47 protein-coding genes and 1 tRNA gene (1 of these 48 running past the window's edge) are annotated in these 57,671 nt (G+C 69.5%); 26 read left to right on the top strand and 22 right to left on the bottom strand.

Features of this window, described 5'->3' with window-relative positions:
- A protein-coding gene (locus FHW12_RS12800) for a saccharopine dehydrogenase family protein (RefSeq protein WP_182531425.1) crosses the window boundary here: on the bottom strand, nt 1–399 show its start. Its footprint begins 792 nt before the window's first position; only the first 399 of its 1,191 coding nucleotides appear in the window; it begins with the start codon at nt 397–399; its stop codon lies beyond the left edge, outside the window.
- Between the two features lie 101 nt (nt 400–500).
- Here FHW12_RS12800 and clpB point away from each other — a divergent pair, with 101 nt between their 5' ends.
- The 24 genes from clpB (at nt 501) to tsaB (ending at nt 37,221) form a co-directional block, all read left to right on the top strand.
- Complete coding sequence (gene clpB, locus FHW12_RS12795) at nt 501–3,083, top strand: ATP-dependent chaperone ClpB (protein WP_182531424.1); 2,583 nt, start codon at nt 501–503, stop codon at nt 3,081–3,083.
- Nucleotides 3,084–3,271: 188 nt separating this feature from the next.
- Nucleotides 3,272–3,571, top strand: a complete 300-nt coding sequence (locus FHW12_RS12790; protein WP_182531423.1) for an FmdB family zinc ribbon protein — start codon at nt 3,272–3,274, stop codon at nt 3,569–3,571.
- Between the two features lie 75 nt (nt 3,572–3,646).
- Nucleotides 3,647–4,270 (top strand): DUF3011 domain-containing protein, encoded by a 624-nt coding sequence (locus FHW12_RS12785; protein ID WP_182531422.1) that lies wholly within the window; start codon nt 3,647–3,649, stop codon nt 4,268–4,270.
- A gap of 137 nt (nt 4,271–4,407) precedes the next feature.
- Entirely contained in the window at nt 4,408–6,186 is a 1,779-nt protein-coding gene (gene aspS, locus FHW12_RS12780) for an aspartate--tRNA ligase (protein WP_182531421.1), read from the top strand.
- Entirely contained in the window at nt 6,183–6,884 is a 702-nt protein-coding gene (locus FHW12_RS12775; protein ID WP_259393045.1) for an esterase/lipase family protein, read from the top strand. The genes aspS and FHW12_RS12775 overlap by 4 nt, the downstream gene beginning before the upstream one ends.
- Nucleotides 6,885–6,927: 43 nt before the next feature.
- The gene (ruvC, locus tag FHW12_RS12770) at nt 6,928–7,488 is read left to right on the top strand and encodes a crossover junction endodeoxyribonuclease RuvC (RefSeq protein ID WP_310735231.1); all 561 of its coding nucleotides are present in this window, start codon (nt 6,928–6,930) and stop codon (nt 7,486–7,488) included.
- Nucleotides 7,485–8,081, top strand: coding sequence for a Holliday junction branch migration protein RuvA (gene ruvA, locus FHW12_RS12765; protein WP_182531420.1), 597 nt, complete (start codon nt 7,485–7,487; stop codon nt 8,079–8,081). Before ruvC ends, ruvA begins: the two co-directional genes overlap by 4 nt.
- 13 nt (nt 8,082–8,094) lie before the next feature.
- Nucleotides 8,095–9,984, top strand: a complete 1,890-nt coding sequence (locus FHW12_RS12760) for a potassium transporter Kup (RefSeq protein ID WP_182531419.1) — start codon at nt 8,095–8,097, stop codon at nt 9,982–9,984.
- Nucleotides 9,985–10,114: 130 nt separating this feature from the next.
- A complete protein-coding gene (ruvB, locus tag FHW12_RS12755; RefSeq protein WP_182531418.1) occupies nt 10,115–11,161 on the top strand; it encodes a Holliday junction branch migration DNA helicase RuvB in 1,047 nt (348 codons plus the stop codon).
- Nucleotides 11,158–11,601 (top strand): tol-pal system-associated acyl-CoA thioesterase, encoded by a 444-nt coding sequence (gene ybgC, locus FHW12_RS12750; RefSeq protein WP_310735230.1) that lies wholly within the window; start codon nt 11,158–11,160, stop codon nt 11,599–11,601. The genes ruvB and ybgC overlap by 4 nt, the downstream gene beginning before the upstream one ends.
- A complete protein-coding gene (gene tolQ / locus FHW12_RS12745; RefSeq protein ID WP_182531417.1) occupies nt 11,598–12,281 on the top strand; it encodes a protein TolQ in 684 nt (227 codons plus the stop codon). Before ybgC ends, tolQ begins: the two co-directional genes overlap by 4 nt.
- 37 nt (nt 12,282–12,318) lie before the next feature.
- Entirely contained in the window at nt 12,319–12,759 is a 441-nt protein-coding gene (gene tolR, locus FHW12_RS12740; RefSeq protein WP_182531416.1) for a protein TolR, read from the top strand.
- 4 nt (nt 12,760–12,763) lie between these two features.
- Nucleotides 12,764–13,684: a cell envelope integrity protein TolA gene (locus FHW12_RS12735; RefSeq protein WP_182531415.1), complete on the top strand. Its 921-nt coding sequence runs from the start codon at nt 12,764–12,766 to the stop codon at nt 13,682–13,684.
- Between the two features lie 5 nt (nt 13,685–13,689).
- Nucleotides 13,690–15,009 (top strand): Tol-Pal system beta propeller repeat protein TolB, encoded by a 1,320-nt coding sequence (tolB, locus tag FHW12_RS12730; RefSeq protein WP_182531414.1) that lies wholly within the window; start codon nt 13,690–13,692, stop codon nt 15,007–15,009.
- A 102-nt stretch (nt 15,010–15,111) separates the two neighbouring features.
- Nucleotides 15,112–15,621, top strand: coding sequence for a peptidoglycan-associated lipoprotein Pal (pal, locus tag FHW12_RS12725; protein ID WP_182531413.1), 510 nt, complete (start codon nt 15,112–15,114; stop codon nt 15,619–15,621).
- A 7-nt stretch (nt 15,622–15,628) separates the two neighbouring features.
- Complete coding sequence (gene ybgF / locus FHW12_RS12720) at nt 15,629–16,588, top strand: tol-pal system protein YbgF (protein WP_182531740.1); 960 nt, start codon at nt 15,629–15,631, stop codon at nt 16,586–16,588.
- A gap of 7 nt (nt 16,589–16,595) precedes the next feature.
- Nucleotides 16,596–17,318, top strand: coding sequence for a 7-carboxy-7-deazaguanine synthase QueE (queE, locus tag FHW12_RS12715; RefSeq protein WP_182531412.1), 723 nt, complete (start codon nt 16,596–16,598; stop codon nt 17,316–17,318).
- Nucleotides 17,315–18,001, top strand: coding sequence for a 7-cyano-7-deazaguanine synthase QueC (queC, locus tag FHW12_RS12710; RefSeq protein WP_310735229.1), 687 nt, complete (start codon nt 17,315–17,317; stop codon nt 17,999–18,001). The genes queE and queC overlap by 4 nt, the downstream gene beginning before the upstream one ends.
- Before the next feature lie 55 nt (nt 18,002–18,056).
- Nucleotides 18,057–18,128: transfer RNA gene (locus FHW12_RS12705), tRNA-Lys, on the top strand.
- A 521-nt stretch (nt 18,129–18,649) separates the two neighbouring features.
- Complete coding sequence (locus FHW12_RS12700) at nt 18,650–26,275, top strand: RHS repeat-associated core domain-containing protein (protein WP_182531410.1); 7,626 nt, start codon at nt 18,650–18,652, stop codon at nt 26,273–26,275.
- A gap of 21 nt (nt 26,276–26,296) precedes the next feature.
- Entirely contained in the window at nt 26,297–26,962 is a 666-nt protein-coding gene (locus FHW12_RS12695; protein ID WP_182531409.1) for a hypothetical protein, read from the top strand.
- 65 nt (nt 26,963–27,027) lie between these two features.
- The gene (locus FHW12_RS12690; RefSeq protein ID WP_182531408.1) at nt 27,028–34,929 is read left to right on the top strand and encodes a carboxypeptidase regulatory-like domain-containing protein; all 7,902 of its coding nucleotides are present in this window, start codon (nt 27,028–27,030) and stop codon (nt 34,927–34,929) included.
- 168 nt (nt 34,930–35,097) lie between these two features.
- Nucleotides 35,098–36,417 carry a cell envelope integrity protein CreD gene (gene creD, locus FHW12_RS12685; RefSeq protein WP_220484448.1) on the top strand — a complete coding sequence of 440 codons (1,320 nt, stop codon included), beginning with the start codon at nt 35,098–35,100 and terminating at the stop codon, nt 36,415–36,417.
- 117 nt (nt 36,418–36,534) lie between these two features.
- Nucleotides 36,535–37,221 (top strand): tRNA (adenosine(37)-N6)-threonylcarbamoyltransferase complex dimerization subunit type 1 TsaB, encoded by a 687-nt coding sequence (tsaB, locus tag FHW12_RS12680; protein ID WP_182531407.1) that lies wholly within the window; start codon nt 36,535–36,537, stop codon nt 37,219–37,221.
- Between the two features lies 1 nt (nt 37,222).
- Here tsaB and FHW12_RS12675 read toward each other — a convergent pair whose 3' ends face one another.
- The 17 genes from FHW12_RS12675 to FHW12_RS12595 form a co-directional block, all read right to left on the bottom strand.
- Entirely contained in the window at nt 37,223–38,329 is a 1,107-nt protein-coding gene (locus FHW12_RS12675) for an acyltransferase family protein (RefSeq protein WP_182531406.1), read from the bottom strand.
- A 5-nt stretch (nt 38,330–38,334) separates the two neighbouring features.
- Complete coding sequence (locus FHW12_RS12670) at nt 38,335–39,453, bottom strand: class I SAM-dependent methyltransferase (RefSeq protein WP_182531405.1); 1,119 nt, start codon at nt 39,451–39,453, stop codon at nt 38,335–38,337.
- A 101-nt stretch (nt 39,454–39,554) separates the two neighbouring features.
- Nucleotides 39,555–40,277 (bottom strand): MBOAT family O-acyltransferase, encoded by a 723-nt coding sequence (locus FHW12_RS12665; protein WP_182531404.1) that lies wholly within the window; start codon nt 40,275–40,277, stop codon nt 39,555–39,557.
- Nucleotides 40,278–40,312: 35 nt separating this feature from the next.
- Nucleotides 40,313–41,257: a 2OG-Fe(II) oxygenase gene (locus FHW12_RS12660; RefSeq protein ID WP_182531403.1), complete on the bottom strand. Its 945-nt coding sequence runs from the start codon at nt 41,255–41,257 to the stop codon at nt 40,313–40,315.
- Between the two features lie 103 nt (nt 41,258–41,360).
- Nucleotides 41,361–43,094, bottom strand: a complete 1,734-nt coding sequence (gene ptsP, locus FHW12_RS12655; protein ID WP_182531402.1) for a phosphoenolpyruvate--protein phosphotransferase — start codon at nt 43,092–43,094, stop codon at nt 41,361–41,363.
- Between the two features lie 103 nt (nt 43,095–43,197).
- Nucleotides 43,198–43,467, bottom strand: coding sequence for an HPr family phosphocarrier protein (locus FHW12_RS12650; protein ID WP_182531401.1), 270 nt, complete (start codon nt 43,465–43,467; stop codon nt 43,198–43,200).
- A gap of 52 nt (nt 43,468–43,519) precedes the next feature.
- Nucleotides 43,520–43,912, bottom strand: coding sequence for a PTS sugar transporter subunit IIA (locus FHW12_RS12645; protein ID WP_182531400.1), 393 nt, complete (start codon nt 43,910–43,912; stop codon nt 43,520–43,522).
- Nucleotides 43,913–44,018: 106 nt separating this feature from the next.
- Nucleotides 44,019–44,927: an RNase adapter RapZ gene (gene rapZ, locus FHW12_RS12640; RefSeq protein ID WP_182531399.1), complete on the bottom strand. Its 909-nt coding sequence runs from the start codon at nt 44,925–44,927 to the stop codon at nt 44,019–44,021.
- Nucleotides 44,921–45,874, bottom strand: coding sequence for an HPr(Ser) kinase/phosphatase (hprK, locus tag FHW12_RS12635; RefSeq protein ID WP_182531398.1), 954 nt, complete (start codon nt 45,872–45,874; stop codon nt 44,921–44,923). The genes rapZ and hprK overlap by 7 nt, the downstream gene beginning before the upstream one ends.
- 128 nt (nt 45,875–46,002) lie before the next feature.
- Nucleotides 46,003–46,458, bottom strand: coding sequence for a PTS sugar transporter subunit IIA (locus FHW12_RS12630; protein WP_182531397.1), 456 nt, complete (start codon nt 46,456–46,458; stop codon nt 46,003–46,005).
- A 30-nt stretch (nt 46,459–46,488) separates the two neighbouring features.
- Entirely contained in the window at nt 46,489–46,809 is a 321-nt protein-coding gene (gene hpf / locus FHW12_RS12625; RefSeq protein ID WP_182531396.1) for a ribosome hibernation-promoting factor, HPF/YfiA family, read from the bottom strand.
- 166 nt (nt 46,810–46,975) lie between these two features.
- Nucleotides 46,976–48,391, bottom strand: coding sequence for an RNA polymerase factor sigma-54 (locus FHW12_RS12620; RefSeq protein WP_182531395.1), 1,416 nt, complete (start codon nt 48,389–48,391; stop codon nt 46,976–46,978).
- Nucleotides 48,392–48,534: 143 nt separating this feature from the next.
- The gene (lptB, locus tag FHW12_RS12615) at nt 48,535–49,254 is read right to left on the bottom strand and encodes an LPS export ABC transporter ATP-binding protein (protein ID WP_182531394.1); all 720 of its coding nucleotides are present in this window, start codon (nt 49,252–49,254) and stop codon (nt 48,535–48,537) included.
- Nucleotides 49,254–49,898: a lipopolysaccharide transport periplasmic protein LptA gene (gene lptA, locus FHW12_RS12610; RefSeq protein ID WP_182531393.1), complete on the bottom strand. Its 645-nt coding sequence runs from the start codon at nt 49,896–49,898 to the stop codon at nt 49,254–49,256. The genes lptB and lptA overlap by 1 nt, the downstream gene beginning before the upstream one ends.
- Entirely contained in the window at nt 49,849–50,433 is a 585-nt protein-coding gene (gene lptC / locus FHW12_RS12605) for an LPS export ABC transporter periplasmic protein LptC (protein WP_182531392.1), read from the bottom strand. Before lptC ends, lptA begins: the two co-directional genes overlap by 50 nt.
- A gap of 7 nt (nt 50,434–50,440) precedes the next feature.
- Nucleotides 50,441–50,983: a KdsC family phosphatase gene (locus FHW12_RS12600; protein WP_182531391.1), complete on the bottom strand. Its 543-nt coding sequence runs from the start codon at nt 50,981–50,983 to the stop codon at nt 50,441–50,443.
- A 93-nt stretch (nt 50,984–51,076) separates the two neighbouring features.
- Nucleotides 51,077–52,090: a KpsF/GutQ family sugar-phosphate isomerase gene (locus FHW12_RS12595; RefSeq protein ID WP_428993629.1), complete on the bottom strand. Its 1,014-nt coding sequence runs from the start codon at nt 52,088–52,090 to the stop codon at nt 51,077–51,079.
- A 220-nt stretch (nt 52,091–52,310) separates the two neighbouring features.
- Here FHW12_RS12595 and FHW12_RS12590 point away from each other — a divergent pair, with 220 nt between their 5' ends.
- Nucleotides 52,311–52,547: a BolA family protein gene (locus FHW12_RS12590; protein ID WP_182531390.1), complete on the top strand. Its 237-nt coding sequence runs from the start codon at nt 52,311–52,313 to the stop codon at nt 52,545–52,547.
- A 153-nt stretch (nt 52,548–52,700) separates the two neighbouring features.
- Nucleotides 52,701–53,960 (top strand): UDP-N-acetylglucosamine 1-carboxyvinyltransferase, encoded by a 1,260-nt coding sequence (gene murA / locus FHW12_RS12585; protein WP_182531389.1) that lies wholly within the window; start codon nt 52,701–52,703, stop codon nt 53,958–53,960.
- Nucleotides 53,961–54,089: 129 nt separating this feature from the next.
- Here the strand turns inward: murA and FHW12_RS12580 are convergent, their stop codons facing one another.
- The 4 genes from FHW12_RS12580 to purN all read right to left on the bottom strand — a co-directional run bounded on the left by FHW12_RS12580 (nt 54,090) and on the right by purN (nt 57,525).
- On the bottom strand, nt 54,090–55,187 hold the full coding sequence (locus tag FHW12_RS12580) for a hypothetical protein (RefSeq protein ID WP_182531388.1): 1,098 nt from the start codon (nt 55,185–55,187) through the stop codon (nt 54,090–54,092).
- The gene (locus FHW12_RS12575) at nt 55,171–55,722 is read right to left on the bottom strand and encodes a hypothetical protein (protein ID WP_182531387.1); all 552 of its coding nucleotides are present in this window, start codon (nt 55,720–55,722) and stop codon (nt 55,171–55,173) included. The genes FHW12_RS12580 and FHW12_RS12575 overlap by 17 nt, the downstream gene beginning before the upstream one ends.
- A 134-nt stretch (nt 55,723–55,856) precedes the next feature.
- The gene (locus FHW12_RS12570; RefSeq protein ID WP_182531386.1) at nt 55,857–56,567 is read right to left on the bottom strand and encodes a DUF3108 domain-containing protein; all 711 of its coding nucleotides are present in this window, start codon (nt 56,565–56,567) and stop codon (nt 55,857–55,859) included.
- Nucleotides 56,568–56,865: 298 nt separating this feature from the next.
- Nucleotides 56,866–57,525, bottom strand: coding sequence for a phosphoribosylglycinamide formyltransferase (gene purN, locus FHW12_RS12565; RefSeq protein ID WP_182531385.1), 660 nt, complete (start codon nt 57,523–57,525; stop codon nt 56,866–56,868).
- Between the last annotated feature and the right edge of the window lie 146 nt (nt 57,526–57,671).

Below are 57,671 nucleotides of genomic sequence, written 5' to 3'. Positions count from 1 at the left end.
GGCGACGAAGTCGCGGCCGTCGGCGAGGTCAATGTAGTGCGCACCCAACGCGAGCGCGAGGCGCGCGACGGCGTAGTCGCGCCGCTGGAACGGCCCGGCCGTATGGACGACGAGCGCGGGGGCGAGCGCGGCGAGGCGGTCGCCGACATCGGCGGCGTCGATGTCGAGCGCCGTGATCGCGATCGCCGCGCGGGCGCCCGAACGCGCCAGTTCCTCGCCGAGCCCGCGCGCTTTCGCCGCATCTCGCCCGGCGATCACGAGTTCGAGGCCGCCGTCGCCGGCGAGCGCACGCACGATGCGCGCGCCGAACAGCCCGTAGCCGCCGAGGACGACGATGCGGAACGGTCTTGCGGCGCGCTGGACGGGTGGTCGGGCAGGCGAGGGAAGGGCGCTTTCCATGCGGTGATTCTGCTTGAATCGCGGCGTTCGGGGCCGCATCTTCGGCGCAGCCGGCCGCGCATGCCGCGACCTTTCCACCTTCGAACAGGGCATCCGCCACCATGCGAATGGACAAACTCACCTCGCGCTTCCAGCAGGCGCTCGCCGACGCGCAGTCGCTCGCGGTCGGACGCGACAACAACATGCTCGAGCCCGTGCACGTGCTCGCCGCGCTGCTCGACCAGCAAGGGGGTTCGACCGTGCCGCTGCTCGCGCAGGCGGGCGCGAACGTGCCGGCGCTGCGGACGCGCGTCGGCCAGCTGCTCGACGCGCTGCCCAGGGTCGCCGGGCAGGAAGGCAACATCAACGTCTCCAACGACCTCAACCGCCTGCTCAACCTCACCGACAAGCTCGCGCAGCAGCGCGGCGACCAGTTCATCGCGTCCGAACTGTTCGTGCTCGCCGCGCTCGACGACAAGCGCGAAGCCGGTGCCGCGCTGAAGGCGGCCGGCGCGACCCAGGCGAACATCGAGGCGGCGATCGAGAAGATGCGCGGCGGCGAGAAGGTGCAGTCGGAGAACGCCGAGGAACAGCGCCAGGCGCTCGAGAAGTACACGATCGACCTCACCGCGCGATCGGAGAAGGGCAAGCTCGATCCGGTCATCGGCCGCGACGAGGAAATCCGCCGCGTGATCCAGGTGCTGCAGCGGCGCACCAAGAACAACCCGGTGCTGATCGGCGAGCCCGGCGTCGGCAAGACCGCTATCGTCGAAGGCCTCGCCCAGCGCATCGTCAACGGCGAGGTGCCCGAGGGCCTGCGCGACAAGCGCGTGCTGTCGCTCGACATGGGCGCGCTGATCGCCGGCGCGAAGTTCCGCGGCGAATTCGAGGAGCGCCTCAAGGGCGTGCTCAACGACCTCGCCAAGCAGGAAGGCCAGGTGATCCTGTTCATCGACGAACTGCACACGATGGTCGGCGCCGGCAAGGCCGAAGGCGCGATGGACGCCGGCAACATGCTCAAGCCCGCGCTCGCGCGCGGCGAGTTGCACTGCATCGGCGCGACCACGCTCGACGAATACCGCAAGTACATCGAGAAGGACGCCGCGCTCGAGCGCCGCTTCCAGAAGGTGTTCGTCGGCGAGCCGAGCGTCGAGGACACGATCGCGATATTGCGCGGCTTGAAGGAACGGTATGCGGTCCACCACGGCGTCGAGATCACCGATCCGGCGATCGTCGCCGCAGCGACGCTGAGCAACCGCTACATCCCCGATCGCCAGCTGCCCGACAAGGCGATCGACCTCATGGACGAGGCGGCGTCGCGCATCCGCATGGAGATCGATTCCAAGCCGGAGGAACTCGACCGCAAGGAGCGTCGGCTGATCCAGCTGAAGATCCAGCGCGAAGCGCTGAAGAAGGAGAAGGACAAGGAATCGAAGCAGCGACTCGCCGACCTCGAGAAGGAAATCGGTTCGCTCGAGCGCGAGTATTCCGACCTCGAGGAAGTCTGGAAGAGCGAGAAGGCGACGCTGCAGGGCGCGACCAAGGTCAAGGAGCAGATCGAACAGGCGAGGCTCGAGCTCGAGGCCGCGCAGCGCCGGCAGGACTACGCGAAGATGAGCGAGATCCAGTACGGCAAGATTCCGGAACTCGAGAAGCAGTTGAAGGCCGCGCAAGAAGCCGAGACGAAGGGCTTCACGCTGCTGCAGGACAAGGTCACCGCGGAGGAGATCGCCGAGGTCGTCTCGCGCTGGACCGGCATCCCGGTGTCGAAGATGCTCGAGGGCGAGCGCGACAAGCTGCTCAGGATGGAGGACGAGCTGCACAAGCGCGTGGTCGGCCAGGACGAGGCGGTGCGTGCGGTCGCCGACGCGATCCGCCGCTCGCGCGCGGGCCTGTCCGACCCGAACCGGCCGAACGGCTCGTTCCTGTTCCTCGGCCCGACCGGCGTCGGCAAGACCGAGCTGTGCAAGGCGCTCGCGGGCTTCCTGTTCGACAGCGAGGACGCGATGGTGCGCATCGACATGAGCGAGTTCATGGAGAAGCACTCCGTGAGCCGCCTGATCGGCGCGCCGCCGGGCTACGTCGGCTACGAGGAGGGCGGCTACCTCACCGAAGCGGTGCGTCGCCGCCCGTACAGCGTGATCCTGCTCGACGAAGTCGAGAAGGCGCACCACGACGTGTTCAATATCCTGCTGCAGGTGCTCGACGACGGCCGCCTCACCGATGGCCAGGGCCGCACGGTCGACTTCCGCAACACGGTCATCGTGATGACTTCGAACCTCGGTTCGCAGTACATCCAGGAATACGCGGGCGACGACGAGGCGCAATACACGCAGATGAAGGCCGCGGTGATGGGCGTGGTGCAGGCGCATTTCCGCCCCGAGTTCATCAACCGGCTCGACGAGATCGTCGTGTTCCGCGCGCTCGACAAGAGCCAGATCCGGCAGATCGCGCGCATTCAGATCGCCTACCTCGAGAAGCGCCTCGCCGAACGGCAGCTGCGCATGACGATCAGCGACAAGGCGCTCGACCTGCTCGGCAACGTCGGCTTCGATCCGGTGTACGGCGCGCGTCCGCTCAAGCGTGCGATCCAGCAGCAGCTCGAGAACCCGCTCGCGCGGGAGATCCTCGAGGGCCGTTTCCGGCCTGGCGACACGGTGCGCGTCGACGCGGAAGGCGGGCGCCTCGTATTCTCGGGCGCGTAAAGCTGCGAGGACTGCGGGCGCGCGCAGGCGGCGCCCGCGGCCAGCCGATCATCGCCCTCGCCGTAGGCGGCGCAGCCGTACGCCGGCCACGCGGTGGCGGTGGTACTTGCAATTCTCCGGCGTGCCCGCATGCTGCACGCCGTTTCGGCGCCGCATGGTGCCATGCCAAGTCCAATGGAAGTTTCAGTATGCCGATCTACGAATTCGAATGTTCCGCCTGCCAAGCCGTGTTCGATCGCCTGCAGAAATTGTCCGACCCCGACCCCGTCGACTGCCCGGAGTGCGGGCAACCGCGCGTGAAGCGCCGCCTGACCGCGCCCGCGTTCCGCCTCGCCGGCAGCGGTTGGTACGAGACGGACTTCAAGAAGGACGGCGACACGAAACGTAACCTCGCCGGCAAGGACGAGGCACCGAAGGCCGAGGCGAAGGCGGAGCCGAAAGCCGAGGCGAAACCCGCGGCGAAAACCGACGGCGGCGCGGCATCCTGAGGCGCGCTTCGATTCCGTTCATGCGGATCATCTAGACTCCACGGGCGTCTTCCACCAACGACCGGGGAGTAGGTCATGCTCAAGGCATTCCAAGGAATCATCGCCCTCGTACTGACGTCGGCCTGCGCCACGCTCGGCGCCGCGCCCGCGCCGCAGCCGCTCGCGCAGGCATTTGCCGTCGCCTCGTCCGCGCAGTACGACGATTGGCGCCCAGGCCCCGGCTGGGATCGCGACATCGAAGTGCGCTGCGCGAGCGACGGCTACAACTACCGCATGTGCCAGGTCGACACCGGCCGCGGCAGCGACGTGCGCCTGGCCAAGCAGATCTCCAAGACCCCGTGCCGCGAAGGGCAGAACTGGGGCTGGAACCGCGCCGGCATCTGGGTCGACCAGGGCTGCGAAGGCGTGTTCCGCGTGCAGCGCCGCTGGTCGGGCGGTGGCGGCCATGATCACGGCGGCGGTGGCGACTGGCGTCCGGGTCCGGGCTGGGACCAGTCGATCCGCGTGCGTTGCGCGAGCGAGGGTTACAACTACCGCATGTGTCAGGTCGACACCGGCCGCGGTAGCGACGTGCGCATCTCGCGCCAGATCTCCAACACGCGCTGCGTCGAAGGCCAGAACTGGGGCTGGAACCGCGCCGGCATCTGGGTCGACGGCGGTTGCGACGCCGAGTTCATGGTCAATCGCCGCTGGCGCTGAGCCACGCATCGGCTGATCCGGAACGCCCGTCCCGCGACGGGCGTTCCACGTCGAGACGCCGCCGCATTGCGGTGCAGCACAATCCTCCGTAGCATTCCGCGCTTGGTTTCGCGCCGCACCGGCGCCAGCGGACTTCCATGCGCACACACTATTGCGGCCTCGTCGACGAGGCGCTGATCGGCCGGACCGTCACCCTCTGCGGTTGGGCGGACGTCGCCCGCGACCTCGGCGGGCTCTGCTTCATCGACTTGCGCGACCACGAAGGCATCGTGCAGATCGTCGCCGAACCGTCCGATGCCGAGGGGAATGCCGGCGTACTCGCGGCCGCGGCCGCGGTCGGCTACGAGGACTGCCTGCGCGTGACCGGCGTCGTGCGCAAGCGCGAAGCGATCAATGCGAAGATCCGCACCGGCCGCGTCGAAGTCGTCGCGACCAGGATCGAGCTGCTCAACAAGGCCGAGCCGCTGCCGTTCCACGCGCACGAGAACCCGGGCGAGGACATCCGCCTCAAGTACCGTTACCTCGACCTGCGCCGTCCCGAGATGCAGCAGATGATGCGTACGCGCATCCGCCTCGTGCAGGCGCTGCGCCGCTGGCTCGACGAGCGTGGCTTCCAGGACATCGAGACGCCGATCCTGACCAAGGCGACGCCCGAGGGCGCGCGCGACTTCCTCGTGCCGGCGCGCATGCACCCGGGCGAGTTCTACGCGCTGCCGCAGTCGCCGCAGCTGTTCAAGCAGATCCTCATGATGGCGGGCTTCGACCGCTACTACCAGATCGCGCGCTGCTTCCGCGACGAGGCGCTGCGCGCCGACCGCCAGCTCGAGTTCACCCAGCTCGACATGGAGTTCGCCTGGGTCTCCGAGCGCGACGTGCAGGACACGGTCGAGGAAATGATCCGCGTCGTGTTCCGCGAAGTGAAGGGCGTCGAACTCGCCGATCCGTTCCTACGCATGACCTACGCCGAGGCGATGCGCCGCTACGGTTCGGACAAGCCGGACCTGCGCAACCCGATGGAATTCACCGACGTCGCCGAGTTCGTCAAGGGCTGCGAATTCAAGGTGTTCACCGACTGGGCCAACCACGCCGACGGCCGCGTCGTCGCGCTGCGCGCGCCCGGCGGCGCGCAGTTCTCGCGCAAGCAGATCGACGACTACGGCGCGCACGCGGCGAAGTACGGCGCGAAGGGTCTCGCCTGGATGAAGGTCGAGGACGCGGCGAAGGGGCGCGAAGGCATCCATTCGCCGATCGCCAAGTTCCTCGACGATGCCACGCTCGCGGCGATCGTGAAGGCGACCGGCGCGCGGACCGGCGACGCGATCTTCTTCGGCGCGGCGACGTACAAGACCGCGTCCGACTTCATGGGCGCGCTGCGCCTCAAGCTCGGCAAGGATCTCGGCCTCGTCGCCGAAGGCTGGGCGCCGCTGTGGGTCACCGATTTCCCCATGTTCGAATGGGACGACGAGGAAAAGCGCTACGTCGCCCTGCATCACCCGTTCACCGCGCCCGCGGTCGACGACGAGGCCGACCTGCGCGCGAACGCGAAGATCGCGGTCTCGCGCGGCTACGACATGGTGCTCAACGGCAACGAGATCGGCGGCGGCTCGATCCGCATCCACCGTTCGTCGATGCAGTCGGCCGTGTTCGACCTGCTCGGCATCGGCGCGGAAGAGGCGCAAGCGAAGTTCGGCTTCCTGCTCGACGCGCTCAAGTACGGCGCGCCGCCGCACGGCGGCATCGCGTTCGGCATCGACCGCATCGCGGCGCTGATGGCCGGCACCGAATCGATCCGCGACGTGATCGCGTTCCCGAAGACGACGAGCGCGCAGTGCCTCATGACCGGCGCGCCGTCGCCCGTGCCGGAAGCGCAGCTCGCCGAAGTGCACATCCGCGTCGCGGAGCGCAAGGCGGAATGAGCCGCGCGTCGCGCCGGCCGATCGATCCGCGCGCGGGGCGCACGCCGCGCGCGGCGGTCGATTCCGCGCCGCGCGAACACGTGATCCTGCTGCACGGCATCTGGATGCGCGGCATCACCTTGCTGCCGCTCGCGCGGCGCCTGCGCCAGGCCGGCTACACGGTCGAGACGATCGATTACGCGAGCGTGTTCCGCGGCATCCAGCCCGCGGTCGCGCGCCTGCGCGAACGCATGCTCGCGCAGGACGCGGCCGCGGTGCACCTGGTCGGCCACAGCCTCGGTTCGCTCGTCGCGCTCGAGGCGACGCGTGGCGTGCGCGGCTTGCCGAAGGGCGGCATCGTCTGTATCGGCCCGCCGCTGCGCGGCAGCGCGGTCGCGCGCGCGCTCACTGGATTTCCCGGCGGGCGCCTGCTGCTCGGGCAAAGTGCGGAGCCGCTGATCGACGGCGTCGAAGCGTGGAAGGGGTCGCGCCCGGTCGGCGTGATAGCCGGCAAGCTGCCGTTCGGCCTCGGCATCACGCTCGGTCCGCTGGTCGCGCCGCACGACGGCACCGTGTCGGTGGAGGAGACGCAGCTCGCCGGCATCAGCGACCATCGCACCGTCGCCGCTTCGCACACGGGCCTGCTGTTCTCCTCCGAAGTCGCCGACCTCACGGTCGCGTTCCTGCGCGCGGGCCAGTTCGCGCCGACGCCGCGCTGAACGCTGCGCTAGACTCCACTCTTCAAGCCGAGCCAACGGGATCGTGTCGATCACTGCCCTCCAGCCAGCGCTCGCCGTCGTGCGCATCCTCGGCATCGACCCGGGCAGCCAGCGCACCGGCATCGGCATCATCGACGTCGACCCGGCCGGGCGCTCGCGCCACGTGTTCCACACCGCGCTCAAGCTGCTCGACGGCGACGACGACGCGTTCGCCGCGCGCCTCAAGCGCATCTTCGACGGCGTCGGCGCGATCGTCGCGGAATACGCGCCGCACGAAGTCGCCATCGAGCGCGTGTTCGTCGCGCACAACGCCGATTCCGCGCTCAAGCTCGGCCAGGCGCGCGGCGCGGCGATCTGCGCGGTCATGCACCACGGCCTCGGCGTCGCCGAATACGCCGCGCGCGAAGTGAAGCAGGCGGTGGTCGGCACCGGCGCGGGCGACAAGGCGCAGGTGCAGCACATGGTCGGTCTGCTGCTGCAGCTGCCGGGCCGGCTGCAGGCCGATGCCGCCGACGCGCTCGCGATCGCGCTCGCCCACGCGCACACGCGTTCGAGCCTGCAGCGCCTCGGCCTGCCGCGCGAAGCATGGAGGCGGCGCCGATGATCGGCCGCCTCAAGGGCGTGCTCGTCGCCAAGCAGCCGCCGTGGCTCGTGCTCGATGTCGGCGGCGTCGGCTACGAACTCGAAGCACCGATGTCGACGTTCTTCGACCTGCCCGAACTCGGCCGCGAAGTGAGCCTGTGCACGCACTACGCGGTCAAGGAGGACACGGTCGCGCTGTACGGCTTCCTGCGCGAGGCCGAACGCAGCCTGTTCCGCACCCTGCAGAAGGTGTCCGGCGTCGGCGCGAAGATCGCGCTGTCGGTGCTGTCGGGCGTCAGCGTCGACGAGTTCGCGCGGCTCGTGCAGGTCGGCGACGTCGCCGCGCTCACGCGCATCCCCGGCATCGGCAAGAAGACCGCCGAACGCATGGTGGTCGAGCTGCGCGATCGCGTCGACGGCCTCGGCAGCGGCGTGCCGGCGGCGATCGGCGGTGCCGCCGGCGCGGCCGATCCGGTCGCGGAAGCCGGCGTCGCACTGCAGGCACTCGGCTACAAACCGGCCGAAGTCGCGCGCCTCGTGCGTGACGCGGCCGCTCCCGGCGATCGTGCCGAAGACATCATCCGCAAGGCCCTAAAGGCGGCGCTGCGCCAATGAAAGAGGCGGGAACATGAGCCAGGACATCGGCAACGGTGGCGACATCGGCGCGCGCACGCGCGCACTCGTGCTCGGCGCGATCGGCGTCGTGTACGGCGACATCGGCACGAGCCCGCTCTACACGATCAAACAGACCTTCGGCGAGCACGGTGCGCCGCCGACCACGACCAACGTGCTCGGCGTGCTGTCGCTCGTGTTCTGGTCGCTGATCCTCGTCGTCTCGGTCAAGTACGCGGGCTTCATCATGCGCGCCGACAACAAGGGCGAAGGCGGCATCATGGCGCTCACCGCGCTCGCCCAGCGCAGCGTGCGTTCGAGCCAGCGCGCGCGCTGGTGGATCGTCGTGCTCGGCCTGTTCGGCGCCGCGCTGTTCTTCGGCGACGGCGTGATCACGCCGGCGATCTCCGTGCTCGGCGCGGTCGAGGGCATGGAGGTGCTCGCGCCGGGGCTCGCGCACTGGGTCGTGCCGCTGTCGGCGCTGATCATCGTCGGGTTGTTCGCATTCCAGAACCGCGGCACCGGCAAGGTCGGCGCGGTGTTCGCGCCGATCATGATCCTCTGGTTCCTCGCGCTCGCCGTGCTCGGCATCTGGCATGTCGCGCAGCACCCGGCCGTGCTGCGCGCGCTGTCGCCTTACTACGCGATCGAATTCTTCGCGCAGGCGCGCTGGACCGCGTTCTTCGCGCTCGGTTCGGTGATCCTCGCGATCACCGGCGCCGAGGCGCTGTACGCGGACATGGGCCACTTCGGCAAGAAGCCGATCCGCTGGTCGTGGTTCGGCTTCGTGCTGCCGTCGCTCGTGCTCAACTACTTCGGTCAGGGCGCGCTGCTGATCGCCGACCCGAAGGCGGCCGAGAACCCGCTGTTCCTCATGGTGCCGCCGATGCTGCTCGTGCCGATGCTGGTGCTCGCGACGGCGGCCGCGGTGATCGCCTCGCAGGCGGTGATCTCGGGCGCGTTCTCGGTCACGCGCGAGGCGATCCAGCTCGGCTTCCTGCCGCGCATGCAGGTGCGCCATACCTCGCACGAGCAGATGGGGCAGATCTACCTGCCGTGGATCAACCGCATGCTGCTCGTGCTCACGCTCGCGGTCGTGGTCGGCTTCCGCTCGTCCGACAACCTCGGTGCCGCGTACGGCATCGCCGTGGTCGGCACGATGACGATCGATTCGATCCTCGTGATGATCGTGTTCCGCCGCATGTGGCACTGGACGCGCACGCGCGTGGCCCTGGTCGGCACGTTGTTCCTGTTCGTCGATCTCGCCTTCCTCACCGCGAACGCGGACAAGGTCGAACACGGCGGCTGGTTCCCGCTCGTGCTCGGCGCGGTGATCTTCACCTTGATGGCGACCTGGCGCCGCGGCCGCGAACTCGTCGTGCGCGAGATCAAGCACGGCGGCCTCGCGCTGGAGCCGTTCATTTCCTCGATCGTCGCGCATCCGCCGCTGCGCGTGCCCGGCACCGCGGTGTTCCTCACCGCGAACCAGGAAGGGGTGCCGCACGCGCTGCTGCACAACCTCAAGCACAACAAGGTGCTGCACGAGCGCAACGTGATGCTCACGGTGGAAACCGTCGACACGCCGATCGCGGAGAACGACGAGCGCGTCGAAGTGGAGTCACTCGGCGACGAGTTCTACCGCGTTACCCTGCGCTTCGGCTTCGCCGAGGACCCGGACGTGCCGAACATGCTCGAGACCGTGACCGTCTGCGGCCACCCGTTCGACATGATGGACACGACCTTCTTCCTCAGCCGCGAGAGCATCGTCGCGACCGACCGACCGGGCATGGCGCTGTGGCGTGACAAGCTCTTCGCCTTCATGCAGCGCAACGCGATCCCGGCGACCGCGTTCTTCCAGATCCCGGGGAACCGCCTGATCGAGCTCGGCACGCAGGTCGAGATCTGAGCGCCGACGGCGGAGGGGCGCGGGTCGGCGGCGGAAAATCGAGCCCGTTCATGCTCCATATGGGTTCGCGCGCGTGCGGCGATGACGAAACCCGCATAATTGCGCCGCCCGAATCACCGACCCCTGCACGATGACCGACCGCCTCACGTCAGCCAGCGCCATGCGCGAGGACGACCTCGTCGAGGCGACGATCCGTCCGCAACGGCTGGCCGAGTATCTCGGCCAGCCGACCGTGCGCGAGCAGCTCGGCATCTACATCGAGGCCGCGCGCCGGCGCAGCGAGGCGCTCGACCACGTGCTGATCTTCGGTCCGCCCGGCCTCGGCAAGACCACGCTGTCGCACGTGATCGCGAACGAACTCGGGGTCAACCTGCGCTCGACCTCGGGCCCGGTGCTCGAACGCCCGGGCGACCTCGCCGCGCTGCTGACCAACCTGCAGCCGCGCGACGTGCTGTTCGTCGACGAGATCCACCGCCTATCGCCGATCGTCGAGGAAGTGCTCTATCCGGCGCTCGAGGACTTCCAGATCGACATCATGATCGGCGAAGGCCCGGCCGCGCGCTCGATCAAGCTCGACCTGCCGCCGTTCACCCTGATCGGCGCGACCACGCGCGCGGGCCTGCTCACCGCGCCGCTGCGCGACCGCTTCGGCATCGTGCAACGGCTCGAGTTCTACAGCCCGCTCGAACTCACCGCGATCGTGCGGCGCGCCGCGAAGATCCTCGGCATCGCCTGCGACGCCGACGGCGCGGCCGAGATCGCGCGCCGCGCGCGCGGCACGCCGCGCATCGCCAACCGCCTGCTGCGGCGCGTGCGCGACTACGCCGAGATCAAGGGCAACGGCACGATCACGAGCGACGCGGCGAGCGCGGCGCTCGAGATGCTCAAGGTCGACGCCGAGGGCTTCGACGCGCTCGACCGCCGCCTCATGACCACGATCATCGAGAACTTCGACGGCGGCCCGGTCGGCGTCGAGTCGCTCGCCGCGGCGATCAGCGAGGAGCGCGGCACGATCGAGGACGTGCTCGAGCCGTTCCTGATCCAGCAGGGCTTTCTCGTGCGCACCGCGCGCGGGCGCATGGTCACGAGCAAGTGCTGGCGCCACTTCGGCCTCGCGCCGCCGCGCCGCGCGAGCGCCGACGATCTGTTCGAGGCGCCTCCCGGGAGCGCGCCGTGAGCGCGGCCGCGGGAGGGAAGCCCGCCGCCGTCGGCGCCGTGTTCGCCTGGCCCTGCCGGGTCTACTGGGAAGACACCGACGCCGGCGGAGTCGTCTATCATGCGCGCTACCTGCACTTCCTCGAACGCGCGCGCAGCGAGTGGTTCCGCGCGTCCGGCATCGGCCAGCAGCGCCTGCGCGAGCAGGAAGGGCTCGTCTTCGTCGTGCACCGCATGGAACTCGCGTTCAATGCACCGGCGCGCCTCGACGACCTGCTGAGCGCGACCGTCGCGATCGAGGACCTGCGCAGCGCGAGCTTCAGCGTGCGCCAGCAGCTGCTGCGCGAACCCGAACCGAAGGCGCTGGTCGAAGCGAAGGTGCGCATCGCCTGCCTCGACGCGCAGCGTTTTCGTCCGCGTCCCATCCCGAATCACCTGCTCCAGGAAATCGCCCCTGCATGAACTCGGAACTGAACGTCCTCGCCCTGATCCTCGGCGCCAGCCTGCCGGTCAAGCTCGTGCTCGGGATCCTGATCGGCTTCTCGATCGCGTCGTGGTTCATCATCTTCCGCAAGAAGGCGCTCATCGATCGCGCCAACGCCAGCGCCGACGAATTCGAGGAGCGCTTCTGGTCCGGCGCCGACCTAGCCGGCCTGTTCAAGGAAATCAGCGGCGCCGGCGAGCGGGTCAGCGGCAGCGGCGCGATCTTCGAGGCCGGCTTCCGTGAATTCGCGCGCCTGCGACAGCGCCGCGGCGTCGATTCGCGCGCGTTGCTCGAAGGCGCGCAACGCGCGATGCGCGTCGCCTCGACGCGCGAGGTCGACCGACTCGAACACAGCCTCGAGTTCCTCGCCAACGTGGGTTCGATCAGCCCGTACGTCGGCCTGTTCGGCACCGTGTGGGGCATCATGATCGCGTTCCAGGGCCTCGCCAACGTCAAGGAGGCGACCATCGCGATGGTCGCGCCGGGCATCTCCGAGGCGCTGATCGCGACCGCGATGGGCCTGTTCGCGGCGATCCCCGCGGTGTGGGCGTACAACCGCTATTCGACCAAGCTCGAACGCATCAGCCTGCGCTACGACACGTTCGTCGAGGAGTTCTCCTCGATCCTCGCGCGCCAGGCACACGTCGACGACGCCTGAACCCCGCGCCGTCCCGCCCCGCGTTGGAATCCCCTGCATGCAGAACCTCAAATCGCGCAAGCGCCGCAAGCTAAAGGCCGAGATCAACGTCGTGCCGTACATCGACGTCATGCTCGTGCTGCTCATCATCTTCATGGTGACCGCGCCGCTGCTCAACCTCGGCGTCGACATCCAGCTGCCGCAGTCGGCGGCGAAGGCGATCCAGAACGACAAGGAGCCCGCCGTCGTCAGCGTCGACGAGGGTGGCGCGTTGTTCCTCACCCTCGGCACGTCGCAGCGCGAACCGATCGACGCGGACACGCTGGTCAAGAAAGTTTCAGCTTTCGTCCGCGAGAATCCGCAGGTACCCGTGCTGGTCGCCGGTGACCAGCGCGCCGACTACGGCAAGATCTACCAGGCGATGGTGCTGTTGCAGTCGGCGGGCGTGCCGAAGGTCGGGCTGATGAGCCAGCCCGTGCAGGCGGAACAGGCCCACTGACCGGATGGAGACGTTCGGCGACAAGTTGCGCGCGTTCGCGCTGGCGATGGCGCTGCACCTGCTGTGCATCCTCGCGTTGCTGGTCGGCCTGTGGTGGACCCACGAGACGCGGCCGGTGAGCATGCCGGGACCGGTGATCGAGGCGACGCTGGTCGGTCCGACCGCAGCGCCGAAGGCGCGGTCGGGTGCGCAGAAGCCGCAGCCGTCCAGGCCGCCCGTGAAGCCGGAACCGCCCAAGCCCGAGCCACCGAAGCCTGAACCCAAACCCGTAGAGCAGCCCGAACCGCCCAAGCCCGAGAAGCAGACGCCGAACGAACTGCAAAAGCCCAGTCAGGTCGACCAGGAACGCGTCGCCGCGCTCGCCCAGGAAAAGGCCGAGCAGGAGAAGCGCGAACAGGAGGAGAAGGTCCGCCAGCGCCAGGTCGAGCTCGAGGACGAGAAGCAGCGCAAGCTGCGCGAGGAGCAGCAGAAGCAACTCGCCGAGATCCGCAAGGAGCGCGAGGCGGTGGAGAAGAAGCTCAAGCTCGAGCGCGACCGGCTCGCGCAGATCGAGGATCGCAACCAGAAGCAGGCGCAGGCGCAGGCGCAACCGGAGGCCGAACACGAAGCGGAACAGGCGCAGACCGGCGCGGGCGGTCAGGACAACGACCTCACTGCGCGCTATGCGGCGGCGATCCAGGCCGCGGTGACGAACAACTGGAACCGCCCGGACAACGCGCAGGCGGGCCTGCGTTGCGTGCTCAACATCGCGCAGATCCCGGGCGGCGACGTGATCAGCGTATCGGTCGGGTCGCCGTGCAATGCCGATCCGGTCACCCGCACCTCGATCGAACAGGCGGTGATGAAGGCGGCGCCGCTGCCGTACCAAGGCTACGAGAACGTGTTCCAGCGCAACATCAAATTCAATTTCAGATACGACGGATAGGGCCGATGACGAACTTCGCGGGATTCCTGGGTAGGTTGACGCTGGTCCTCGCCGGCGTCTGCGGATTCGGCAGCGCGCACGCGCAGCTCGACATCGACATCGTCAACGGCAACGCTTCGGCGCTGCCGATCGCGGTGGTTCCGTTCGGCTTCGACGGCGCGAGCGTGCCGCCCGAGTCGAACCCGGGCGAGATCGTGCGCGCCGACCTCGCGCGCTCGGGCCAGTTCCGCACCTTGCCGAAGAACGACATCGTCGAGTTCCCGACGCGGCAGAGCGAAGTGAAGTTCGCGACCTGGCGCCTGCTCAAGCAGGACTGGCTCGTGGTCGGCCGCATGGCCGACGGCGACGGCGGCTCGCTGCGCGTGGACTGGGAACTGTTCGACGTCGCCAGCCAGTCGCTCAAGGCGAACGGCACGATCAGCGGCCAGCGCAGCGGCCTGCGCGACATCGCGCACCAGGTCGCCGACGCGATCTACGAGAAGATCACCGGCGTGCGCGGTGCGTTCTGGACGCGCGTCGCCTACATCACCGCGACCGGCACGCCACCGAAGAACATGTCGTACGCGCTGATGGTCGCCGATTCGGACGGCTACAACCCGCAGGTCGTCGTGCGCTCGCGCGAGGCGCTGCTGTCGCCGGCGTGGTCGCAGGACGGCAAGCGCATCGCCTACGTCTCGTTCGAGAGCGGCAATTCGGCGATCTACGTGCAGGACCTCGGCACCGGTTCGCGCCAGGTCGTGTCGAGCAGCCGCGGCATCAACAGCGCACCGGCGTGGTCGCCGGACGGCAACCGCCTCGCGGTCAGCCTGTCCAAGGGCGGCAACCCCGACATCTACATCCTCGACCTCGCCAGCCGCCAGACCACCCAGGTCACGCGCCACTTCGCGATCGACACCGAACCGCGCTGGGCGCCGGACGGCCAGACCCTGTATTTCACCTCCGACCGCTCCGGCAAGCCGCAGATCTACCAGGTGTCGCCGGGCGGCGGCGAGCCGACGCGCGTGACCTTCACGGGCCAGTACAACGCGAGCCCGAGCGTGGTCGACGCCAAAGGCATCAAGCTTGCAATGGTGCAGGGCAACGGAAACGTGTATCGTATTGCGGTCCTCGACCGGGCGACCAGCCAGAGCACTCTGGTGTCCCCGGGCAGTCAAGACGAAGCCCCGAGTTTCGCACCGAACGGAAGCATGCTGCTGTACGCCGCCAGCGAAGGCATCCGCGGCGTGCTCTACGCCGCATCCGCCGATGGGCGAGTGCGTCAACGTCTGGGCCTCGCGGAGGGGGACGTGCGTGAACCCGCATGGGGCCCGTATCGCCAGCGCTGAAGCGCGAGCGGTCGGGAAGCGGCGAGTCGCCACTTGCTCCGCTTGAACGTCGATTCAGGATTCTTCCAACACTATCTGCCCAGTTCACGAAAGGGAACGACCATGAACAACACCGTCCGCATCGCTTTCTCGATCCTGCTCGTCGCCGGCGTCGCCGCCTGCGCGAAGAAGAAGGTCAAGCCCGACGTCGTCGAGCAGCAGCAGCAGCAGACCGAAACGCGTGGCATGGAGAACACCGGCCGCTACACGAAGGACAGCCTCGACACGGATTCGTGCCTGCGCCAGCGCGTCGTCTACTTCGACCTCGACAAGACCGAGATCAAGCCGGAATTCCAGGCGCAGGTCGCCTGCCATGCCGAGTACCTGCGCCAGTTCCCGGAAGCGCGCGTGACGCTCGAAGGCAATGCGGACGAGCGCGGTTCGCGTGAGTACAACCTCGGCCTCGGCGAGCGCCGCGGCAACGCCGTGCAGGGCGCGCTGAGCGCGGCCGGTGCGTCGTCCTCGCAACTCAACGTGACGAGCTACGGCGAAGAGCGCCCGGTCTGCCGCCAGCACGAGGAGTCGTGCTGGTCGAAGAACCGTCGCGTCGAGATCGTCTACACCGCGAAGTAAGAACGTGATGGCGCACTTGAAGTCGAGTGCGATCGCGACGGCGGCCTTGTCGGCCGCCGTCTTCGCGTTCGCCGCACCCGTTTCGGCGCAGCAGCGCCTGTCGCTGGCCGAGCGCGTCGAGCGCCTCGAGCAGCAGGCCAACGGACAGGGCGGCGGCGCGGTCGACCTCGTCAACCAGATCCAGGCACTGCAGTCGCAGGTTCAGTCGCTGCAGGGCCAGGTCGAGGAACTCAAGCACGCGCTCGACGAGGCGAAGCAGCGCAACAAGGATCAGTACACCGATCTCGATTCGCGCATCGGTCGTCTCGAAGGCCACGGCGGGACGCCTGCGGGCGCAGCGTCCGCCGCGCGCGCGCCGGCGCAGCCGGAGCAGCCCCCCGAGGTCGACCTCGCCAATCCGGCCGGCCGGCCGGCGGCCGCCGCCGCGCGCGGCGACGCCGGGCGTGGCAACGTCGGCGATCTCACCGCGGACGACCGCGCCGCGCTCGCCCCGGGCGAGCGCGCACCGCGCGAGGCGACGCCGAGCGAACCGGCGCAGGCACCGACGACGCTCGCCAAGGCGGCGCCGGCCGATCCCGCCGCGGAAGGTTCGACCTACAACGAGGCGTTCGCCGCGCTCAAGGACGGCCGCTACGCCGAGTCGGCGCGTCGCTTCCAGTCGTTCATCGACCAATATCCGAACAGCGATCTCACCGGCAACGCGTACTACTGGCTCGGCGAGTCGTACTACGTGACGCAGAACTACAAGATCGCGCAGGAATCGTTCCAGACCCTGCTCTCGCGCTATCCGGGCAGCCAGAAGGCGCCCGACGCGCTGCTCAAGGTCGGCTACAGCCAGTACGAGCAGAAGCAGTGGGACCAGGCCGAGGCCACGCTCAACGAAGTCGTGCAGAAGTATCCGGACACGACCGTCGCACGCCTCGCGCAGGGACGCCTGCGCGCGCTGCAGTCGGAATCGCGCCACTGAGCACGCCATGACGACCGTCGCCGCCCGCGGCGCCGCGGCCGGCGACGCCGTCGCCATCACGGACGCGAATGCCGACGCGACGCAGTCGCTGGAACGGCTGCGCATCACCGAGATCTTCCATTCGCTGCAGGGCGAAGCCGACGCGGTCGGTTGGCCGAGCGTGTTCGTGCGCCTGACCGGTTGCCCGCTGCGCTGCGGCTGGTGCGACACGACCTATTCGTTCCACGGTGGCGAATGGCGCACGATCGACGCCGTGCTCGACGAGGTCGCCACGCACGGTGCGCGCCACGTCTGCGTCACCGGTGGCGAGCCCCTCGCGCAGAAGCGCTGCCTCGCGTTGCTCGCGCGCCTGTGCGACGCGGGTTACGAGGTTTCGCTGGAGACGTCGGGCGCGCTCGACGTCGGCGAGGTCGACGCGCGCGTGCGCAAGGTCGTCGATCTCAAGGCGCCCGGCTCCGGCGAAGTCGCGCGCAACCTCTGGTCGAACATCGCCCACCTGCTGCCGCACGACCAGGTCAAGGTCGTGCTCGCCGATCGCTTCGACTACGACTGGGCCGTCGCGCGCGTGCGCGAGCACGGCCTCGACGCGCGCTGCCAGGTGCTGTTCTCGCCCGTGCACGGACGCCTCGCGCCGCGCACGCTCGCCGAATGGATCCTCTCCGACCGCCTGCCCGTGCGCATGCAGCTGCAATTGCACAAGCTGCTGTGGGGCGAGGAGCCGGGGCGGTGAGCGCGAGCGAAGTTGCCCGCCGCGCGGTCGTGCTCGTTTCCGGCGGCATGGACTCTGCCGTCACGCTCGCGATCGCGCGCGCGCAGGGTTTCGCCTGCTACGCGCTCAGCGTCGACTACGGCCAGCGCCACGCGTCCGAACTCGAAGCCGCGCGCCGCGTCGCGCTCGCGCTCGGCGCGACCCTGCACAAGACCGTGCACGTCGACCTGCGCAGCATCGGCGGCTCGGCGCTGACCGCCGACGACATCGCGGTGCCCGACGAAGGCGGTGCCGGCATCCCGGTCACCTACGTGCCCGCACGCAACACGATCATGCTCTCGGTCGCGCTCGGCTGGGCCGAAGTGCTCGGTGCGCGCGACATCTGGTGCGGCGTGAACGCGGTCGACTACTCGGGCTATCCCGATTGCCGGCCGGCCTTCATCGAGGCGTTCGGCCGCCTCGCCAACGTCGCCACCAAGGCCGGCGTCGAAGGCGCGCACCTCGTCGTGCACGCGCCGCTGCTCGACATGGGCAAGGCGGACATCGTGCGTGCCGGGATCGCGCTCGGCATCGATTTCGCGCAAACCGTATCGTGCTATCAGGCCGACGCGGACGGCCGCGCCTGCGGCCATTGCGACGCCTGCCGCCTGCGCTCGGACGGCTTCCGCCACGCCGGCGTCGCCGACCCCACGCGCTACCGCTGACGCGGCCGGGCGGGTAAACTGCGCGACCCCGCGGCCGTCGCGGGCGCCTTCCTGTGGGCCGTTAGCTCAGCGGTAGAGCAGCGGACTTTTAATCCGTTGGTCGATGGTTCGATCCCATCACGGCCCATATCCCTCCCGCGGGTGACCGTCCCGGCACGACCTATGCGTCGCGCGCGGTGCGATAGGGTCGACTGCAAGCAGCTCCGTTCGTGCAGCCCCGGATCGGCGCGCACGCACGCTCCCCGCGCACTGTGAACTCGTGCACATTTCTTTCGAATGCGCATGGCATCGACTTTTCATTGCAGGAATCGCGTGCTAGCGTGATTGCTCGACCCAGCAGGGGAGAACACCGGCGCAACGCCGGTATCTGCGGGCGGACGATCGATTGCGGATGAGCCAAGCCGGGCGCGCGAGCGCTTGCGGCGGCTCCGGCCTTTTTCGGCCATGGACGGAGAAAGGGTGTGTCGCATGGGTCCACGAGGGCGTGCCGCGTTCGCGCAGGCGGGATCTGCCGTCCTATCGCGCCCCGGTGTTGGCGCCACGCCATCGCGCCGCCGCTCCGCGCCGCTGCATCACGACGAACTTCAAGAGAACGACCCTGACGCGGCCGCGCGCGCGCGCGGGCCAAGGTGCATTCGAGGACGCTGCATGAAGAACACGAGCCGATGGACGATGGTGCGACCGGTCGCGACGATGGCGTTTGCGGCGGCATGCACGCTGCTGGGGGCATCCACCACGCTGGTCGTACCGCCCGATGCGCTTGCCGCGACAGCGCCGGCGGCGCAGGCAGCGCCCGCGCCGGCGCGTTCGCGCTTCGTCGTGCCCCAGGACCGCGGCGAGCGACTGCCGCATGCGAGCGCCGAATCGTTCCGCTCGGCTACCTACCTGCCGCCCGCACCGCCGGCGAAGCGCGCCGGAAAAGGCGTCGCGAAGGATGCCGCAGTGGACGCATTCGTGCCGCCGGGTCCGGCCGATCTCGGCGAGAACGACGACGTCGTGCTCACACCGGCGATCCGCTCGCTCGCCGACTCGCTCGGCCACAACCCCGTGCAGATCTACAACTGGGTACGCGACCATGTCGCGTTCACGCCGACCTGGGGTTCGATCCAGGGCGCCGACGCGACCTTGCAGACGCGCCGCGGCAATGCATACGACACGGCGAGCCTGCTCGTCGCGCTGCTGCGCGCGAGCAACGTGCCCGCGCGCTACGCGTACGGCACGATCGAGGTGCCCGCGGCGGCCGCGCAGAACTGGGTCGGCGGCGTCGCCGCGCCGGAGGCGGCGGTCAGCCTGTTCGACCAGGGCGGCGTGCCCGTGCAGGGCGTCGTCAGCGGCGGCAGCATCGGTGCGCTGCGCCTCGAGCACGTGTGGGTCGAGGCGTGGGTCGACTTCAACCCGTCGCGCGGCGCGGTGAACCGCAGCGCATCCACCTGGGTGCCGCTCGACGCGTCCTACAAGCAGTATCGCTACAGCGCGGGCCTGCCGGTGCGCACCGGCGTCACGCTCGACACCGCCGCGTTGTCCGCGCGCATCGCGCAGGGCGCGTCGATCAGCGCCGACGGCGTGAGCGGCCTCGACCTCTCCACGCTCGCCGCCGCATACGCCGACTTCACCGGCCGCGTCGACGCGTACATCCAGTCGCACAAGCCGGGTGCGACGGTCGCCGACGTGCTCGGTGCGCAATCGATCATCGGCGAGGGCTTGCCCGTGCTCGCGGGTGCGCTGCCGTACAAGACGGTCGCGCTCGGCGCGGTCTATTCGGACCTGCCCGACACCCTGCGCTGGAAGGTGCAGTACGGCGTCTACGCGGACGAGTTCGAACGCAGCCAGGGTCACGCGCTCGCGAGCGTGTCGCAATCGCTGCCGAAGTGGGTCGGCAAGCGGCTCACGCTCACGTTCCCCGGCGCGAGCGCGGGCGACGACAGCCGACTCGCCGCGCGCCTCAACGCGAACCCGCTGCCGGCGAACGTGTCGGCGTCGACGGTCAGCACCAAGGTGCAGCTGACGATCGACGGTACGGTCGCCGCGAGCGGCGGCAGCGTGCCGTTCGGCACCGCGCTGGTCGGCGCGGTCGGCATCTTCGATCCGCAGGTCGGCGACTGGCGCTACGCGCCCGGCACGCGCGTCGTCGCCGGCGAAACGCATTCGCTCGCGCTGATCGGCAACGGCGTATCGCCGGCGACGCTCGCGGCGAGCCGCGACCGCCTCGCGGCGATGGGCAGCCAGCTCGCCGCGCACCAGTACGCCGGCCTCGGCCAGGACGGGCTCGTCGGTGAAGTGCTCGACTATGCGGCGCTCGCCTACGCGACGACGGTCGCCGGCAACACCGAACTCATGTGCAAGGCGTGCGGCATCGTCGGCTATCCGCTGCCGACGATCGTGCGCGTGAGCACGCACGCGACCGTGACGTCGGCCAACGGGCTGCCGCAGTCGGTCGCATTCCCCGGCGTAGCGCTCACGGTCGAGGCGATCGGTCGCACCGCCGTCGCGAGCGACGCGAACGCGGCGCGCGCGCAGGCGTTCCAGCGCACCTACGGCGAACGCGCGTCGGCGTACACGCACCTGCTGCTCGACGCGCTGTTCACCGACGCCGCGCACGCGGGCAGTGCCGCATCCGCGGTACGCGCGCTGCACGCGGCGACGACGTCCGGCCAGAAGATCTACCGCGCGACGTCGACGAACGGCGCCACGGTGCTGCCGCAGCTCGGCGTCGATCCGGCGACGATCACCGTCATGCAGGACGCGATCCAGTCGGGGCGTACCGCGACGATCAGCCAGTCCGGTGTCGCGGTCGGCGCGTGGAACGGCGTCGGCTACGTGCTCGAGGACACGGCCACCGGCAGCGGCGACTACGAGATCAGCGGTCGCGAACAGGCCGAACTCGACGTCGCCGGCGGCTGGTTGCCGCTCGCGCTCGCCGGCCCCGCGCTCGGCGTACAGGGCGACGCGGTCGCCGCGGCGCTGCAGGGGCCGCTCACGGTCGAAGCGAACTACTACAACGCCGCGGTGGCGCTGCTCGCCGACTACGGTACCGTGCCGTGGTCGAACTTCGTCGGCGCGCCGACGGTGCTGAGCCAGTGGTGGCTGTGCGCGCTGTGGGACGGCCTGCCCGGCGCGCTCGGCGACATCGGCACGTCGGTCGTTAGCGCGGTCGACACGGTCGACCATACCGGCCTGCCGGGCGGCCCGCAGACGAACAACGCGCCGTACTTCACGAGCGCGCCGGTGACGAGCGGCGCGCTCGGCCAGGCGTACCAGTACTTCGCGACCGCGACCGACCCGGACGGCGACGCGCTCACGTTCCAGCTCGTCGGCGCGCCGAACGGCGTGACGCTGTCGAGCGCGGGCCTGCTCGCCTGGGCGAGCCCGGTCACCGGTTCGTATCCGATCACGCTGCGCGTCTCCGACGGCCATGCGACGGCGGAGCAGGCGTTCACGCTGACGATCGGCCAGGTGATGCCGCTCGATCTCAACCTCGCGGTCGCGCCGCAGTTCGTCAACGAAGGCGACACGGTCACGATCACGGTCGCGACGACCGGCGGTTCCGGCACCGTCGCGAAGTCGCTCGCGATCGACGGCACGAACGTGCCGCTCGACGCGAACGGCCAGGCGCACGTCGCCGCGCACGGCGCGGGCACCCACACGGTGGTCGCGAACGCGACCGACAACAAGGGCACGCTCGTGCGCAGCAGTGCGTTCGGCGTGCACGTCGACGGCGACACGACGCCGCCGACCGTGCAGATCACCGCGCCCGCGGACGGCGACGTACTGACGAAGCCGACGCCGGTGAGCGGCGTCGTCTCCGACGCGAACACCACGTTGTGGACGCTGTCGGTGTCGCCGACCGGCCGCAACGCCTGGCGCGAACTCGCGCGCGGTTCCGGTGCGGTCAACGGGGCGCTCGGCGCGTTCGATCCAACCCAGGTCGAGAACGGCCAGTACGACCTCGGCCTCGTCGCCTGGGACGCCAACGGCAGCTCGGCGAGTGCGGTCCAGCACGTGGTCGTGCAGGGCGACCTCAAGATCGGCGCGTTCACGGTCAGCTTCAACGACATCCAGCTCGACGTCGGCGGCGTGCCGCTGACGATCACGCGCACCTACGATTCGCGCCGGAAGGACGAGAAGGGCGACTTCGGCTACGGCTGGACGCTGTCGTACCAGAACGTGAAGCTGCAGCGGAACAAGCCGCTCGGCGAGCAATGGGAGCTGTACCAGCCGGGCTTCCTCACGTTCTGCATCCGCCCGATCGGCAAGCGCGTGGTGAGCATCGCGCTGTCGGACGGCAAGGTGCACCAGTTCGACGTCGTCGCGAGCCAGGAATGCGCCACCGGCGGCGTGCCTGCGGTGTTCTCGATGGCGTTCAACCCGCGCCCGGGCACGACCAGTACGCTCGACGTGCTCGACGGCGGCGACCTGCTCTACCAGGGCGGCACCGTGTTCGACCCGGATGAAGGCGCTGCATACGACTCGCAGAGCTACCAGCTGACGACGATCGAGAACTTCAAGTACATCCTGAAGAGCAGCGACGGCGCGAACACGTTCAAGGTCGTGCAGATCACCGACCCGAACGGGCAGACGCTCGTGCTCAACGCGCAGGGCGCGTTCGCCGGCAACGGCGCCGCGCTGCAGTTCACGCGCGACGCGGAAGGGCGCATCACCCAGGTCACCGATCCGTCCGGCCGCAAGGTCAAGTACGCCTACACGGCTGCGGGCGACCTCGACAGCATCACGAGCCCGGCGAACAAGGTCAGTCGCAACCAGTACGCGACCGTGCCGGCTGCGCTCGCCCACCTGCTGACGAACTACACCGACGCGTCCGGCGTGCAGCAGGTACGCAACGAGTACGACGCGAGCGGCCGCCTCGTCGCGCAGTACGACGCGCTCGGCAACAAGATCGACCTGTCGCAGCGCGATCTCGACACGCATACGCAGGCCGTTACCGATCGCAACGGCAACACGAAGACCTACACGTTCGACGACCAGGGCAACATCACGAAGGTCGTCGATGCCCTCGGTGGCGTGACGACGTCGACATTCGACGCCTTCGGCAACCTGCTTGCGACGACCGATCCGCTCGGCCGTTCGACGTCGACGACCTACGACACGCCGTCGGGCACGGTGCTGACGCAGACCGACGGGCTCGGCCACACGACGACGACCGACTGGAATTTCTACACGATGATGGGGAACCACACCCCGCAGAGCGTGGAATCCGTCACCGACGCGCTCGGTCATGCGACGACGTTCGGCTACACCGATCCGGGGATGCTCCGCTCGATCACCGACGCACTCGGTCACTCGACCGGGCTCGGTTGGGGTGGCTCCAGTTTCGACCAGCTGGTCCAGTTCACGGATCCGACCGGTTACGCCACGACGTACCAGAACGACGCGCAGGGTCGCAAGACGCAGGAAACCGATCCGCTCGGCAACGTCACCAAGTACACCTACGACGCCGACGGCAACCGTCTCACCACCGTGCGCACGCGCGTGGTGGCCGGACAGACGCAGACGTTGACGACGACGTACGTGTACGACGCCGACGGCAACCTGACGACCGAGACCGACCCGCTCGGCAACATCACGCGCTACGCATGGACCGCGCAGAAGCAGCTCGCATCGCTGACCGATCCGCTCGGGCGCATGACCCGTTACGCCTATGACGTGTTGGGGCGCGAATCGCTCGTCACGTACCCGGACGGCACGAGCACCGCCACCGAGCGCGATCCGAACGGCAACGTGATCAAGGAAACCGATCGCGCGGGTCGCGAGACGCGGACCGAATACGACGCGCTCGATCGAGCCGTCGCCGTCGTCAATCCGGACGGCAGCCGCGCGACGACCGCGTACGACGCGGGAGACCAGGAGACCGCGAGCAGCGACGAACTCGGTCGCACGACGCACTCGGCGTACGACGCGGCGGGCCGCAAGACGCAGTCGACCGACCCGGCGGGCAATGCCACGGACTACGAGTACAACGCGGTCGGCAAGCTCACCAAGGTCACCGACGCGCTCGGCCACGCGGTGCAGCACGACTATGACGCCGCCAACCGACGCACTCGGACCACGTGGGCCGACGGCAGTGCGAGCCAGTACGCCTACGACGCCGCGGGTCGCAAGACGGGCAACACCGACGCCCTCGGCCGTACGACGACGCTCGGCTACGACCGCAACGGGCGCATGAACAAGGTCACGGACGCGCTCGGCAAGATCACCGCCTACGGCTACGACGAACTCGGCAACAAGACGTCGCAGACGGACGCGCTCAACCATGCGACGCAGTGGGGCTACGACGCACTCGGTCGCGCGACCAGCATAACGCTGCCGGACGCGCGCTATCAAACGATGGCGTACGACGCGGCGGGCCGTCTCACGAACAGCACGGATTTCGCCGGCAACGCGAGCGGATACCAGTACGACGCCGCCGGGCGCATCCGCAGCCGCACCTTCGTCGACGGCACCGTGCTCAGCACGACCTACACGCAAGGCGGCCAGGTGGCGAGCCTCACGCGTGCGCTCAACGGTGCGTCCACCGTCACGCGCTACGGCTACGACTCGCGCGATCGCCTCGTCGACGTCACCAATGCCGACCAGTCGAAGCTGCACTATGAATACGACGCGGCCGGACAACGTACGGCCATCGTCGCGACGACGCCGGATGGACAAGGCTTCCGCACCGACTATGCCTACGACGCGGCCGGCAACCTCGCGTCGGTGACGGCATTCGGGCAGACGGTCACGTTCCGCTACGACGCGGCGAACCGGCGCATCGAACGCGACGATCCGAACGGTGTGGTCACCACGTACGCCTACGACGCCAACGATCGCCTGACCGCCTACGAAACGAAGCACGGTGCGAGCGTGCTCGTGCAGGGCGGCTACACGCTCAATGCTGCCGGCCAGCGCACCGCGCTGAGCCAGCACGCGCCGGACGGCTCGGTCCGCGACATCGGATGGAGCTACGACGGCGCGGCGCGCCTCACCGGCGAAACGCGCAGCCTGCCCGCACACGCGGCCACCTGGACGCTCGATGCCGTCGGCAACCGGTCGGCGCAGACGCTCGACGGTGCGAACACGGGGTACACCTACGACAGCGCCGATCGCCTGACCGCAGCGACCGGCAGCGGCGCGGCGACGTACGCGTGGGATGCCAACGGACAGATCGCGAGCAGGACGCAGGGCGGCGCGACGACGACCTACACGTTCAACGCCGAGCACAACCTCGCCGGCGTGGCGCTTCCCGGCGGCGTCGGCCTGACGTACGCGTATGCACCGGACGGCAATCTCTCGCAGCGCACGAAGAGCGCGGGCGGCTCGTCGCAGACGACGGCTTTCCTCGTCGACGCGAACAACGACGCTGCGCGGATCGTCGCGGAGTACGACGCGGCGGGCCACGCGACCGCGGTATACGTGTACGGCGACGAGCTCATCCTGCGCTTCCGCGGCGGCCAGGGTACCTACTACCACCACGACGGCCTCGGTTCGATCGTCGCGCTCAGCGATGCGAGCGGCGCTGCGATCCAGTTCTACGGCTACGATGCCTGGGGCAATCGGGTCGAGTCGACCGGAAGCGATGACAACGCCTTCGGCTTCGCAGGCGAGCGCTTCGACGCCGACACCGGCCTGCTCTACCTGCGCGCCCGCTGGTACGACCCGGGCATCGCCCGCTTCACCGCCCCCGACGCGTACCGTGGATGCCTCGGCTGCGTCGCGTCGCTGAATCGCTACCTGTACGCGGGCAACGACCCGGTCAACAACGCCGATCCCAGCGGCAACATGACGCTGGCCGAAACGTCGGCGGCGGAGGACATCCAGGCGGATCTGAACCTCGCCGGCCAGCAAGCGGGGCGGCAGTTCGCGCAGGGAGCCGGCCGCAGCGTATTCAATCGCCTCGGCGAACTCGCCGAGAAGGGCGTGAAGAAGATCATCGAGCAATGCGTCGGCCCTGGAAAGGCGAAGGGCGCCGCGTTGAAGGGAACCAAGATCAATCTCGACTTCGAAGTCCAGCTGGCGGGCAAGCTGCGCACGATCGAATCGAAGTATCAGATTCCCAAGGCGGGCAGTGAAGCGATGATGCGACTCGTCAACCAGATCAAGGCTGCGGCGGCGGAAGGACGGGAAGTGTTGATCGTCTCCGGCAAGAAGCTCGGCCCTGGGGCGAAGGCGAATCGCGAGAAGCTGCTGCGCGAGCTGTCCGGAGTCGATGCCGTCTCCGTGATCGGCGGGTTCGTCGACTTCGCGATGTTCATCGAGGAAACGGCAGGCGGCTGCCTCTGAGTCCTCGGGAGGAATCACGGAATGTTGAAGGCACTTCGAACCCGCTTCGCGAGCCAGGTTGCGAAACGTATGAAAGCGGCCCACCCGGACTATCCGAAGACCAAGGTCAGCCTGGCCGGAACGAGCTGGACGGGTTGCGACGTGTATTCGAAAGCGGTCGGCGACCTCCACCGTGCATGGATCGTGCTAGGCGGGACGGCGAACGAACAATGGATCACGGCCGTGCTGTATTGGACGTCCGAAGGCGTGTCGTGGCAGGAGTTGCCGGGATGGGATTGGCACGTGAACCCCAGCGTCCCGGCCAGCGGCGGCTTGCAGCTGACGGACGAGCCGCTGGTCGGAGACGACCTCGTCGACGGATCGCGCTTCATCGAAGTCAGTGACCCGCCGATCGCGCTGCAGGACGAGGCGATCCGCGCGGCATCGACGACCGACCTCTATCGCCGCGTCCGCGAGATGACGATCACCGACATGCGGCGCGCGAATCCTGCGGTCACCATGGATGAGATCGAGAAGCTGCTGGCCCGGGCGGACAGGATCGAATTCGGACTGTGGGGAAGCATCGCGAAAGCGATCGAGATTCCGGATCACGAACTCGATCGCGCGATCGAGCCAGCGTTGAACAAGGTGTTCCATCTACTGGACACCTACGGATTTCCGTTTCTGGAGAAGCGGCTGTCGAGTTGACTCGATGTCGTCGAGGAGTTCACGAAATGAACCTGTGCTTTGGAGTGGCGCGTTTCCGGGCCGTCGTGGCCTCGCTTCTGGCGTGCGCGTTCGCGTGCGGCGTGCACGCGCAGGCGGTGCCGCCGTCGGTGCAGCGCGGCGTCGACTGGCTCGGCGCGCAAGTGCAGGGCAACGGCTCGCTCGCGGGTGAGGGCGCCGCGATCGCGACGCCGATGCAGGCGCGCATGGAGACACTCGTCACCCTGCATGCGCTGTCGAGCACGCCGGCCTCGCTCGCGGGCGTCATCGCGGCGAACAGCGACGGCAACGTCGAATACGTCGCGCGCCGGATCCAGGCGGCCGCAGCGGCGGGCCAGCCGAACCCGAACGACGTCGCGACTTTGCTCGCGCTGCAGAACGACGACGGCGGCTGGGGCCTCACGCGCAGCTATGCCAGCGATGCGCTCGACACCGCGTTCGCCCTGCAGGCGCTGCGCGCCGCGGGCGCACCGGCGCCCGTCGCCGCCGAGGGCCTCGCGTGGTTCGCGCAGGCGAAGCTCGCCGATGGTGGCTGGGGCGTGTCGGACGCGTCGTCCGTCTATCTCACGGCCAACGTGCTGATCGCCGCGGACGCCTGGTCGGACCAAGACGTGAACGGCGTCGTCGCCGCCGCGGCGACGACGTGGCTGCTCGGCGCGCAGAACGTCGCGCACGATTACGGCAATGCCTTCGAGGATGCGTACGGCCTGCTCGCGCTCGCGACGCAGCCGTCGCAGAGCGCGGCGCTGCCGCCGCTGGTCGCGGCCCTCGACGCCGCGCAGGCGGGCAACGGCAGCTGGGGCGACGATCCGTACGTGACCGCGCTCGCGCTGCACGCGCTGTGGTACGCGAGCGCGCCGCCGACGACGATCGACAGCGGCGACGTGCGCGGGCGCGTGGTCGACCAGGCGACCGGCCAGCCGCTTTCCGGCGCGAGCGTGAAGCTCGCCGAGAACGCGGGCTTCGCCGCGACCACCGCCGGCGATGGCGGCTTCCATCTCGCCGGCGTGCCGGCGGGCAACTACACGTTGCAGCTGTCGCGCAGCGGCTACCAGTCGCGCGCGCTCGGCATCCAGGTCGTCGCCGCGACGAACCTCGACACCGGCGCGATCGCGCTCGCGCCCGTCGCGACCACGTCGAGCCTGTCGGGCGTGATCAAGAGCAACACCGGCCAGGCGTTGCAGAACGTGATCGTCTCGGTCGGCAGCCGTTCCACGCTCACCGACGCGAGCGGCGCGTACCAGCTCGGCGCCATCCCGCCGGGTGCGGCGACGATCACTGCGAGCCTCGGCGGCTATCGCACGGTGACGGCGAGCGTGACCTTCGTCGCCGGCACGAACTACGTCTTCTCGCCGACGCTGTATCCGACCAACGTGACGCCGCCGGCGACCACGCTGCAGGGCAGCGTCGTCGACGCGACGACGCGCCAGCCGATCGCCGGAGCGAGCGTCGTGCTCGGAGGTACGCCCCAGGTCACTGCGGCGGACGGCACGTTCGTGTTCACCGGCGTCAACGTCGGTGCGTTCAGCGCGACGGTGTCGGCGAACGGCTACCAGGGCGTCGTCGTCAGTGGCAGCCTCGTGCAGGGCCTCAACGACATCGGCGCGATCGCGTTGCAGACCGCGCAGATGACGACGTCGCTGCACGGCCGCGTACTCGACGAGCACGGTGCGCCGATCGCGAATGCGACCGTCGCCGTCGAAAGCGGGCCGAGTGCAGTCAGCGGATCGGACGGCAGCTATGCCGTTGCGGGCATCGTCGGCACCGCGTTCGCGGTGGACGTTTCGGCGAGTGGCTACGTGCCGCAGGGCTTCGCCTTCACGATCACCGCGCCGGGCGACTACGCGCAGGACTTCAGCCTCGTCGCGCAGCAGACCGACGCGGTCACGCTCGGCCCGCTCACGGTCACGCCGGCGAGTGCTGGCTCGAACGCGAACCTCGCGGTCAGCACGACGCTCGTCAACGGCGGCTCGACCACGTTCGACGGCGTACTCCTGCTCGAGGTGTACGACGCTGCGCACGCACTGGTCGGCAGCGGGCCGCTCACCGATGCGAGCGGTTTCGGCATCGGCGCGATCTCGCTCGCGGCGGGCGAGCACCTCGGCATCATCGGCCGCTGGAACACCGGCACGTTCGCACCGGGCAGCTACCAGTTCGAACTGCGCGTCGTGCAGCCGGGTTCGGTCACGCGCACGAATCCGCTCGGCACGCTCGTCGTCAACCAGGTCGCGCCGTTCACGATCGTCGCGACGACGCATTTCGGCGGCACGGTCGCCGCCGATCCGCCGGTGATCCAGGCCGGCCTGAACCAGCCCGTGGCGCTCGCCGCGGTCATCAAGAACGACGGCAATGTCGCGTTCCCGGCGCAGCCGATGCAGCTCGCCGTGGTCGACACGCACAGCGGCGCGATCGCGTTCAGCGCGAGCGCCGACCTCGGCCAACTCGCGCCGAGCGGACTCGCCTCGCTCGACTTCGGCAACTGGACGCCGTCCGCGGGTGGTGATTTCGATCTCGTCGTCACCGCGGCGAACCCCGCGCTCGGGCGCGTCACCGGCAGCCTCTACGTCGGCAACGTCGCGCAGGCCGCGTTCAGCGCGACGCCGGACACGGTGCTCGCGGGCACGCGCACCGTGCAGGGCAACATCCACGTCAGCGGCGCCGATCCCGCGCACGCGACGATCAGCGATCCGCTCGCACCGCTGATCCGCACCGCGATCCAGAAGGCGGTCGCGTTCAACGATCCCGCCGCGCGCACGTGGATCGACACCAATCGTTGCTCGAGCTGCCACATCGGCAACCAGGCGCTGATCGGTGGCGAGCTCACGCGCGAGCTCACGTCCTTCAGCGATTTCGACCGCAACGCGATCCTCAACAATGTCTCGACCAACCAGGGGCAGGACGGCGGCATCACGCAGGGGTACTGCTGCAGCTACTACCGTCGCCTCGGTTCACTGACCCTGTGGGGCCTGCTCGGCTACCACAACCTCGGCGAATTCCCGGCCGTGCTCAAGCGCGCGGGCGACTGGGTCGTGAACTTCCAGGCGAGCAACGGCAACTGGTCGTCCGACTACAACGCGGCCTGGTTCGACAACGACATCAGCATGTCGATGCTGAACCTGTCGAACCTGCGCCGCGTCGGCGACTTCCTGCGCGCGAACGCGCCGGCCAGCGTGCCGACCTGGGGCAGCGCGACGCTGCTGGCGAGCCAGCCCGGTTCGAGCCGCGGCTCGCTGCTCGCCGCGTCGAGCGGCAACCTTTACTACTCCGACCAGAGCGGGGCGACGGTGTACCTGGTCCGCCCCGACGGTTCGCTTGTGCAGAAGTGGACCGGCATGAGCGACCCGCGCAGCATCGTCGAGCGGCCCGACGGCCAGGTGTGGGTGAGCACCGCCGGCAACGTCTATCGCCTGAATGCGGACGGTACGCGCGTGGCATTGCCGGCGACCGGCTTCGACACGCTGTCGGTCGGCAGTGACGGCACGGTCTGGGGCACGGTCTGGGGCAACCGCAACGTCTATCGCTTCGACGACACGGGTGCGGCGAGCATCTGGGTGCAGAACGGACCGTTCCAGCAGCCGGTGACGATCACGCCGAACGACGACGGCAGCCTCTACGTGCCCGACTACTACAACGGCCGCGTCTATCGCGTCGCGCCGGACAAGACGGTCAGCCTCGCCTTCGAAGTGATGCAGGGCGCGGGCGCACCGCCGAACCTGTTGCAGCTGTTCAAGGACGGCGACCACTGGCTGCTGTCGACGACCAACGGCATCTATCGCTTCAGCGAAGCCTGGGAAGGCCAGCGCCTGACCTACACGCAGGCGAACCAGATGACGCACCTCGCCGACGGCAGCGTCGCCTACGTCGCGAGCGGCCGCAGCGGCATCTACAAGCTCGTGCCGCAGAGCGAAACCGTCGCCGATTCGCTCGCGCACTACGACACCGCGATCGATCGCGGCACGACCTGGCTGCAGGGGCAGTCGGTCGCGACCAACGACAACATGCACCTCGCGCAGCAGCTGTGGGGCCTCGGCGAGGCGTACCGCTATTACGAGGCGTCGAACCTCGCGCGCGCGGCGAACATCAAGGCCGCGATGGCGACGATCGCGACGCGCCTGCGCGCGAACCAGAATGCCGACGGTGGCTGGGGGCGCTACACCGGTTACGGCAGCGATGCGCTCGTCACGGCGCAGGTCGGCCTCGCGATCGACTACACGAACCCGTCGGCGGGCGATCCGGCGATCCGCAAGGCGGTCGCCTGGCTGCTCACGCAGCAGCAGGGCGACGGCTCGTGGACGAGTTCGAACGGCATCATGAGCACGCACGAGTCGACCACGACGATGGTCGCGATCTGGTTGCCGACGATCCTCGATCGCCTCGGCAGCATCGACGCGACCGTGTCGGCGACGTTCCCGCCGAACGTGCAGCCTTCCGACTTCGTGCCCGTGCCGGACCAGAGCACCACCGACGCCGCCGGCAACCTCGTCGTGAGCTGGGCGCTGACCGGCGTCACGGAGGACGGCCGCGACCTCGCGTTCGCGCTGCGCCTCGTCGACATGCAGCCGGGCGAGCAGCGCGCGGTCGCGTCCGACGCGCACATGACGTTCGCCAACAGCTTCACCCAGCAGATCGTCACGATGCCGATCGACGTGCCGGTCGTCACCGCGGACTCGGTCGTTTCGCTCGGCGTCGTCACCGACCATCCCGACTATCCGAACAACGCGATCGCGCAGGTGACCACCACGCTCGTCAACGGCGACGGCATCCCGGTCAACGGCACGCTCGTCGTCGACGTCTACGACGCCGCGGGCGCGCTCGTCGGCCACGTCACGCGCGAGGACGTGACGATCCCGCAGGGCGGTTCGCTGCCGGTCACCGATCCGTTCCCGATCGGCACGATCGCGCCGGCGCAGTACACGGTGAAGGCGACACTCGCCGACGCCGGCCGCACGATCGCGCGCGGCCAGACCACGTTCAACGTGCTGCCCGACGGCGCCAACACGGCGGCGACGTCGACCGTGCACACCGATCGGCAGAGCTACAACCCGAGCGACCGCGTGCAGATCCTCTCGCACGTGCAGAGCCGATCGGTCAACGCGACGCTGTCGAACCTGCATCTGGTGGTCGACGTCTACGACGCGACCGACGCGCTGCAGTTCACGCACACGTACTCGATCGCCCAGCTGCTCGCCGGCCAGGGACTCGACTTCAGCGTGCCGCAGACGCTCGCCAATGCCGCGCCGGGCATCTACGCGGTCAAGCAGGACCTGTTCGACGCGCAGTCGAACCTGCTCAGCCACGTCGAGACCGCCTACAACGTCGTCTCGAGCAGCGACACCGGTTTCGGCCTCGTCGGCACGATCGGCGCGACGCCGAAGACGTTGCCGGTCGGCGCGACGCTCGCGCTCGACGCGAGTGCGGCGAACCAGGGCAACAGCGCGTTCGCGAACCTGCCGCTCGCGATCACCCTGGTCGATCCCGATACCGGCGAGGTGATGCAGCGCTTCGACCAGGTGTCGAACATCGGCGTCGGCGCGAGCGTGCCGTTCACGGCGAGCTGGATCACGCGCGGTCGCGTCGGCACGACCTACCTCGCGGTACTCAGCGCGACGGTCGGCAGCGGCGCGAATGCACACGAGATGGCGCTCGCGGTCGACACCTACCAGCTGCTGCTGAGCCTCGACGCCGACGTCGTGCTCGCCGCCGCGCCGCCGCAGAAGGCCGCGCTCGCGCTCGTCGACCCGGGCATGCCCGCGGCGCAAGGCACGCGCATCGCCGCCCAGCTCGGCACGCTCGGCTACGCGGTCACGTTCGCGACGACGCCGGCCGACTTCGCGGCGGGCGTGCGCAGCGGCGCCTATCGCCTGTACCTGCTGCTCGCGACGCAGGTCGAGGCCGATGCGACGACCCTGCGCCTCGTGCGCGAAGGCGTGCACCGTGGCGACGGCCTGCTCGTCGCCAACGGCAGGGCACGCTTGCCGGACGCGCTCGCGCAGGCGAACGGGCTCGCGGCGTCGGACGCGTTGGCGTCGATCAACGCGGCGTCGCTGGACGTGCTCGCCACCGCTCCCGGCGGTGCCGCGCACGCGACGTTCGCACCGACCCTCGCGAGCCGGATCGTCGTGCCGCAGGCGGCGCAGGTGCTCGCCGAACTCACGGGTCGCCTGCCGCTCACGCCGGAACAGGGCCGCCTGTCCGACGAACTCGCGGCGCACGGCCGCGTCGACATCGGCTACTACGGCAGCGACGCGGGCACCGGCAATACGCGCCTCTCGCTCGCCGGCCTCGGCCGCGTCCGCAACGCCGACGGCAGCGACCGCTACACGGCCTGGCGCATCCGCAACAGCGGCGCGACGGCGCGCAACGTCGTTCTCGCGAGCATCGCCGGTGGTTACAGCGCGAACCTCGCGGTCGGTGCGCACACAGACACGTACGTCGCGAGCCCGGTCGTCGCCGCCAGCGCCGACCATCGCCTGTCCGAAGGCGCGCAGGCGATCCAGACCGCTGCATCGCCCGCGACCGTGTTCAGCGATGCGCGCATCGTCGACGTCGGCGACAACCCCGGCGCGATCGCGCTGTGGGCGAACGCGACCGGCAACGACACCGCGCTGGAGTGGAGCGGCAGCCAGCACGAGAGCCACGGCGCCGTGCATTCCAACGGCGGCATCCGCTGGACCGGCGCGCAGAACACCGTCGACGGTCCTGTGCACTACGTGACGACGTTCGCCAACAGCGGCAGCCAGAACACGTTCAGCGTGCCGCCGCGCGCGGTGAGCCCGCAGCCGTTGCCGCAGCTCACGAACCTCGACGACTTCCGGCCGGGCGGTCCGGTGCAGGCCGCGCTCGGCGGCGCCTACCTCGACCAGTCGGCCGAATGCGCGCGCAGCCACCGCTGGCAACGCAACGGCAGCAGCATCGTGCTGCCGCCAGGGGTGTACTGGATCCCGTGCGACGTGAAGCTCGCCGGTTCGAGCTTCAGCGGCACCGTGACGCTGGTCAGCACGGGCTCGATCCAGTTCTCCGGCTCGAGCGCGACGTTCGACCCGTACTACCAGGGCCTGCAGTTCGCGACGACCTTGCACGGTCCGGATGCGGTCAAGCTCGCGACCTCGTCGATGACGCTCGGCGGCTACGTGTTCGCGCCGGCCGGCGGCATCGAGGCGTCCGGTTCGAGCAGCCTGTTCAAGTGCTCGCTGATCGGCGACACGATCCGCATGGCCGGAGCGAAGATCACGATCGATCCACGCGCGTGCGCCTGGGCCGGCGTCGAGCGGCGCGTGCCTGCGGTGCTCACCAACGCCTATGGCAGCGGCCGCAGTGCGTACGCGGCGTTCGACTGGCAGGCGGCGATCGGCACCTACGAGAACGCGGTGCCCGGCGTGCTTTCGCAGCTGTTCGGCGGCGTGCTGCCGACGCTCGCGCCGACCTCGGTCGAGCTGCGCGCTGGCTCGGTCGTGCCGCTGACCGCGACGGTGACGAACCATGCCGATCCGTTCCGCGGCACCCTCGTGCTCGCGGCCGACGACGGCTCCGCGTTCATGCCGGCGACGCCGTCGTGGGCGCTCGACTTCTCGCAACAGGGCAGCTTCGTCGCGCACTCGAACGTGCGGCTCGGGTACGGCGGCTCGACCACGATCGCGGCGACGGTGTCGTCGAGCGATCCGGTCGCGATCGCGCAATTGGCGCATGCCGAGCTCGCGATCACGCACCTGCCCGGCGACTCGATCGCCGATCTCGTCGTCGTCGCGAACGCGATCGGCAACCCCGATGCGCCGCTCGCGAGCGCGGTGACGGCGCTGCAGGCGGCACAGGCAGCATGGTCGGCGCAGGATCGCGAGACCGCGTTGCTGCGCCTGCTCGATGCCGCCGAAGCCTGCGGTCGTTCGGCCAATGCCCAGGCGGATGCGCTGCGCACGCGCATCGACTGGACGGCCTGGGCGATCGCGCACTGACGGCATCGGCGCGCCGAGTCGATCGGCGTCATCCCGGTTCGCCGGAGTGACGCCACCGCGGCGATCGCCACCGCGTCCGCGCATTCCGCCCGCAATCAGCCCGAATCCGCCCGCACCGCGCCGCGCGACGCGCGTGCAATGGTCGCTCCCGACGAACGGAGGCAGACCATGATTCCGCGATTCACGCCCGGCGTCACCGCGAAGGTGCTCGGGGTCGCATTGCTCGCGCTGTTGATGCTCATCCCGCTCGCCCAGGTCAACGACCTCATCGGCGAGCGCGCCGGCCGCGCGCAGGAGGCGGCGCGGCAGATCGCCGTGCGTTGGGGCGCGCCGCAGGTCGTCGGCGGACCGGTGCTCGCCGTGCCGGTGCGCTGCGAGCTCGAACGCGACGGCAAGCCGGTCACGCTCGAGCGCACCGAGTTCGTGTTGCCCGACCGCCTCGCGCTCGCCACGACCCTCGTGCCGGAGTTGCGCAGCTACGGCATCTACGAGAGCGTGGTCTACACCGCGACGATCAAGGCCGAGGGCCGCTTCGTACCGGGCGACGTCGCGCACGTCGGCGGCGACGGCTGCAGCGCGCAGTGGCGGCGCGCGGAGTTGCGCGTGCCGATCGCCGACGTGCACGGCATCCGGCGCGCGTCGGCGCTGCGGTTCGGCGCCGACACGCTCGAGTTCGGACCGGACGGCGCCGGCATCGGCAACCTGCCGGCGATCAGCGCCGCGGCCCCGTTCGACCCGTCGCTCGCGGTGCAGCCGCTGCCGTTCGCATTCGAACTGACCGTCGCCGGCAGCGAACGCTTCGCGGCGCTGCCGCTCGCGCGGCAGACCGAAGTACACGTCGACGGCGCGTGGGCGGATCCCGGCTTCGACGGCGCCTTCGTGCCCGCCGAGCGGCACATCGACGCGAACGGTTTCCGCGCCGACTGGCAGGTGCTCGACCTCAATCGGCCCGTGCCGCAGCACTGGTCGTCGCTGGAGGCGGCTTCGGTCGACCCCGGTGCGAGCGCGTTCGGCGTGAACCTCGTGCGCCCCGCGAACGCGTACCAGCAGAACGTGCGCGCGGGCAAGTACGGCCTGCTGTTCATCGCGCTCACCTTCGTCGCGTTCTTCCTGTTCGAAGTGCTGCGCGGCCTGCGCGTGCATCCGGTGCAGTACCTGCTCGTCGGCGCGGCGCTGTGCACGTTCTACCTCGTGCTGCTCGCGTTGTCCGAGCACGTCGGCTTCGGCGCCGCGTACGCGGTGGCGGCGAGCGTGACCGCGTGCATCGTCGGCGGCTACGCCGCGGCGATCCTCGCGCAGCGACGTGCCGGCCTCGCGCTCGGCGGCATGCTCGCGCTCGTCTACGCGTTGCTGTACGGCCTCGTGCGCAGCGAGGACTACGCGCTGCTCATGGGTTCGCTCGCGATGCTCGCGACCGTCGTCGCCCTGATGGCGCTGACGCGGCGGGTGGACTGGTACGCGGCCGGCTCGCGCGGTCCGGGTGCCTGAGCGCGCGCTTCGTGTCCGTCGCGACGCGGCCGCCGCGATGCCTCGCCGGAGCATCGCGGCTCCGCTGCGGCGGACGCGCGGACGGCAGTCGCCGCGACCCTTGCTAGAATCGGCGCCATGAACCTGCTCGCGCTCGAAACCGCGACCGAATCCTGTTCGGTCGCCCTGCTCGCCGGCGAACGCCTGTTCGCGCGCAGCGAACTCGCGCCGCGGCGCCACGCCGAACTGCTGCTGCCGATGTGCGAAGAGGTGCTCGCCGAGGCGGGCCTCGCGCGCCGCGGCCTCGATGCGATCGCGGTCGGCTGCGGCCCGGGCGCGTTCACCGGCGTGCGCCTCGCGATATCGGCCGCGCAAGGCATCGCGTTCGCGCTCGGCATCCCGGTCGTGCCGGTGTCGTCGCTCGCCGCACTCGCGCTGCAGGCGCCCGACGGCGACGTACCGATCCTCGCGGTCGTCGACGCGCGCATGGGCGAGATCTACGCGGGCTGGTTCCGGCGCGGCGCGGACGGCCTGGTCGAGCCGCTCGGTGCGGAGACGGTCGGACCGGCGGCCGACGTGCCGCTCGCGACGCACGCGGCGTGCCACGTCGTCGGCAGCGGCTGGTCGACCTACCACGAGGTACTGCGATCGCGCCTCGGCGTCGAACCCGCATGGGCGGAGGGCGACCGCTATCCACAGGCGGTGGACGTCGCGCGGCTCGCATTGCCGCGCGTCGGCGAGGGCGTCGCACCGGAACACGCGCTGCCGGTCTACCTGCGCGACAAGGTCGCGCTGACGCTCGACGAGCAGCGTCGCAACCGTTGACTCAGGCGGCGTCGGTCGATGCCGGCTGGCGGCGCGACCACGGCAGGCGATCCTTCCACGCCAGTGCCGGGCGCTCGACGACGTGCCACGAAAGCACGCCGAGCGAAAGCGCGAGCGGGAACGCGAGCAACGCGTCGCCCGCGGGCGTCACGCCCGGATCGAGGAACGCGACGAGCTGTTGCATCGGATAGCTCCACAGGTACAGCCCGTACGAGTAGTCGCCGACGCGGTTGAAACCGTGCCAGCGCAAGCGGTAGGCGAACCAGAACACGAACGCGGTCTCGGCGAGCGAGAACGCGATGGGATACGCGACCGTGCCGTGCACGCACGCGCAGGTCGCCGCGAGGACGAGCACGAGCGCACCGTGCACGGGGATGCGCTCGTGATGCAGCCAGCACAGCGCGCCGAGCGCGAACATCGCGGCGAGCCGCGGCGATTCCGGGATCGACACCAGCGGGTTGAGCCCGGGCGCGAACCAGCCGGACACGAGCAGCGCGACGATCACCGCGCTCGCCCATGCACGGCGCGCGAGCAGTCCGAACGCGCCGAACAACGCGACGCACAGGTACATGCGCGCTTCGACCGGCAACGTCCAGATCGAGCCGTTGACCGTGCCGTGGCGCGGATTGTGCGTGAACACACTCGGCAGGTTCCATTGCAGGCGACCGAGGCTGAGATTCGAGTACACGTAGCTGTACGTGTCCGGGTGGCCGAGGTAGTCGCGCAACGGAAGTTCGGTGCACGCGGCGCCGAGCACGAAGGCGCTGAGCAGCAGGCATGCGGCGTAGCCGGGCAGCAGGCGCAGCGCGCGCGCCCACACGAACGCGGGCAGGCTGTGCCGGCGCAGGAAGCTGCCGGTGACGAGGAAGCCGCTGATCACGAAGAACAGGTCGACGCCGATCGCGCCCGCGTAACGGCCCCAGCCCATGCGCAGGAACACGTCGACGGCCTCGGGTGCGTGGGCCGCGACCGCATGACCGTGCCCGTAGATGACGAGCGCGGCGGCGACGAAGCGCAGCAGCAGGAAATTGTCCGCGCGCGAACGCAGGCCGTCGGCGAGGCGGGTCGGCGGCAACCACAGGCGCGACGCGACCGAACGCGCATTCATCGCGGCTACGTCGCCGCCGACGGGCGCGTGCAGGCGTGCGCGGGCAATCCGTCGCGATGAAGGTAAGGTCCGGCGTACGGGCGATGGCGCATCACGGCCATCATGTGCGTCGGCGTGATGCGGCCGGCGAGCATGTCCGCCTCGTCGCGCGCGTGCACGCGATCGATGAAGTCGCGGTCCCAAGGCGCACCCGCATCGAAATGCGGGCCGAAGCTGCGGTCGATGAACGGATCGATGAGGTTGCCGTAGCCGACGAAGAGTTCGAAATCGAAACGGGCGAGCAGCAGCGGCAGGATGTCCTGTGCGCGGATGCCTTCGAAACCCGAGATCGAGCAGTCCCAGTTCTCAAACTGCTCTTCGTGGCGGCGCAACTGCACGTTCCGACGATAGGCGCGCGGCAACTCGCGCCAGTACTCGTGCACGATCGCCAGCGCCTCGGGCCAGCGCATGTGGCCGTTGCGGCCGATCATGTCCGAGGCGACGAAGCGGCCGTCGGGTTGCAGCGGCGCGTCGATCGCGTCGAACAGGCCTTCGAGGTTCACGACGTGGTGCAGGCTCTGGTTGGCGAGGATCGCGTCGTAGCGCGCGACGGGTCGCCAGTCGTTGAAATCGCCGCGGACCGCGTCGATCTGCGCCGACACGCCGGCTGCCGCGGCCAGCTCGCGTCCGCGCGCGAGCATCGCGTCGTTGATGTCGACGCAGTCGATCGTGAAGGCGTCCATGCCGCGCGCGACCAGCATCGCGGCGACGCGAACTTCGGTGTCGCAATTGCCGCAGCCGAGGCTCGCGAAGCGCGCGTGCCGGTTCGCCGCGCGTGCGTCGGCATGTGCGGCCGCGAGGTAGTTCGCGAAGAACTCGTCGGGATTGGCGAAGCCGAATCGCTCGAGCTGCGGGCGCAGGTGCCTGTTCGACCAGTAGTGGAAGATCGCGGGCAGGTCGTGCACCTGCGCCTGCTCGCTGAAGGTGGCGGTTTCCTCGGTGAAGCGCGCCCGGTAGGTCCGGTCGCCGAACCGCAGCGCCGAGGGGCGCCGGTAGTACCAGCCTCGCAGCGGCCGCTTGATCCATTCCGGCAGTCGCCGCGCGATGGGGCGGAGCCAGCGGACGAGGCGGTCGATGGCGGTCATGGTCGCGGCCGATCCAGGGTCGGGGCAGGCGATGCACGCGTGCCGGTAGCGTCTTGGTACAGCAATCCCTGCAGCTGCGGCAACAACCAGCGGGTGAAGCGCTAGATCTGGAACGCGAACGCGTATACGCCGAGCAGGGTCTGCGCGAACGACAATCCGGCCGGATGATCGAACACGGGATCGGCGACGAGGGCGAGGTTGTCGGCGAACACGAGCTTCTTCGCGTAGCCGAGCGCGATCAGCACGAGCGCGTACTTGACGTCGCCGAAGCCGATGCGCTGGTCGCCGTCGAGTTCGGCGAGGAACTCGCGCGCGCGCACGATCGGACCCGCCTCGATCTGCGGGAAGAACGCGACGGCGAGCGCGTAGTCGAGCAGGTTGCGACGCGGCGGCAGCACGCCGCGGTAGACGTCGATCGTGTAGGACAGGCTCTGGAACGTGTAGAAGGAGATGCCGACAGGCAGCAGCAGGTCGATCGGCGTGGCGTGCCAGGCCGGCGACGCGAGCAGGTCGACGCCGCCGTTCCAGGTCGCGATGAGCCAGTTGGCGTACTTGAACACGGCTAGGAAGCCGAGGTTGACGATCACGCTGAGCACGACGAGGCGGCGTGGCCGCGCCGTCTTCGGCAGGCGCAGCGCGATCGCGTAGTCGACCAGGGTCGAGAACCACACCAGCAGCAGGTAGTGCCACTCCCACTGGCCGTAGAAGTAGTAGCTCGCGCCGAGCAGCATGAGCTTCTGCGCCGTCGGCCAGCGGCTCAGCGCCTGGTTCAGCGCCAGGACGACGAGGAAGAAGACGAGGAAGTGGATCGAATTGAACAGCATCGGTGGACGTCACCGATGCCGCAGTGCACCGCGCATCATCCGCGCGGGCGCATCAGGCGGCGCGCGAGATAGCGCAGGCGACCGAGGCGTCCGCCGTACAGCGCCGCCTGCGAGCGTTCGAGGTCGGCCGTCAGGCGCGTGATGTCGCGATACAGGCGCTGGTTGTGCTGGTCGCGGCGCGCGATCAGCACGCGCAGTTCCTCGACGTCGCGTTCGTCCAGCGTGAAGCCGGCACGGAAACGATCCGGCAGCGGCCGGTCGACGTAGATCGTCGAGTGCGCGTCGGCGAGTTCCTCGGCGGGGCGGTCGCGCGTGTAGAAGTACAGCGCGATCGACTTGCGCGACAGCGCGCGCCGTTCGGGCGGCAGCGTGATGCGTCCGAAGCCGTGCCAGCTCCATTCGGTGGTCTCGAAGATCACGCAGCGGTTGAACAGCGGCGTGACCAGCGTGACGCGATCGTCCGGCGAGCGCGGATCCGAATGCAGTTCGAGCGAGCCGCCCCAGTCGTCTTCCCATTCCCGGTTGAGGTAGACGATGAGGTTGAGGCGGCGGTGCCATGGTTCGCGCGGGTGGCGGTTGAAGTCGACGTGCGGATCGAGGTCCTGGCCTTCGCGATTCTCGTGCGTGCCGCCACCGAAGTAGTCCGGATCGTAGAGCAGGTCGGGGATGCCGGTGATGCGGCCGACGAGGTCGAGGAATTCCGCCGACTGAACCAGGTCGTCGAGCTGCGCGTACGATTCGCCGAGGCCGCGGATGCGCTCCACCGTCGACTTGCCGCCGAGTTCGCCCGCCTCGTTGCGCGCGTTGCCGCGCTCGAACGGCGGGAATCGCGCGAGCAATGCCGCGGCGTAGTCGGCGTCGAGGAAGTCGTCGATGACGACATGGCGGAACGGATCGCGCCGCGCGAACGCGGCCGCGTGGCGTTCGGCGTCGGCGACGACGCGCGCGGCGATGCGATGGAGGAGGGCGGGGGCGGGCATAAGCGCGCATGATGCCATGCGTCGGCCCGCGCTTCATGCCCGGAAGGCCGGCGGGAACCCGCGTGCGACCGCGCGACGGTCGGCTACCGCGCGGTCGACCGTGCTACGGCGTGCCCATCCGCGCGAGCACGCGCCCGATGCGCTCGCGCGTCGGCGCGCGCAGCAGCGCGTTGGCGTGCGCGCGCAGCGCGGCGCGGTCGAGGCCGATGATCGCCTCGCGGATCTCCAGCAGCACGGCCGGGTGCATGCTGAAGTCGGTCAGGCCGAGGGCGAGCAGCAAGGCGGTGTAGCGGCGGTCGCCGGCCATTTCGCCGCACAGCTTGACGCGCTTGCCGGCGCGCTGGGCGACCGCGATCGTCTGCGCGAGCAGCTTGAGCACGGCCGGGTGCAGCGGATCGTAGAGATTGGCGAGTTGGTCGTTGTTGCGGTCGACCGCGAGCGTGTACTGGATGAGGTCGTTGGTGCCGATCGCGACGAAATCGAGGTCGCGGATCATGCCTTGCAGCGCGATCGCCGCGGCCGGCACCTCGATCATCGCGCCGAGTTCGACGTTCTCGGCGATCTCGTGGCCGGCCGAGCGCAGGTCGCGCGCGCAGTCGCGCAGCAGGTGGCGCACGCTCGCCATCTCCTCCGCCGCGGACACCATCGGCACCAGCACGCGCACCGGGCCGTAGGCGGACGCGCGCAGGATCGCGCGCAGCTGCGTGCGCATGAGTTGCGGGTGGCGCAGCGACAGGCGCACGCCGCGCACGCCGAGCGCGGGGTTCTCCTCGTCGTCGAGCGCGAGGCCGCTCGAGTCGGCCTTGTCGGCGCCGAGGTCGAGCGTGCGGATCGTCACCGGCAGGCCACCCATGCCGAGCACGAGGTCGCGGTAGCAGAGGAACTGCTCGTCCTCGTCGGGCAATTCGCGCCGCTGCAGGAACAGGAATTCGGTGCGGTACAGGCCGATGCCCGCGGCGCCGCAGGCGCGCGCCTGCGCGACGTCCGCGGCCGACTCCGCGTTCGCGTACAGCGCGATCGGCACGCCGTCGCGCGTGCGCGTGTCGACGTCGCGCAGCAGCGCGAGCCGCTTGCCCTTGTGCGCCATGTCGCGCTGCCAGGTGCGGTAGCGCGCGAGGTCGGGCGCGGCCGGGTGCACGATCGCCTCGCCGCGCTCGCCGTCGACGAGGATGAGGTCGTCGTCCTGGATGCGCGCGAGCGCATCGTGCGCGGCGACGATCATCGGCAGGCGCAGCGAACGGGACAGGATCGCGCTGTGCGAGACCTGGCTGCCGGAGGTGAGCACGACGCCGAGCACGCCGTGCTCGGCGAGCGGCACGAGCTCGGACGGCGCGACCGAGTCGCTGATCAGGATCTCGCCGACGCGCGAGGCGAGCTGGCGCTCGGCGCGGCTCGACTCGCGCGACAGGCCGGCCTGCACGCGCGCGATGACGTGTTCGACGTCCTCCTTGCGGCTGCGCAGGTACGGATCGTCCATCGCCTCGAACACGGCTACGAGGCGATCCTTCTGCATCTTGAGCGCGGCGCTGGCGCGATAGCGGCCGACGCGGATGAGGTCGAACAGGCCGCTGGTGAGCTCGCGGTCGGCGAGCATGAGGCTGTGCGCGTCGATGAACTCGGCGACTTCGCGCGCCATCGCGCCGTGCACCTTGTCGCGCAGCAGCGCGAGTTCGTCGCGCGCCGCGGCGATCGCGTGCTTGAGCCGCTCGACTTCGGCCTCGACCTCGATTTCCGCGAGGGGCCGGTCGTCGACGAGGTAGCGGCTCGGTTGTTCGAGGCGTGCGCGACCGAGCGCCATTCCGCGCGATGCGCCGAGGCCGGTCAGTACGAGTCGCACGCGCTTTCCATCCTCCGTGTCGAAAATCCGCGGACCGGCTTCCCGTCATCCGCACCCGCATCGCGGCACCGCCGCGGCGGTGCCGTCGCCGCGCCGTCGATGGCTACTGGCCTTCGTCGAACTTGCGCTCGAACAGGTCGACCATCGCGTTCATCGCCGCTTCCTCGTCGACGCCGTCGGCGCGCAGGCGGATCGGCGTGCCGAGGCCGGCGGCGAGCATCATCACGCCCATGATGCTCTTCGCGTTGACTTCCTTGCCGCGGCAGGCGATGAACACGCTCGACTGAAACTCGTGCAGCGCCTGCACGAGCTTCGCCGATGCGCGCGCGTGCAGCCCCAACTTGTTGCTGATCGTGATGTCCTTCTCGAGCATGGTGTATCCGTCGTTCGGTGGCGGCGGCCGCGCGTCGTCCGTGCGCGGCGTTTCAGGGGGTGTCGACGACGATGCCGCCGCGGCCGCCGCTGGCGGCGGTCTGCGCGAGCTCGTCGAGCGATTGTTCCGGGTAGTTGAGGACACGCAGCAACATCGGCAGGTTCAATCCCGACACGCAATGCATGCGCACGCCGAGGTCGGGCAGGCGCTGCGCGATGTTGCACGGCGTGGCGCCGTACAGGTCCGACAGCACGAGCACGCCGTCGCCGTGGTCGAGGCCGCGCGCATTCGCGGCCGCCGCGCGCAGCATCTGGTCGGGATCCGCGTTGGCGGCGACCTCCTGCACTTCGACCGGCAGCGGCAAGCGACCGAGCACGTGGCGCGCGGCGTTGACGAGCGCCGCGCCCATCGATTCGTGGGTCATGAGCAATACGCCGACGCTCATGGGCATGGCCTCCCGAGCGAAGGGCCGCCGGGGACTCGAACGCGAGCGGCGAAGCGGCAGGCGCTTCCCCGGTCCCCGATTCCCGATATCCGATGCTCGGCCTTCATCACTCCATCTCCCGGTGGTACGTCAGGACCTGGCCGTAGCGCGGGCGCAGTTGCTCGGCCAGGCGTTCGGCAAGATACACCGAGCGGTGGCGCCCGCCCGTGCAGCCGAGACAGATCGTCACGTAGCTGCGGCCGTCCGCCTCGAAGCGCGGCAGCCAGGTGGAAAGGAACGCGAGCAGGTCGTCGCCGAACTGCTTCACCTCGGGCTTCGCCTCGAGCCATTCGCGCACGGGCGCGTCCTTGCCCGACAGCGGGCGCAGTTTCGAGTCCCAGTGCGGGTTCGGCAGGCAGCGCGCGTCGAACACGAAATCGGCGTCGGTCGGCACGCCGCGGCGATAGGCGAACGATTCGAACAGCAAGGTCATCGCGCCCGGCGTCAGCCCCATCTCGGTGATGACGAGGCGGCGCAGCTGGTGCACGTTGAGGTCGCTGGTGTCGACGACGCGGTCGGCCAGCGCGAGCATCGGCTTGAGCAGGCGACGCTCTTCGGCGATCGCCTCGGCGAGGCCGAGGCCTTCGCCGGACAGCGGATGGCGGCGGCGCGTCTCCGAATAGCGCTTGATCAGCACGTCGTCGCGCGTGTCGAGGAACACGAGCCGGTAGCCGATGTCCGAGCGCGCGAGTTCGGCGAGGATCTGCGGCAGGCGGTTGAGGTTCTCGGCGCGGTTGCGCACGTCGACGCCGACCGCGAGCTTGCGGTGGCCGACGGTCGAATGCGACAGCGCCTGCACGAACGCGGGCATCAGCGCCGCGGGCAGGTTGTCCACGCAGTAGTAGCCGAGGTCCTCGAGCGTGCGCAGCGCCACCGTCTTGCCCGAACCGGACATGCCGCTGACGACGATGAGCTGGTCGGGGCCGCTCGCGTGCGCGCCGTCGACGGGCGCCGTCGTGGTCACGGTCTCTACCATGGCGGCAGGCGGCGCATCTGGTGCGCCTGGCGGTCGATGAAGGTCTGCGCCGGGTCGAAGCCCTTGCTCTTCAGCATGTGGCTGCGCACCGCCGCTTCGGCGAGCACCGCGATGTTGCGACCGGGCGCGACCGGGATGGTGATCTGCGGCACGTGCACGTCGAGCACTTCGCGATAGCCGACGTCGCCGGTCAGGCGCGTCATCGCGTCGCCGTGCGGCGCGTCGAGCTTCTGCGGCTTGAGGTGCACGATCAGGCGCAGGTACTTCGACGGCTTGACCGCGGTGTGGCCGAACATCTCGCGCACGTTGAGCACGCCGAGGCCGCGCACCTCAAGCAGGTCGCGCAGCATCTCGGGGCAGGTGCCGTCGATCACGTCCGGCGCGATGAGGGTGAACTCGGGCGCGTCGTCGGCGACGAGGCGATGGCCGCGCGTGAGCAGCTCCAGCGCGAGTTCGCTCTTGCCGGTGCCGCTCTCGCCGGTGATGAGCACGCCGATCGAGTACACCTCCATGAGCACGCCGTGCAGCGTGACCTGGCGCGCGAGCGTGCGCGCGAGCTGGTACTGCAGGTAGGTGAGCAGCTCGTGCCCGCGCTTGGGGCTGATCCACAGCGGCGTGTTCGATTCCTCCGCGGCCTGGCGCAGGTCGGCCGGCACCGGCTGGTCCTTGCTCACGAGCAGCGCGGTCGGCTGGTACGCGACGATCTTCTCGACCGTCTCCCAGCGCTGGCGCGAATCGAGGCCGTCGAGGTACTTGAGTTCCTCGGTGCCGACGATCTGCACCTTGTTCGGGTAGATGATGTTGAGGTAGCCGACCAGGGACGGCCGGCGTTCGAGCGTGTCGCCGGTCTCGATCGCGCGCTGTTCACCGCGCAGGCCGGCGATCCAGCGCAGCGACAGGCGCTCGCTCACGGCGTCGAAGAGCTGGCGCGCGGTCAGGCGATCCATGCGGCGGGCAGGGCTGGGGACTGGAGGCGGGAAGCGGCCATGGCACCGGCGTGTCGAGGCGACGACGAAGTGTAAGGCATGCCCAGTGCCCGCCGCTGTCCGTCCGGCCGATCCGGGCGATCCGGCCCTCAGCCGTCGGCCCTGAGGCCTCGTTCGAGCACCGCGCGCAAGGCGGTCGCATCCGGCGCCGAACGCAGCGCCCGAGTCACTTCGACGTCGGAGAACAATTCCGCCAGCTCGGCCAGCAGCTTGAGGTGCTGGTCGGTGAAATGCGCGGGCACGAGCAGGGCGGCGACCAGATCGACCGGTCGGCCGTCGTCGGCGCCGAAGTCGACCGGCGCGGCCAGTCGCACGAACGCTGCGCACGCCTCGTCGATCTTCGCGCTGCGCCCGTGCGGGATCGCGACACCGTGGCCCAGGCCGGTGCTGCCGAGGCGTTCGCGCGCGGCGAGTGCGTCGCGCGCGATCGCCGGGTCACCGTCACCGGCGAGCAGTCGCGCGAGCTGCTCGATCAGCCCGCCCTTGTCGGCGGCGGCAAGGTCGGTCCGCACCCGCTCGGCGGGCAGCAAGTCGAGGAAAGGCATGGGCGGGCGCGGGATCCGGGCGGACGAACCTCAACTGTACCGCGTCGAGCGTACCGATTCCGCGTGGTGGTCGGTCAGCTTTTCCTTGTGCTTGCGCAACTGCGTGTCGACCTTGTCGACGAGCGCGTCGATCGCCGCGTACATGTCGGGTGCAGTCGCGTCCGCATGCAGGGTCTTGCCGGAGAGCTGCAGCGTGACCTCGGCCTTGTGCAGCAGCTTCTCGATGCCGAGCACGACCGTGACGTCATGCAGGTGGTCGAAGACGCGCGTGACGCGCTCGAACTTGCCGGCGGCGTAATCGCGCAACGCGGCGGTGACTTCGACCTGGTGACCCTTGACGTTGATCTGCATGACTGACTCCTCGCTGGACGGGCGCGGCGACGCCGCGGCCCTGGTTCGAACACCGCACGCAGATCGTCGGCGGGCGGCGGCTCCAACATTCCGACACTTCGATCGATGCCTTCGTTCCCTCCGTATTCGCGTGGTGGTCAATTCCGTACGTGGTGGCGCCGCGCGCTCATCCAAGCCGGCTGCGATCGTTCGATGAGGGTATGTTCATCGCCTCGCGGTACTTCGCCACCGTGCGCCGCGCGACGTTGATGCCGCGCCGGTTCAGCTCGGTCGCGAGCAGCTGGTCGGACATCGGCCGCGTCGCGTGCTCCTCGTCGATGAGTCGCTTGATCATCGCCTGGATCGCGGTCGCCGAAGCGGCGCCGCCGTCGACGGTGCCGACGCCACTGGAGAAGAAGTACTTGAATTCGAACGTGCCGCGCGGCGTGTGCAGGAACTTGCGCGTGGTCACGCGGCTGATCGTCGATTCGTGCATGCCGATCTCGTCGGCGACGTCCTTGAGCACGAGCGGGCGCATCGCCTCCGCACCGAACTCGAGGAACGCTTCCTGCGCGCGCACGATCGCGCCGGCGACCTTGAGCATCGTCTCGGCGCGCGTCTTCAGGCTCTTGATGAGCCAGCGTGCTTCCTGCAGCTGGCCCTTGAGGTAACTCGCATCCTCGCGCCGCGCCTTCGCGATCAGGCTCGCGTAGTGCTCGTTGATGCCCAGCCGCGGCTGGCAACCGGGCGCGAGCGCGACCTGCCAGCGGCCGCTGACCTTGCGCGCGTAGGCGTCCGGCGCGACGTACTCGGCGTTCGTGCTCGCGAACGAGCCGCCAGGCTTGGGCACGAGCGAGCGGATCAGCGCGAGCGCGGTCTCGAACTCCGCCTCGTCGGTCTGCAGGCGCTGGCAGATGCGCACGCGGTCCTGCCGGGCGAGCGCTTCGAGGTGGTCGGCGACGAGCAGCTGGGCGAGCGACAGCCCGGGCGTCTGCACGTCGAACGCGTCGAGCTGCACGGCGAGGCATTCGCGCAGGTTGCGGCTGGCGACGCCGACCGGGTCGAAGTGCTGCACGCGATGGCGCACCGACTCGATTTCCTCCGGGGTCACGGTGTACAGCGAGGCGAGCGCGTCGCGGATCGTGTCGTCGCTTTCGGCGAGGTAGCCGTCGTCGTCGACGGCCTCGATGATCGCGGTCGCGATCGCGCGGTCGCGCGGCGACATCGGCGTGAGGTTGAGCTGCCACAGCAGGTGGTCGCGCAGGTCCTCGATCTCGGCGTCCTGCGGTTCGAGGCCGTCCTCGTCGGTCGCGCCGCTGCCGCGGTAGTCGGTCGGGTCGGGGTCGACGTCGATGTCGAGCGGCGGCTCTTCGTCGGCCGACTCCGCCGGCGCCTCGTCGACGGCATCGAGCTCGTCGGACCCTTCGCCGTCCTCGCCCTCGCCGCCGTCCTCGGTCATGTCGAGCAGCGGGTTCGATTCGAGCGCGGTATTGAGCTCCAGCTCCAGCTCCATGCGCGACAGCTGCAGCAGCCTGATCGCCTGTTGCAGCTGTGGCGTCAGGGCCAGCGACTGGCCGAGGCGGAGTTGGAGAGCGGGTTTCATGCCGAAAACGTGCCAAGTGGCGTTTCGGTCATCCTAGCGCCAAAGATCGGTCGAGGGCAGGTCTTGACGCGGCGCCGCAACCGGCGGAATCTCCACGGAATCGCCAGCGCCGTCCGCACGTGACGGCGTTCACGGGCGCCCGCTCACATGCGGAATTCGCGCCCGAGGTAGACCTCGCGGACCTGCTCGTTGGCGAGGATCTCCGCCGGCGTGCCCTGCGCGAGCACGCTGCCTTCGCTCATGATGTACGCGCGCTCGCAGATGCCGAGCGTCTCCCGCACGTTGTGGTCGGTGATGAGGATGCCGATGCCGCGCGACTTGAGCTGGCGCACGATGCGCTGGATGTCGACGACCGAGATCGGATCGATGCCCGCGAACGGCTCGTCGAGCAGCATGTAGCGCGGTTTCGCCGCGAGCGCGCGCGCGATCTCGACGCGGCGGCGCTCGCCGCCGGACAGGCTGATCCCCTTCTGGCCCGCGATGTGGCCGATCTGCAGGTCGTCGAGCAGCGCCTCGAGTTCGCCCTGGCGGCCCGCTTCGTCGAGGTCGTCGCGCAGCTCGAGGATCGCGAGGATGTTGTCGGCGACGCTGAGGCGGCGGAACACCGACGGTTCCTGCGGCAGGTAGCCGACGCCGAGGCGCGCGCGCGCGTGCATCGGCAGCGCGGTGACGTCGCGCTCGTCGATGCGGATCGCGCCGGTCTCGGCGGCGACGAGGCCGACGATCATGTAGAACGAGGTGGTCTTGCCGGCGCCGTTCGGGCCGAGCAGGCCGACGATCTCGCCCTGGCGCAGGTGGAACGCGAAGTCGCGCACGACGGCGCGACCACGGAAGCTCTTGCGCAGTCCGGACGCGCTCAGCATCAGCGCGGCGCGCCCTTGTCGTCGGCGGGCTTCTCGTCCGTCTTGCCGTCGGCGGCGGGCTTGGACGCGGCCGGCTTCGCCTCGCCCGCCGGCTTCGCCTTCGGCTGCAGGATGATGTGCGCGCGGCTGTTGCCGCTGGTGTCGCCGCTCTCCATCTCGCCGGTGTTGGTGTTGTAGGTCATCTTTTCGCCGTGGAACTCGCCACGGCCGGCCTGCACGACCTTCACGTCGCCGGTCAGCACGGCGATGCTCGTCTCGTTGTTGAAATCGATCTGGTCGGCGTCGGCGGTCATCGTGCCGCCGCCGTCCTGCTGCTGCTCGACGTGCGCCTGCTTGCCGTTCATGACCACGCGCAGCACGTCGCCGTTCGACTTCTGGTGGATCGTCGCCTCGGCCGCGTTCGCCTTCATCGTGCCCTGCACGACGCGCACGTTGCCGCGCAGGTAGGTCGTGCCCGGCTGCTTGTCCTTGCCCTGGTTGATCTTCGAGTAGTCCGCGGTCACGTCCATCGGCTTTTCGCGGTCGCTGCTGAGCGCGTGCGCGGCCGGAACCGCGGCGCAGGCGAGCAACGCGGCGAGCAAGCGCAGCGCGCGGTCATTGCGCGCCGTCGCGCGCGTGCCTCGATTGCAGGGTCGAGCTGACATCGGAGAGGAGCTCCAGGGTCTTGTCGTTGAGGTCGCCGCGCAGGCCGGTGCCGCGCAGTATAGAGCCGGGCTGGGTGATCGTCGCCGCGGCCGCGGTTTCCATCTTCTTGTCCTTCGGCCAGGTCGTGAGGTCGCTCGTCACGACGTCGACCGGCTCGGACTTGTCGTCGCCGGCGCGATGCATCTCGACGTGGCCGAGCAGCTTCATGATCGTGCCGTCCTTGTTGACCCAGGCCGATTCGGACGTGCCCGTCCACGGATGGCCGGCGCCGTCGACGAGCGTGTAGTCGGGTGCGTCGACGAAGATCGAACCGTCGTCGCCGCGTCGCGCGAGGCGCGGCCCGCTGACCTGGAACGTGCGCTTGCCTGCCGAGTCGAGCGCGTCGAGCGTGAAGTCGCTCAGCGTGTAGTCCGAGCGTGGCGGGCCGGCGAAGGTCTGCGCGTTGGTGCGGTCACGCACGAGCCAGAGCAGCGCCTCCGTGCCGATCACGAGCAGGCCGAGCACGAACACGATGACCCAGTAGCGGCGCTCCATCGGCGGTTCAGCGCAGGAACGCGGCGAGCTCGGACTCCGCGCGTCCCTGCGCGCCGAGCAGGAGGTCGCACACTTCGCGCGCGGCACCGTTGCCGCCGGTCAGGCGCGTGCGCCAGTGCGCGCGCTCGCGCACCCACGGATGCGCGTTGGCGACCGCGATCGCGAGGCCGACCTTCTGCATCGCGGCGAGGTCGGGCAGGTCGTCGCCGGTGTAGGCGACGTCGTTCGCGTCGAGCTTGAGCGCGTGCAGCAGTTCGTCGAGGCAGGCGCGCTTGTCCTGCTGGTCCTGGTAGACGTGCGCGACGCCGAGCGCGGCCATGCGCTCGGTCACGACGTGGCTGAGGCGCGCGGTGATCACCGCGACCTCGATGCCGTTGGCGAGCAGGCGCTTGAAGCCGAGCCCGTCGAGCACGTTGAACGCCTTGATCTCGTGGCCGTCGGCCGTGAAGCAGAGCTTGCCGTCGGTGAGCACGCCGTCGACGTCGAACACGGCGAGCTTCACGCGCGCGGCGCGTTCGCGGATGTCGGCGGGCAGGTCGTTGGGCAGCATGGCGGGTTCGGCGGCGGGAACGGGCATCCCGACGCGGTCGCGTCGGTGCACGGAATGATAGGGGTGTCCGCCGCCGCCGGCTACCGCCGGGCGTCAGACCACGCGTGCGCGCAGCAGGTCGTGGATGTTGAGCGCGCCGACCACGCGGTTGTCCGCATCGACGACGAGCAGGGCGTGGATCTTGTGCGCTTCCATGAGCTGCGCCGCCTCGACCGCGAGCTTGTCGGCGGTGATCGTCTTCGGCTGCGGGGTCATCAGGCGCATGACCGGCGTCGTGCGCAGGTCGATGTCGTCGTCGTCGACCGCGCGGCGCAGGTCGCCGTCGGTGAACACGCCGAGCAGGCGCTGGTCGGCCGGGTCGACGATCGCGGTCATGCCGAGGCCCTTGCGCGTCATTTCGACGAGCGCCTCGGTGAGGGTGACGTCGGGGCCGACCGAGGGGATCTGGCCGTTGCGGTGCATGACGTCGCTGATCTTCAGCAGCAGCTGGCGGCCGAGGCTGCCGGCCGGGTGCGAGCGCGCGAAGTCCTCGTCGGTGAAGCCGCGCGCCTCGAGCAGCGCGATCGCGAGCGCGTCGCCCATGACGAGCGCGGCGGTCGTGCTGGAGGTCGGCGCGAGGCCGAGCGGGCACGCTTCGGCCGGCACGCTCGTGTCGAGGTGCACGTCGGCGAGGCGCGCGAGCGAGGAACCGTTGTTGCCGCTCATCGCGATGAGCGGGATGCCCTGGCGCTTGATCAGCGGCAGGATCGTCAGCAACTCGTCGGTCTCGCCGGAATTGCTGAGCGCGAGCACGACGTCCTTCTGCGTGATCATGCCGAGGTCGCCGTGGCTCGCTTCGCCCGGATGCACGAAGAACGCGGGCGTGCCGGTGGAGGCGAGCGTCGCGGCGATCTTGCGCGCGATGTGCCCGGACTTGCCCATCCCCGAGACGACCACGCGGCCGCTGCACTCGAACATGAGCTGGCAGGCGCGCAGGAAGTTCGCGTCGATGCGCCCGTGCAGCGCCTCGATCGCCTGCGCCTCGGTCGCGATCACGGCCTGGGCGCTGCGCACGAGGGCAGTCGCGTCGAGCAGCGGATTGCTCAGGGGGCGGGCGGCGGCGAGCATCGGGGCGTTCATCGTGACGAGGTGGAGGGCCGCATAGGCGTGGAAGACGTCGGGTTTTCTGCGCTGCCCAAGGATTTTGAGTACCATGCGCCGCCTCCATTGTAGCTGCTTCCCCGCCGGGATTGGTCCGGCAGGCCGGCTACAGGACGGGTCATGCGGCCCCAGCGTCGCACGCGGCGCCCCGCCGCCCGTCCGCCGATCGCCCGAGGAAACGCAGAAGATGGACAGTTCGACCGTGCAGAGTCTGATCCAGCAAGGCATGCCGGAGGCGAAGGTCGAGGTACACGGCCCGGACGGCGTGCATTTCGAGGCGCTCGTGGTCAGCCCGGCGTTCGCCGGCAAGCTGCCGCTCGCGCGCCATCGCATGGTCTACGCGACGCTCGGCGACCTCATGGGCGGCGCGATCCACGCGCTGTCGCTGCGCACGCTCACCCCCGAGGAAGCCGCGCGCGGCTGAGCGCGGGCGCCCGCGCCGGGCGGCGTGCATCGAATCGTGCGGCCAGGAAGGCCGCTCCACATGCCGGCATGGATGCCGCGGAAAAACCCCGTGCGGCCGGGATGGCCGCCCTTTGGTCCGGGCACGGATTGCCTGTCAGGAGAAGCAGAAAACGTGGCGAAGATCGTGATCAACGGGGGACAGCCCCTCAACGGCGACGTGTGGATTTCCGGCGCGAAGAATGCAGTGCTGCCGATCCTCGCCGCGACCCTGCTGGCCGACGGCCCGGTCACGATCGGCAACGTGCCGCACCTGCACGACGTGACGACGACGATGGAACTGCTCGGCCAGATGGGCGTCGAGCTCGTCATCGACGAGCGCATGAAGATCCACGTCGATCCACGCCCGGCGCGCCACTATTTCGCGCCGTACGACCTCGTCAAGACGATGCGCGCGTCGATCCTCGTGCTCGGCCCGCTGGTCGCGCGCTTCGGCGAAGCGGTCGTCTCGCTGCCGGGCGGCTGCGCGATCGGCTCGCGCCCGGTCGACCTGCACCTCAAGGGCCTGCAGGCGCTCGGCGCCGAGGTCAGCGTCGAGGGTGGCTACATCAAGGCGCGTGCGAAGCGCCTCAGGGGCGCGCGCATCAACATGGATCTCGTCACCGTCACCGGCACCGAGAACCTCATGATGGCCGCCGCGCTCGCGCACGGCACCACGATCATCGAGAACGCGGCGCAGGAGCCCGAGGTCGTCGACCTCGCCAACTGCCTCAACTCGATGGGTGCGAAGGTCAGCGGCGCGGGCACCGCGACGCTCGTCATCGAGGGCGTGGAACGCCTGTCCGGCACGACCTACGAAGTGCTGCCCGACCGCATCGAGACGGGCACGTTCCTCGTCGCCGGCGCGATCACCGGCGGCAAGGTCACCGCCAAGCACGCGCGGCCGAAGACGCTCGACGCGGTGCTGTCCAAGCTCGAGGACGCCGGCGCGCAGATCAACACCGGCGACGACTGGATCGAACTCGACATGCGCGGCCGCCGGCCGAAGGCGGTCAACGTGACGACCGCGCCGTATCCGGCGTTCCCGACCGACATGCAGGCGCAGTTCACCGCGCTCAACTGCGTCGCCGAAGGCGTCGGCATCATCACCGAGACGGTGTTCGAGAACCGCTTCATGCACGCGCTCGAGCTGCAGCGCCTCGGCGCCGACATCCAGCTCGAGGGCAACAGCGCGATCATCAAGGGCGTCGAGAAGATGTCCGGCGCGCCGATGATGGCGACCGACCTGCGCGCGTCGGCGTCGCTCGTGCTCGCCGGCCTCGTCGCCAGCGGCGACACGTTGATCGACCGCATCTACCACATCGATCGCGGCTACGAGAACATCGAGGAAAAGCTCGGCGGCCTCGGCGCGCATATCCGGCGCCTGCCCGCGTAGTCCTTCATCTGTGGGAGCGGCGGAAGCCGCGATGCTCTTTCGCCACACCCAGCGAGAGCATCGCGGCTTCCGCCGCTCCCACAAAAGGCGTGGGGGCGCACCGGCGGCACGCGCTGCGCGCGTACCGCCCTACTGGATCTGCGCGCTGACGAGGCGGCCGCGCTCGTCGTACTCGACGTTGCCGTAGCCGCGCTCGTCCTCGAGCTTGATGTAGACGTGCGGCCTGCCGCACAGCCCGCTGCGGTAGACCGCGACGTCCTTGACCTGTGCCTGCGGCATCGGCGGAATCCGCGACGGCGCGTCGGCGACCAGGTCGGGCAGTTGCGCGAGCGGGAAATCGCCGGCCGCGAACGGCTTGTTGCAGTCGAACGGGATCGTGTCGTCCTCGCGCCAGAGCTTGATCGCGCCGTCGTCGCCGACGAGCCAGGTCGACACGCGCTTGCGGTTGGCACTCTGGAACACGTCGACCGAGAGCTGCGTGCGGTCGATGCCGATGTGCTTGAAGCCGAGCGGCGCGCCGACCTCGGCCTCGAGGCGCGCGAGGTCGGCGTCGATGCCGCGGCGGAAATCGCGCTTGCGGCCGTCGCCCGCGACCGTCTTCGGTTCCGCCTTCGGCGCGGCGGGTGCGACCTTGGCGCTGCCGGCGAGCAGCTTCGCGACGTCGACCTTGCGCCAGCCGCCGTCGTGCAGTTCCTGCGCCTTCGGCGACGTGCCGTCCGGGGCCCAGACGATCTGCAGCATCGCGTCGTCGTTGGCGTCGCTGGTGAGGATCGCGCGCCAGCCGAAGTCGTTGCAGAACACGTCGGCGCCGAGGGTGACGTTGTCGGGCGTCTTGTAGCCGTTCGCCGCCGCGGCGGCGCGCGCCTGCGCGAGCGCGCGTGCGCCCGCGTCGAGGTCGAGCGCGGCGAACGCGATCTTCTTGCGGCAATCGACCTCGCCCGCCTTCTTCGGCCGGCCCGGTTCGAGCGGCCGGCCGGGCACCGCCTCGTACTCGTCGAACTCGTCGGGCGCGGCCGCGTTCTGCACGAGCGCCTGCGCGTAGTGTTCGCCGAAACCGAAGCTCAGCACGTTCACCGGGTGGCCGATGCGTTCGGCGAACGCGGCCTTGAGCGCGGCCGGCGCGTCGAGCGGATGCGCCGGCGCGACCGGCGCGTCGGCCGCGGCGACGTCGAGCGCGCACAGCGCGGCGAGCGCGAACGCGTAGTGCAGCTCAGTCCTTGTCGACATCGAGCACCCTCCCTTGCAGGTCGAACTCGACGCGGCCGTCGTGGCGCGGCGAGTCGAGGGCGATGGTCCAGATCGGCGTGTCGGTGACCGAGATGAAACCGCTCGAGTCGCCGCGTTCGAGTTCGATGAAGACGACGCGCGCGTCGGGCTGGCCCAGTTTCGTGCGCGCAGTGGCGAGCATCGCCGGCAGGCGCGGGAAGTCGATCGTGGTCAGCTCGATCACGTGGTGGTCGAGCGCGGCGATCGACGGGTAGTGGTCGAACTTGACCGGGATCGGGCCTTCGATCGCGCCGTGGTCGTATTCCCAGCTGTCGACGAGGTCGGGATGCGCCTGGTCCTGGATCCACAGGTCGACCTTGCCGTCGCGGTCCATCGCGAGCTTGTACACCTTGACCGGCGCACCGACCTTGGCGATGAGCTGCTTGAGGAAATCGGTGAGGTTGGGCCAGCCGTAGTCGGTGCCGGGCGCTTCCGCGCCGGCGACCGCGCCCGCCAGCATGAGGCTCGCGCCGAGCGCGAGTAGGATCTTAGCCACCGCCGTCTTCGCCATTGCGCGCTCTCCCCGTGCCGCAACCGCCACGCGAGCATACGCCCGCGGGCCTGCATCGAGGGAAACGGAAAAACGCGCCGAACCCGAACAGTCGCGTCGCCCCGGCGGGGCGGGCGGCGTCAGCGCACGGAGACGAGGCGCAAGGTGACCGTGTCGCCTTTCTTCTCGGTCTGCTCGATCTCGACCGGCAGCCAGCCGAGCGATTCGGCGAACCAGCTGCGCGCGACGCGCTTGCGGTCCTCGCCCGGTTCACCGTCGCGCTGCATGAGCTGCGCCTTGTACTCGCCCGCCGGCACCTTGCGCGTCTCGACCGCACCGCGCCGGTAGCGCATCGTCTCGACGCGATCCTTGACCGCGACCGGGTACTCGAACGCGGTCGCGCCGTGCACGAGGTCGCTGGCGAGCGCGAGCGTGACCGACTGGCGGTCGATCAGCCCCGGCACGGTCGCGTAGTGGAAATCCTGGCCGCCTTCGTTCACCGCGACCGCGGCGGCCTGCCAGTCGAACGCGGCGTGGCGCGTGCGCTGCTTGAACGCGCCTTCCTGCTTGTAGTCGTAGGCGAGCGCCTCGGGCCGGCCATCCTTCCAGCGGAAGCGCGAGGTCTCGACGATGTGGATGCCGGCGATCCTGGCGAGCCCCGAGGTGCCGCGCGTCTCGCTGCGCAGGGTCCAGCTGCCGTCACCGTTGTCGGCGAGGTCGAGCGTGGTATGGCCGATCTCGTCGCCGTTGCGCAAGGTCGCGTACTCGGCGTGGAACGGCTTGATCGCATCGGCGGCGAACACGGGCGCGGCGAAGGCGAGCAGTGCGGCAGCGACGAACGGAATCTTCATGGTGGCCTTCGGGACGACAGACGCTGCAGTATCGCTACGGTTCCCTGAACGAAACGTGCAGAGCGAAGATTGAAACACGAAGGACCACGAAGGACACGAAGGAAAAGCGGAATCAGGAAAAGCTTGAAACACGGAGCACACGGAGCACACGGAGAAAGCAGGTAAGGAAGAGCTTTTCCTATTTGAAAGCTCCTCCTCCGTGTGCTCCGTGTGCTCCGTGTTTCAATCTCTGAAATCTTCTTGCTTTTCCTTCGTGTCCTTCGTGTCCTTCGTGTTTCAATCTTTCCAGCTCTTCAGCTCACCAAGGGTCCGTACCGAGCCGCAGTGGCGTGGCCAGCGCGGCGCCGTCGAGGCGCACGCGGGTGCCGTCGAGGGTGATGCGGCCTGCCGCGATGAGGGCGATGCAGGCGACGAGCAGGCGGTGTTCTTCGACGAGCAGGCGCTCGGCGAGCCGCTCCGGCGTGTCGCCCGCGTGCACGGGGATTTCGGCGCAGGCGATCGGCGGGCCGCCGTCGAGTTCGGCGGTCACGTAGTGCACGGTCGCGCCGTGCAGTGCGTCGCCGGCTTCGATCGCGCGGCGGTGCGTGTGCAGTCCGGGGTACTTCGGCAGCAGCGACGGATGGATGTTGACGATGCGCCCCGCCCACGGCACCAGCACGGCCGGGTCGATGATGCGCATGAAGCCGGCGAGCACGATCAGGTCCGGCGTGGCCGCGGCGACGCGCGCGAACAGGTCGGCGTCGTAGGCGGCGCGCGTCGGCGCGGACTTCGGCGTGAGCGCGAGCGTCGGGATGCCGGCCGCCTCGGCGCGCCGCAGCGCGTACGCGTCGACCTTGTCGCTCGCGACGAGCACGAGTTCGATCGGCAGCGTGCCCGCGCGCCGCGCGTCGATCAGCGCCTGCAGGTTCGAGCCGCGCCCGGAGGCGAGCACGGCGATGCGAAAAGGGGACGGAGGCATTTTTTCGGGTTTCGTCGGTCGCGCATCGGGCATTTCGCGAAAAAATGCCTCTGGACTACCCCTGATTTTTCGGACACCAGAAAGCGAGGACAATCCTCGCACGGAGGTGTTCGATGGAGAAGCGTCAGCGATTCACCGCGGAGTTC

It is taken from the genome of Dokdonella fugitiva (genome assembly GCF_014138265.1).
Taxonomy (GTDB): domain Bacteria; phylum Pseudomonadota; class Gammaproteobacteria; order Xanthomonadales; family Rhodanobacteraceae; genus Dokdonella_A; species Dokdonella_A fugitiva_A.
This window is presented reverse-complemented; position numbering and strand designations above follow the sequence as displayed.

Bases quoted from the DNA above. Each gene is read 5' to 3' on its own strand.
- clpB (WP_182531424.1), top strand. From the start codon at position 501: ATGCGAATGGACAAACTCACCTCGCGCTTCCAGCAGGCGCTCGCCGAC.
- FHW12_RS12790 (WP_182531423.1), top strand. From the start codon at position 3,272: ATGCCGATCTACGAATTCGAATGTTCCGCCTGCCAAGCCGTGTTCGAT.
- FHW12_RS12785 (WP_182531422.1), top strand. From the start codon at position 3,647: ATGCTCAAGGCATTCCAAGGAATCATCGCCCTCGTACTGACGTCGGCC.
- aspS (WP_182531421.1), top strand. From the start codon at position 4,408: ATGCGCACACACTATTGCGGCCTCGTCGACGAGGCGCTGATCGGCCGG.
- FHW12_RS12775 (WP_259393045.1), top strand. From the start codon at position 6,183: ATGAGCCGCGCGTCGCGCCGGCCGATCGATCCGCGCGCGGGGCGCACG.
- ruvA (WP_182531420.1), top strand. From the start codon at position 7,485: ATGATCGGCCGCCTCAAGGGCGTGCTCGTCGCCAAGCAGCCGCCGTGG.
- FHW12_RS12760 (WP_182531419.1), top strand. From the start codon at position 8,095: ATGAGCCAGGACATCGGCAACGGTGGCGACATCGGCGCGCGCACGCGC.
- ruvB (WP_182531418.1), top strand. From the start codon at position 10,115: ATGACCGACCGCCTCACGTCAGCCAGCGCCATGCGCGAGGACGACCTC.
- tolQ (WP_182531417.1), top strand. From the start codon at position 11,598: ATGAACTCGGAACTGAACGTCCTCGCCCTGATCCTCGGCGCCAGCCTG.
- tolR (WP_182531416.1), top strand. From the start codon at position 12,319: ATGCAGAACCTCAAATCGCGCAAGCGCCGCAAGCTAAAGGCCGAGATC.
- FHW12_RS12735 (WP_182531415.1), top strand. From the start codon at position 12,764: ATGGAGACGTTCGGCGACAAGTTGCGCGCGTTCGCGCTGGCGATGGCG.
- tolB (WP_182531414.1), top strand. From the start codon at position 13,690: ATGACGAACTTCGCGGGATTCCTGGGTAGGTTGACGCTGGTCCTCGCC.
- pal (WP_182531413.1), top strand. From the start codon at position 15,112: ATGAACAACACCGTCCGCATCGCTTTCTCGATCCTGCTCGTCGCCGGC.
- ybgF (WP_182531740.1), top strand. From the start codon at position 15,629: ATGGCGCACTTGAAGTCGAGTGCGATCGCGACGGCGGCCTTGTCGGCC.
- queE (WP_182531412.1), top strand. From the start codon at position 16,596: ATGACGACCGTCGCCGCCCGCGGCGCCGCGGCCGGCGACGCCGTCGCC.
- FHW12_RS12700 (WP_182531410.1), top strand. From the start codon at position 18,650: ATGAAGAACACGAGCCGATGGACGATGGTGCGACCGGTCGCGACGATG.
- FHW12_RS12695 (WP_182531409.1), top strand. From the start codon at position 26,297: ATGTTGAAGGCACTTCGAACCCGCTTCGCGAGCCAGGTTGCGAAACGT.
- creD (WP_220484448.1), top strand. From the start codon at position 35,098: ATGATTCCGCGATTCACGCCCGGCGTCACCGCGAAGGTGCTCGGGGTC.
- tsaB (WP_182531407.1), top strand. From the start codon at position 36,535: ATGAACCTGCTCGCGCTCGAAACCGCGACCGAATCCTGTTCGGTCGCC.
- FHW12_RS12675 (WP_182531406.1), bottom strand. From the start codon at position 38,329: ATGAATGCGCGTTCGGTCGCGTCGCGCCTGTGGTTGCCGCCGACCCGC.
- FHW12_RS12670 (WP_182531405.1), bottom strand. From the start codon at position 39,453: ATGACCGCCATCGACCGCCTCGTCCGCTGGCTCCGCCCCATCGCGCGG.
- FHW12_RS12665 (WP_182531404.1), bottom strand. From the start codon at position 40,277: ATGCTGTTCAATTCGATCCACTTCCTCGTCTTCTTCCTCGTCGTCCTG.
- FHW12_RS12660 (WP_182531403.1), bottom strand. From the start codon at position 41,257: ATGCCCGCCCCCGCCCTCCTCCATCGCATCGCCGCGCGCGTCGTCGCC.
- FHW12_RS12650 (WP_182531401.1), bottom strand. From the start codon at position 43,467: ATGCTCGAGAAGGACATCACGATCAGCAACAAGTTGGGGCTGCACGCG.
- FHW12_RS12645 (WP_182531400.1), bottom strand. From the start codon at position 43,912: ATGAGCGTCGGCGTATTGCTCATGACCCACGAATCGATGGGCGCGGCG.
- rapZ (WP_182531399.1), bottom strand. From the start codon at position 44,927: ATGGTAGAGACCGTGACCACGACGGCGCCCGTCGACGGCGCGCACGCG.
- hprK (WP_182531398.1), bottom strand. From the start codon at position 45,874: ATGGATCGCCTGACCGCGCGCCAGCTCTTCGACGCCGTGAGCGAGCGC.
- FHW12_RS12630 (WP_182531397.1), bottom strand. From the start codon at position 46,458: ATGCCTTTCCTCGACTTGCTGCCCGCCGAGCGGGTGCGGACCGACCTT.
- hpf (WP_182531396.1), bottom strand. From the start codon at position 46,809: ATGCAGATCAACGTCAAGGGTCACCAGGTCGAAGTCACCGCCGCGTTG.
- FHW12_RS12620 (WP_182531395.1), bottom strand. From the start codon at position 48,391: ATGAAACCCGCTCTCCAACTCCGCCTCGGCCAGTCGCTGGCCCTGACG.
- lptB (WP_182531394.1), bottom strand. From the start codon at position 49,254: ATGCTGAGCGCGTCCGGACTGCGCAAGAGCTTCCGTGGTCGCGCCGTC.
- lptA (WP_182531393.1), bottom strand. From the start codon at position 49,898: ATGTCAGCTCGACCCTGCAATCGAGGCACGCGCGCGACGGCGCGCAAT.
- lptC (WP_182531392.1), bottom strand. From the start codon at position 50,433: ATGGAGCGCCGCTACTGGGTCATCGTGTTCGTGCTCGGCCTGCTCGTG.
- FHW12_RS12600 (WP_182531391.1), bottom strand. From the start codon at position 50,983: ATGCTGCCCAACGACCTGCCCGCCGACATCCGCGAACGCGCCGCGCGC.
- FHW12_RS12595 (WP_428993629.1), bottom strand. From the start codon at position 52,090: ATGCTCGCCGCCGCCCGCCCCCTGAGCAATCCGCTGCTCGACGCGACT.
- FHW12_RS12590 (WP_182531390.1), top strand. From the start codon at position 52,311: ATGGACAGTTCGACCGTGCAGAGTCTGATCCAGCAAGGCATGCCGGAG.
- FHW12_RS12580 (WP_182531388.1), bottom strand. From the start codon at position 55,187: ATGTCGACAAGGACTGAGCTGCACTACGCGTTCGCGCTCGCCGCGCTG.
- FHW12_RS12570 (WP_182531386.1), bottom strand. From the start codon at position 56,567: ATGAAGATTCCGTTCGTCGCTGCCGCACTGCTCGCCTTCGCCGCGCCC.
- purN (WP_182531385.1), bottom strand. From the start codon at position 57,525: ATGCCTCCGTCCCCTTTTCGCATCGCCGTGCTCGCCTCCGGGCGCGGC.